Genomic DNA, 56346 nt, shown 5'->3' with positions numbered 1-56346 from the left:
CCGCCTCCAGCTGCGGCCCGCAGTCGCAGCGCAGCGAGCCGAAGACGTCGCCGGTGAGGCACTCGGAGTGGACGCGGACCAGGATGTCCTGGCCGTCGCCGATCTCGCCGTAGACGAACGCGACGTGCTCGATGCCGTCGAGCAGCGAGTCGTAGCCGACCGCGCGGAACGTGCCCGCGGCCAGCGGGATGCGGGCCTCGGCGACTCGCTCGACCTGCTTCTCGGTGCGGCGGCGGTAGGCGATCAGGTCGGCGATGGTGATGATCGCCAGGTCGTGGTCGGCGGCGAACACCTCGAGCTCGTCGCGGCGGGCCATGTCGCCTTCGTCCTTCTGCGACACGATTTCGCAGAGCACGCCGGCCGGGGCGAGGCCGGCCATCCGGGCCAGGTCGACCGACGCCTCGGTGTGCCCGGGCCGGCGCAGCACGCCGCCTTCCTTGGCGCGCAGCGGCACGACGTGCCCGGGGCGGCGGAAGTCCTTCGCCGTGGACGCCGGGTCGGCCAGCAGCCGGATCGTGTGGGCGCGGTCGGCGGCGGAGATGCCGGTGGTGATGCCCTCGGCGGCGTCGACCGTGACGCTGTAGGCGGTGCCGCGCGCGTCCTGGTTCGTGTGGTACATCGGCGGCAGGTCCAGCCGGTCCGCTTCGGACTCGGTCAGTGCCACGCAGACGTACCCCGAGGTGTAGCGGACCATGAAGGCCAGCAGTTCCGGCGTCGCCTTCTCGGCGGCGAAGATGAGGTCACCCTCGTTCTCGCGGTCCTCGTCGTCGACCACGACGACCGGCCGGCCGGCCGCGATGTCCGCGATCGCGCGCTCGATGGCGTCGGCGTCGAACACCGCTCCGGTGCCGCACGGGGTCCAGCCCGCTTCCGGCTCTGCCGTCTCACTCATGACGCTCCTCCGTGCTGATTCTGCACCTGGTCGCGGATGTGCGCCTCGGCCAGCTTTTCCACGTACTTCGCGACCACGTCGACCTCGAGGTTGACCAGGTCGCCGGCCTCCCGGCCGCCGAGCGTGGTCACCTCCAGGGTGGTCGGGATCAGCGCCACCTTGAACTGGTCGGCGGTCACCGCGGCCACGGTCAGGGAGATCCCGTCGACCGCGATCGAGCCCTTCTCGACCACGTACCGGGCCAGGTGCGCCGGCAGCGCGAACGTCGTGACGCCGTTCTCGTCGCGGCCGAGGAACACGCCGGTCCCGTCGACGTGGCCCTGCATGATGTGGCCGCCGAGCCGGCCGCCGGCCGGGGTGGCGCGTTCGAGGTTGACGCGGTCGCCGACCGCGACCTTGGCCAGGCTCGACCGCTCCAGCGTCTCGTTGACGACGTCGACGGTGAACTCGCCGCCCGCCACCTCGACGACGGTCAGGCAGACGCCGCTGACCGCGATCGAGTCGCCGTGCCCGGCGTCGCTGGTGACCAGCGGGCCGCGGACCCGCAGCCGGGCGGCGTTCGTCAGCTGCTCGACCGCGGTGACTTCGCCGATCTCCTCGACTATGCCGGTGAACACGTGCGCTGCCTCCTCGTGAGCCGGTCTCCTGCGCCGGTCCTTCCATCCAACACCCGCCGCGGTCCGGTGACTTCTCCGGTGCCGCTGCGGGGTCAGCCGGCCCGGCCGCGGGCCGCCTGTTCGCGCAGCGCGGCGACCGCCTTGCCGGGGTCACCGGCGCCGTAGACGGCGGATCCGGCGACGAAGCAGTCGACCCCGGCCTCGGCGGCCTGCTCGATGGTGTCGGCGTTGATGCCGCCGTCGATCTCGACGATCAGCTTCAGGTGCCCGGTGTCGACCAGCCGCCGCGCGGTGCGGACCTTCTCCAGGACGTCGGCGATGAACGACTGCCCGCCGAAGCCCGGCTCGACGGACATGACCAGCAGCGTGTCGTAGTGCTTGAGCGCGTCGAGCCACGGCTCGAGCGCGGTGCCGGGCTTGAGCGACAGGCCCGCCTTCGCGCCCGCGGCCCGCAGGTTCTTCGCCAGCGCGACCGGGTCCTTGGCGGCCTCGGCGTGCACGGTGACGTTGTAGGCGCCGGCCTCGGCGTAGCCGACCGCCCAGCGGTCCGGGTCGTCGATCATCAGGTGGCAGTCGATCGGCAGGTCGGTGCTGTCGATCAGGGCCTTCGCCACGGGCAGGCCGAGGGTCAGGTTGGGCACGAAGTGCGCGTCCATGACGTCGACGTGGACCCAGTCGGCGCGCGTCTCCCCGCCGGCCGCGACGGCGGCGATCTCCTCGCCGAGCCGGGCGAAGTCCGCCGCGAGGATGCTGGGTGCGATCAAAGGTCGGTCTGCCACGTCCCGAGTGTAGGAGGACCGCGCTAACGCCCGCTAACCGGTTGTGACCAGGATCTGGCTCCCGAGAGGGAGGTCACGGGCCCCCAGGGCGTCCTAACCTCGACCGCATGTCCGGATTCCTGGCGTCCCTGGTGCGGATCGGCAGCTACCGCAGCCTGCCGTACGCCGTCGCGTGTGCCGTCCTCACCCTGCCGATTTCCCCGTTCGCCTTCGCCGCGGCGGTGTCCGTCGAGGCCGATTCCCGCGTGCGGGCCCTGCTCGCCTTGCTCGCCCTGGCGGTGCTGATGGGGCTGCTGGGCCTGCTGGGGCCCGTCCGGCGGCTCGGCATCGGCCTGGCGAACACCCTGCTCGGCACGGCCGTTCCGGCCCCGGACGGGCGACCCGACGCCGGTTCGCGGCTGCGTTCGGGACTGTGGCTCGCCCTGCACACGGCGTTGAGCGGCATCCTGCTCACCGTGCTCGCCTTCCTCGGCCTGGGCCTGCTGGTGCCCGCGGTCTGGCTGGCCGGCGGCCAGGACACCATCAGCCTGTTCTGGGACGACGTCCCGCTCGGCGGGTGGACGGTTCCCTTCGGCGTCGTGCTGCTCTTCGCGGCGCTGGTGCTCACCGCGGGCGCCACCCGCGGGTTCCGGACCGGCGCGGAGGCGCTGCTCGGCCCGTCGGACACCGAACGCGCGGCGCAGGCCGAACGCCGCTCGGCCGTGCTCGCCCAGCGCAACCGGCTGGCGCGCGAGCTGCACGACTCGATCGGGCACACGCTGACGACGTCGACGATCCAGGCGGCCGCCGCGGCCGACCTGGTCGAAGCGGACCCGGCCCAGGTCCGGCGCGCACTCGGCACGATCGAAGAAGCGTCCCGGAGCGCTCTCGAGGACCTCGACCACGTCCTGGGCCTGCTGCGCGAGGAGCCGGCCGCGAAAGCGCCGACGCGCACGCTCACCGAAGTCGACGTCCTCGCCGTGCGCGCCCGCGAAGCCGGGCTCGACGTCCGGCTGGCCGTCTCCGGGCCGGTCGCCGCGCTGCCCGCCACGGTGTCGCGCGAAGGCTACCGGATCGTCCAGGAGGGCCTGACCAACGCGCTGCGCCACGCCGGTCCCGGCGCGGTCGACGTGCGCGTCGAGGCCGGGCCGGACCGCCTCGGCATCGCGGTCGTCAACGCGCTGCCCGGCGACGGGCCGCGGACCGGGCGGCGCGGGCTGGCCGGGCTCGCCGAGCGCGTCGAAGCCCTGCGCGGCGAGCTCGACGCCGGTCCGGACGGGCAGCAGTGGCGGCTGCGCGCGTCCATTCCGCTGCGGGCGGGCGCGTGACGCCCACGGTGCTGCTCGCCGACGACGAGCCGCTGGTCCGGACCGGGCTGCGGGCGCTGCTGGAGCAGCAGGGCCTGCCGGTGGTCGGCGAGGCGGCCGACGGCGGCGAGGTCCTGGCCGCGGTGCGGCGGACCGGGCCGGACGTCGTCCTGATGGACGTCCGGATGCCCGGCACGGACGGCATCGAGGCCACCCGGCAGGTGCTGGCGGCGCTCGCGGAACCCCCGAAGATCCTGGTCGTCACGACGTTCGACAACGACGACTACGTGCACGAGGCGCTGCTGGCCGGCGCGAGCGGGTTCTTGTTGAAGCGGGCGCGCAAGGAGGAGATCGCGCACGCCGTCCGGACGGTCGCCGCCGGTGAGTCCCTGCTGTTCCCGGAGGCGATCCGGCGGCTGGTGAGCGGACGGCGGCCGGGCGGCGTCCACGCGCGGGCGGCGAAGACGCTCACCCGCCGCGAGGCCGAGGTGCTGCGGCTGATCGCCACCGGACTGTCCAATCAGGACATCGCGGCGGCGCTGGTGATCAGCCTCGAGACGGTGAAGACCCACGTGGGCAACATCTTCGCCAAGCTCGGCGCCGGGAACCGCAGCCAGGCGGTGGTCATAGCGTACGAATCGGGCGTCGTCCGGCCGGGGCACCTCGGCGGTCATTAACCGACGTGCTCCCGGTCACCCGCGGGAAGTCATGAGTTCGGCCAGCGGCCACCCTCCGGTCACCTTCAGTCCCTCCGCGGCACACATGCGGGAGGACTAATGACCCGTGTCCGAAATCCGGGCGCTCACCTCCCGAAGTTCCCCAACGAGGAGAAACATGGCTTCGCTGTTCGCCGGCCGCCGCCGGTGGCTGGTCGCGGGCGCGCTCGGCGCCGCGCTGGTCGCCGCCGCTCCGGTCGCCCTCGCCACCAACGGCTCCGGCAACGCCGACGCGCGCTCGTCGGCCGGCACCGGTGACCGCACCGCCGACGTCCGCGCCGCGGTCCAGGGCGGCCACGCCCGCAACGTCATCCTGTTCATCGGCGACGGCATGGGCCAGTCGGAGATCACCGCCGCCCGCAACTACGAGCGCGGCGCCGCGGGCCGGCTCGCCATGGACGAGCTGCCGCTGACCGGTGACTACACGACCTACGCGGTCGAGCAGAACAACCCGGCCAAGCCGAACTACGTGACCGACTCGGCCGCGTCCGGCACCGGCTGGGCCACCGGCACCAAGACCTACAACGGCGCCATCTCCGTCGACGCCTACGGCAACGACGTCCCGACGATCCTGGAGCTGGCCAAGCGCAACGGCCTGCGCACCGGCGACGTCACCACCGCCGAGGTCCAGGACGCGACCCCGGCCGTGCTCGGCGCGCACGTCGTCAACCGCGACTGCAAGGGCCCGGTCGAGACGACCGCCAAGTGCGCGAAGAACGCCAAGGAGAACGGCGGCAACGGCTCGATCGCCGAGCAGCTGGTGCAGACCCGCCCCGACGTCCTGCTGGGCGGCGGCGCGAAGTACTTCAACCAGCCGGTGACGGCGGGCAAGTTCAAGGGCAAGACCGTCCTGGACCAGGCCAAGGCGGCCGGCTACACCGTGGTGAACACCGCGGCGGACCTGGCGGCGGCCAAGAAGGGCAAGCCGGTGCTCGGCCTGTTCGCCGACGGCAACATGCCGGTCAACTGGACCGGCCCGGCGGCCGTGCACGGCGGCACCGCGCCGGCCCGCTGCACCCCGAACCCGAAGCTGCCGGCCAGCCAGCCGAAGCTGGCCGACCAGACCCGCAAGGCCCTCGAGCTGCTCGACGACCGCCGCAGCGACAAGGGCTTCTTCCTGCAGGTCGAGGGCGCGAGCATCGACAAGCAGGACCACGCGGCCGACCCGTGCGGCCAGATCGGCGAGACGGTCGACTTCGACGCGGCGATCGCGGCGGGCACGGCGTTCGCCCGCAGCCACCCGGACACCCTGGTGCTGGTGACCGCCGACCACGGCCACAGCAGCCAGATCGTCGAGCCCACCGCCACCCCCGGCCTGACCGCGACCCTGGTCACCAACGAGGGCGCGAACATGACCCTGGCCTACGGCACGGCGGAAACCGGCGGCTCGCAGTCGCACACGGGCACCCAGGTGCGCATCGCGGGCCTCGGCCCGCAGGCGGCCAACATCGTCGGCCTGACCAACCAGACCGACCTGTTCGGCACCCTGAAGCGCGCCCTGAAGCTGCGCTGAGTGGTGGGGCAGACCCCCGGGTTGCCCGGGTGGTCTGCCCCATGCCCCCTGGTGCCGGCGTTCCCTAGCGTGGGGACTCCGAGACACCAGGGGGTTCTCTCATGCGGAAGTCATTGCGGGTCGTCACCGCCGGCACGCTCGCCGCGCTGCTGGCCGCCACCACGGCGGCCCCGGCACTCGCCGCCACGGCGCCCGCCGCCACGGCGGATCCGGTCCAGGCGGGCCTGGACCGGCTCACCACGCAGGTGCCGGGGGCCGAGGCCGTCGTCCAGGACGGTCACCGGACCCGGGTCGTGCGCAGCGGCACCGGCGACCTCGCGACCGGAAAGCCGTTCCCGCGCAACGGTTCCATCCGGGCCGGGAGCGTCACGAAGACGTTCGTCGCCACGGTCGTGCTGCAGTTGGCCGCCGAAGGCCGGGTGCGGCTGGACGCGCCGGTTTCCCGTTACCTGCCGGGGCTCCTGCCCGACGGGCGGATCACCGTCAGGCAGCTGCTCCAGCACACGAGCGGGCTCTACAACTACACGGACGACCTGGACCGCAGCGACCCGGAAACGTTGCGGCACCGCGGGGCCGAGCCGGCCGAGCTGGTGGCGATCGCGCTGGCGCACCCGGCGCTGTTCCCGCCGGGGACGAGCTGGTCGTACTCGAACACGAACTACATCGTGGCCGGGATGATCGTGGAACGCGTGACCGGGCGCGACCTGAGCGGCGAGATCACCCGCCGGATCACGCGGCCGCTGGGGCTGCGCGACACGTACCTGCCGCGCCGGGGCGACGAGAAGCTGCCGGAGCCGCACGCGGTGGGCTATCTGCCGGCGGGCGGGAAACTGGTGGACTTCAGCGACTTCGACGCCACGATCGCGGGAGCGGCGGGCGGGCTGGTCAGCACCCCGGCGGACCTGGACCGGTTCTACGGCGCCCTGCTGGGCGGCCGGCTGCTGCGCCCGGCCGAGCTGGCGGAGATGCAGCGGACGGTCCCGGCCGACCTGGGCGTGCCGAACGCCCGCTACGGCTTGGGTCTGGGCAGCGTCCCGTTGTCGTGCGGGCTGTTCTGGGGGCACGAAGGCGGGATACCGGGCTTCACCAACCTGGCCGGTGTGGGCCCGCACGGCCGCCGGAGCACGGTGGTGGTGAACCAGAACCCGGCACCGGGCGCCTCGGCGCAGCTGTTCACGGTCACCGAAGCGGCGCTGTGCTCGTAGGCCGGCGGTGCGGTGCCGCCTCCTCGGCAAGCACCCGCTCAGGACGCACACGACTCGTCCAGGTGAATGCTTCGGACGGCGGAGGAGCCGGCTCAGGTGCCTCGCCGACGACCACGCCGTCCGACGCCCCGGAAGGGTGAGAATTCGCGCCGTTGTCGCAGGTTGGCGACACCTGCGACAACGGCAGGCGGTCTTGACCAGCACAGATCGCTTCACTATTGGGTGAAAACCGTCCACAAGAGCTAACGAATCACGTAGTGGCCTTCGTCGCGGTGGCGGGACCGCTCAGCGCTTCGGGCGCCGCGGCGATGGACCAGGAGGAGCGGAAGGACCACGGTCGAGGCGGCAGGGGTGGGTACCGGTCGGGATCCCGCCCTTGCTCGAGCCGTTCGACACGAAGGAACCGTGAACCCGCACGTGAACGCCCGTCCACCCGCTGCGACACGCCATGCAGTCTATGACGCCACCGTCAGCCGGCTGGCCGTCCCACTGCCCGGTTGCGCTCCCAAGCAGCTCGAGATCGCGTCGTTGCGGAGCGAGGCTGGTGACGCCGCCTTGCCCGTCTTGACCCCCTACGTCGTCAGGGAGCACGACAAGGCGCTCGTCGACCTGGTCGAGCGCGCGGCGGCCGGAGAAAGTGGCATCGTCTCACTGATCGGGGAACCCGCGACGGGACGGAAACGGGCCGCTTGGGAAGCGCTGCACCACCGGGTGAGCGGTGCGTGCGGACCATCGCTGAACTCCTGGTATGTCTGGCCCGGAACGAGCCCCAGCGATCCCGTCACCTTGCTCGCGGAACTCGCGAAGATGCCCTCCCAAACCGTGTACTGGCTGGTCGGCGCCCACCGCTACTTCATCAACGCAGGAACGGAAACGGGCAACGAGGTGGCGCTCGCCCTCAGGAAGCTCCTCGCGGATCCGACGCGCGGACCGAACCTGGTCATCTGCACGTTCACACCGCAGGCCTGGCACTCGCTCATGGTCGTGCCGCCGGCGCAGGGCACCGACGAATACCAGCAGGTCCGGCTGTTGCTGGAGGACAACCGGATCGTGGTGCCCGACAGCTTCACGGAAGCGGAGGCCAGGAAGGCGGCCGAGTCGGGGGACCCACGCTTGGCCGAAGCCGGCGCCAGGGCGGCAGGTCGCAGGGTCATCCAGTACCTCGCGGCCGCACCTTGGCTGGATGGTGCCTTCGAGACGGCGACCCCGGCAGCGCGGGCGATCTTGCGTTGCGGCTTTGCGGTCCGGCGGCTCGGTCATGGCCGCTGGATCGCGCGGAGCCTGCTGGAGCGCGGTTCGCTGGGCTTCTTCACCGAACCGGAGCTAGAGGAACTCGACGAAAACTGGTTCTCCGTGGCGCTGGAGGAACTGACCCGCCGTGGCACCGGAGGTGCCAGCCTGCTGACCGGCAGGGCAGCGCCGGTGACGAACGCCGGTGGCGCACGCGGGCAATGGTTCCGACTGGACGAGCACATCGATCGCCGCTTCGTCAAGGACAGTAAGGGGCCGCAGGCCGCCGATGCGGGACTTTGGGCCGTACTGGTGGAATCGGCAGCAACCGACAGCCTCATGGCGCTGGCGGCCGAGTGCCGCCGCCGCGGTCTTCTGCTCCAGTGCAACCAGTTCTATCGCCGGGCCGCCGACGAGAAGGTTCCGGGCGCCGCTGAAGCCTTGATCGACCTGTTTCGCGAGGCGAAACGGGTCGAAGACATGGTCGAGGTCTATGCCGAACTGGCTTCGGCCGGCAACGACGAAGCGCGGCTCGACGCGGCGGAAGCCCTGATCGCCGCCCAGCGCAGGGTCGAGGCCATGAGGTGGCTGGAGCCGGTGGCCGGCTCGAGCGATCGTGCCCGGGTCTTGATGGCAATGGCGCTGGCGGAAGCGAACAAGCCGGCCTCGGCCGTCAATGGCTATCAGGCGCTGGCGAAGGAAGGTGTAGCGAGCGCGGCAGGGGCCGCCGCAGACCTGATGACCGACAAGAAGTCCGACGGCGGTTTGTGGGACGGCTATTCGGAAAACCGGTACGAAACCGCGATCGAGTGGTTGTCCGAACTGCTGGAGCAGCCCGGGATCGACACCCGCGGCAAGATCATCGAGCTGATGATCGCACGGGATGAGGGCAAGATAGAAAACGTGACCCGCTGGCTCCACGATCGCGGGCAGGACGGGGACCACCTGGCCTACCTGTACGGTGCGCGCCTGCTCGCCGAGCACGATCGAGCCGAAGACGCGCTTTCGTGGTGTGACACCGCTGTCGAATACGGCGTCGACGGAGCACGCGCCGCGATGGCGATGGTCTACGCGGAGGCCGGATTCCTCGACGCCGCGTTCCAGCACGCGAGGGCAGCCGCGGTGGAGGACCCCACCGTGCTGACGGCGATCTCGGAGATGTTCGCGCGCAAAGGTCTGCTGCAACGGGCGCTGGAGGGCTTCCGGCGAGCTGCCGACCTGGGTGACGTGGCGGCTTGGGCCCGTGCTGCCGAAGCAGCCGCCGAGGTCGGCTGGGGCGACGTCGCGGACGGCTTCGTGAAGCGCGCCGAGCAGCTGGGAATGGCCTCCGCGGCCCTTCGCCGGCGGGTCGCCGTCGCGATGTGCCGCTCGGGGAAGGCCCGGGAGGCGATCGAGTGGTACCTCGGCGGCGTCGACCTGGCCGATCCCGACGTGCTGGAGCCGATCAGTGACTTCCTGCTCGTGGACGAGACCTTCCACGCCGCCGCGGAGAAATACGCCCGGCTGGTCCACGTCAGCCGTGGGGAAGCGTTGAACTGGGTTGCCGAAAGCCTGCTCAAGATCGGGTATCGGGAACTGGACGCGCAGCGGCGCCACGTCGCCAACACCGGCGCGAACCTCTGGCCCAAGTTCAACAAGAAGATCGTGATTGCCGTCGAGTACTGGCTCCCCGCGGCCGCAACAGCGGGCTACGAACCGGCCTGGCTCCGTACCGTCGACGTGCTCCTCGATTTGGGGCGTTACGAGTCAGCTGCGCGCCGACTCCGGGACGCTCAGAAGGAGGCGGACATCCGCAGCGAGGTCCACGAGGTGATCATTCTCGCCTGGACGCACAAGGACAACGCCGACGAGGTGGTCGCGGTCGTCGAGGCCCAGATCGAACGTGGGATCACGACGGCGGTGGCGCGAACCGCGGTCGCCCTCCTGGTGCACGAGAAGACCGAGCACGCCGAGGGACTGCTCATCCGGGGGCGGGATGCCGGTGACCTGCCGTCACGGGTGGCGCTGGCCGATTTCTGGTGCCGGCACGAGAAACCGACGAAAGCGCTTGACGAGTACTTCGTCGCCCTGGCATCCGGTTGCGACGTTCAGCAGAAGATCGAGCAAGCCGTGCACGTGGCGCGCAACAAGGAGCTGCTCGACGATCTTCGCCGGTACGGAGTGACCCCGGCGGGGGAACCGGCGAAGCCTTGGGCCGCGGCCACCTCCAAGCTTCCCAGCCGATGCGGGTCTCACTGAGCTGGTGGCAGCAGGTCGAGGGCCTCGGTCCACGGCCGCCGGATGTCCAAGCGGTGCAGCGTCACCCCGGCGCCCTTCAGGGTGTCGAGGTGGCGCTGCCACGCCGGGTGGTGCACCCGGGTGTCCTGGATCTGGTACGCCACCACCACCGTGATCCCCGGCGCGCCCAGCACGTCACCCAGCACCGTCAACGCCTGGTTGTCCGCGATGCCGAGCGCGAGCTTGGCGACCGAGTTCGCCGACGCCGGCGCGAACAGGAACACCGCCGGGTCCGGGTGCGGCCGCGGCTCGCCGGGCAACCGGGAGACGCTGCGGACCGGCAGGTCCGTGCAGGCGGCGACGTCGGCGAGCGCGCCGGTCGCCTCGAGCCAGCGGTGCGCGGTCGGCGTCAGCGTGATCGCCGGCCGCCAGCCGCGGTCGGCGGCGGGGCGGGCCAGCTCGGCGGCGAACCGGGTGTCCAGCCCGCCGCACGAGCCGGCGACCAGCCCGAGGTCCCTCACGGTTTGCGCAGCACGGCGCAGAACATCGCGTCCGTGCCGTGGCGGTGCGGCCACAGCTGGACGTACGGCCCGTCGCCGAGCTCCGGGACACCCGGGAAGAACTCGCGCGCGTCCTGCACCTCGGCCTTCAGCCGCCGCGCCGTCTCCGCGAAGACGCCTTCGGTCTCCGCCAGGTGCGGCGAGCAGACGACGTACGTCAGCACGCCGCCCGGCCGCAGCAGCTCGTAAGCCGCGGTGATCAGCTCACCTTGCAGCTTCGTCAGGTCCGCGACGTCGGACGGCTGACGGCGCCAGCGCGCCTCCGGCCGCCTCCGCAGCGCGCCGAGGCCGCTGCACGGCGCGTCGACGAGGATCCGGTCGTACCCCGGCTCCAGTCCGCTCTCGCGTCCGTCGGCGACGTGCACCTTCACCGGCAACCCGCTCGTGGCCTTCTCGACGAGCTTCGCGCGGTGCGGCGCCTTCTCGACGGCGTCGACGGTCGCGCCGCTCAACGCGGCCAGCGCGCCGAGCAGCGCCGCCTTGCCGCCGGGGCCCGCGCACAGGTCGAGCCAGCGTTCGTCGGTGCCTTCGAGCGGCACCTTCGTCGCGGCGATCGCGCAGAGCTGGCTGCCCTCGTCCTGGACCGCGGCCAGCCGCTCGCGGACCGGCTCGGCGTCGGCCGGGTCGCCGGCGCCGGACGGCAGGCGGACGCCGTACGGCGAGTACGGCGCGGGGTCGCCGCCGGTGATCGCGGCGAGCTCGTCCGCGCTGATCTCGCCGGGGCGGGCGACGAGGTGGACCTCGGGGCGCGCGTCGTCGGCTTCCAGCGCGGCCTTGAGACCGGCGCCCTTGTCACCCAGCGCTTCGGCGAACGAGCGGGCGATCCAGCGCGGGTGCGCGGTGCGCAGCGCGTAGGCCCCGATCGGGTCGGCGGCCTCGTCCGGCGCCAGCTCGTCGAGCCACGCCGCTTCGTCCTTTTCGGACACCTTGCGCATGATCGCGTTGGCGAAACCCGTGGCCCACGAACCGGCTTCCGCGCGCACGAGGTCCACAGTGGACGTCACGGCGGCGTGCTCGGGGATGCGGGTGCGCAGCAGCTGGTAGACGCCGAGGCGCAGCGCGTCGAGCACCGCCGGGTCGGTCTGCTTAAGCGGGCGCTCGGCGCAGGCCTCGATGACGGCGTCGAGCAGGCCCTGGGCGCGCGACGCGCCGTAGGCGAGTTCGGTGGCCAGCGCGGCGTCCCGGCCGGTGATCCGGCGCTCGCGCAGCAGGTCCGGCAGGACCAGGTTGGCGTAGGCGTCCTTCGTCCGGACGGCCGCGAGGACGTCGAACGCGGCCTGCCGGGCGGCGTCCACCTCCGGCGGGCGGCGCGGCCCTTCCTTGCGCGGGGCCGGCCGGCCCCGCTGCGGCCGTGACGGGCGTCGTTCCCTGTGGTCGTTCACCGGAGGCGCTCTCCCTGGTCGATCCGTGTTCCGCGCGCCCAGTCGGTGGCCGCCATCCGTTTCTTGCCGGGTGCCTGGACTTCGCCGAGCCGCAACGGCTTCGTCGCCGTCCCGACCAGCACCCGTTTGCGCTCGACCACGATCTCGCCCGGCGGCGGGCCGGGCTCGTCGAGCACCGTGACCGGGCCGAGCTTGAAGCGTTCCCCGCGGAACTCGGCCCACGCGCCCGGGTCCGGGGTGACCGACCGGATCTGCCGGTCGACGGCCGACGCGGGATCGGCGAAGGACACGCGCGCGTCCTCGACGGTCACCTTCGGCGCGTAGCTGACCCCCTCGGCGGGCTGCTCGCGCGCGACGAGGCTGCCGTCGGCGAGACCGTCCATGGTGGACAGCAGCAGCTTGGCCCCGGACTCGGCGAGCCGCCCGAGCAGCGCGCCGGCGGTGTCGGTGGCACCGATCGTCTCGGTGACGACGCCGTAGACGGGGCCGGCGTCGAGTTCCTTGACGATCCGGAAGGTCGAGGCCCCGGTGATCTCGTCGCCGGCCCGGATCGCGGCCTGCACGGGCGCGGCCCCCCGCCACGCGGGCAGCAGCGAGAAGTGCAGGTTCACCCAGCCCAGCCGCGGAATGTCGAGGGCGGCCTGCGGCAGCAGCGCCCCGTAGGCGACGACGGGGCAGGCATCGGGCGCGAGCTCGGCCAGCCGCGCGAGGAAGGCGGGATCACCGGCGCGCGCGGGCGTGAGGACCTCGATGCCGTGTTCATCGGCAAGGGCGCCGACGGGCGACCGCACGACGCGGCGGCCGCGCCCGGCCTGCGCATCGGGCCGCGTGACGACGGCAACGACCTCGTGCCGCCCGGAATCGAGCAGGGCACGCAGGGCGGGGACCGCCGGATCGGGAGTGCCGGCGAAGACGAGCTTCATCGGCCCACCCCCGGCGGAAGCAGGGTTTCAGGTGGCTGGAACATCGAGGCCGAGTCTAGAAGGCGCCTCGCGGCCGGGCGCGCCAGTGCCCCGATGTGCCGAGTTGCAGCTCAGGCGCGGTTGTCCACATCGGGGTGGTGCTGTGGACAGCCGGGCCTCTTGCCGCCCTGCTGCCGCGAATGACTCATTCGGGACCTCCGAGGTCTCGAATGAGTCATTCGCGACGTTCCGGCCAGGGGATACGAGCGACCTCAGCCCCTACCAGCGCGCCGGCCACACCACCTGCGCCGCGCCCTGGCCGCGCCGTACCGGCTCGGCCGCCGCCAGCCAGCGGCCGTCGCGCAACCTCTCCACGCCCGTGGCCGCTCCGATCTCCGCCGGGGCCGTCGAGAAGCCCTGGCCCCTCGCCTTCAGCTCCGCCGTCTCCGGCTGGTCCAGGAAGGCCTGCTCCACCTGGGCCGCCGCCGCGTTGCGCTGGGAGGCTCGCGGGGCCGCGATCGCCTGCTCCAGCGACAGCCCGCGGTCCAGGCGGCCGAGGATCACCTGGAGGACCGTCGTGATGATCGATGCTCCGCCCGGCGAGCCCGTCGCGAAGAACGGGCGGCCGTGGTCGAGCACGATCGTCGGGGCCATCGAGGACCGCGGGCGCTTGCCCGGGCCCGGGAGGTTCGGGTCCGGGACGCCCGGGGTCACCGGCGTGAACGAGAAGTCCGTCAGCTCGTTGTTCAGCAGGAACCCGCGGCCCGGCACCACGATGCCGCTGCCACCCTCCTGCTCGATCGTCAGCGTGTAGGCGACGACGTTGCCCCACTTGTCCGCCACCGTCAGGTGCGTCGTGTTCTCACCTTCGTACGGCGTCGGCGCCGCCGCGGAGCCGGCCGCGCACGGTGCCGGGTGCCGCGGGTCCGCCGGGGCGACCGGGCTGGTCGCCGCCTTGTCCTTCGAGATCAGACAGGCCCGGCTGTCGGCGAAGCGCTGGCTCAGCAGCTCGCGCGCCGGGACGTCGATGAACGCCGGGTCGCCGATCCAGCGGTTGCGGTCGGCGAAGGCGAAGCGGGTCGACTCCAGGAAGTACTGCAGGTAGTCGGCCTTGCTCGCGTGCTTGAGGTCGAAGTTCTCGAGGATGTTGAGCGCCTCGCCGACCGTCAGGCCGCCCGAGGACGGCGCCGGCATGCCGTAGACGTCGAGACCCTCGTAACGCGCGTGCGTCGGGTCGCGCTCGATCACGTCGTACGCGGCCAGGTCGCCGGTGGTCAGCTTCCCGGGCCGGACGTTCAACGTCGACGCCGGGTCGACCGGCGGCTTCTGCACCGTCTTGGCGATGTCGGCGCCGATCGGGCCGCGGTACAGCGCGGCGACGCCGGACCGCTCCAGCTGGGCGTACGTCGCGGCCAGGTCGGGGTTCCGGAAGACCGTCCCCGGCGCCGGGGGCGCGCCGCCCGGCAGGTACAGCGAACGCGTCGACGGGAACGCCGAGAAGCGCGCCGCGTTGTTCGCGATCTGCGTCTGGAACGTCTGGTCGACGACGAAGCCGTCGCGGGCGAGCTTCTCCGCGGGCTTCAGCGACTTCGCCAGCGAGCGCGTCCCCCACTTGCGCAGCGCCTCGGCCCAGGTCGCGGGCGTGCCGGGGACGCCGACGCTCAGGCCGCTGGTGACGGCGTCGGCGAACGGGAGCGGCTGGCCGTTCTCGACGAACAGGTTCTGGTCGGCGGTCTTCGGGGCGGTTTCGCGGCCGTCCAGGGTGTGCACGCGGCGGGTCTTGGCGTCGTAGTAGACGAAGAACCCGCCGCCGCCGACCCCGGCGGAGAACGGGTCGGTGACCCCGAGCGCGGCGGCGACCGCGACGGCCGCGTCGACGGCGTTCCCACCGTCGCGCAGGACCTGCGTGCCGATCGCGGTGGCGTCGGCGTCGATGCTGGCCACGGCACCCCCGAAGCCGACGGCGACCGGCGACTTCGGCGTGGGTGTGGCGGCGGTGGCGGGTGCGGCGACGCCGGCGGTGAGCACGGCGGCGACGGCCAGGACGAGCGTGGTGCGGCTCCAGTGCGCGGGCATGCGGGCGAGTCTGCCCCTTGGTCAAGGCAGCTTCAAGCCGTCATCCGACTTATGCACGGTTCTCGGAATCCCTCCCGGCCGCAAGACTGGACCGAGGAGATCGCTCAGCGAACGTGGAGGGAAACCCGTGCGCCTGTCCGCCCTGCTCCCCTTGCTCTCCGCCCTGCCGATGTTCGTGCTCCCCGGCGTCGCCGCGGCCGCACCGGCGCCGAACTGCTTCGACGCGACCGCCCCGCTGACCGTCGAGGAGCAGCGGCTGACCGCGACGATGCCGGCCGGCGGCCCCGCCGTCGGCCCCGAGCTGGTCCGGCTGGCCGGGCTCGACCCCTTCGTCGCCGCGGTCGAGCACGACCTCTGTGCCGCGCGCACCCCGCGCCGGGCCGAACGGGTCGTCACGCAGGCCGGGGCCCGGCTGTGGCGGACGGCGGTCGACCGCGCCCAGGGCCGCACCTCCGGCCTCGGCACGCTCGACCGCTTCGACGACCGGCCGCTGTACTGGGCGCGGCTGCAGCTCAGCAGCGCGATCCGGCAGTGGCGGCCGCCCTTCGCGCTGCCGGCCTCGCAGCGGACGTCGCTGCTGGCGGCGTTCGACCACGGATCGCGCGGCCTCGACGACGTCCGGTTCCCGCTCGGGAAGACGCGGCGGGTCATGGTGAGCGGCTTCGACCCGTTCCAGCTCGACGGCGCCGGTGTCCGGATCTCGAACCCGGCCGGGGCCTCGGCGCTGCAGCTGGACGGGCGGATCCTCAGCACGCCGTCGGGGCCGGCCGTGGTGCAGGCGGTGAACTTCCCGGTCGTGTGGGGCTACTTCGACGCGGGCATCGTCGAAGCGGCCTACGGCACGGCGTTGCGCGACCGCGCGCGACGGCCGGACGTGATCATGACGATCAGCCAGGGGCGTCCGGGCCGGTTCGACATCGAACGCTGGGCCGGCGCCTGGCGCGGTGGCTTCCCGGACAACAACAACGTGCCGGTCACCGGAGGTGTGCCGCCGGCCGCGGGCTGGCCGCAGCCGGACGTCCAGTTCATCGAGACGACCCTGCCGTATGAGCAAATGCTGGCCGCCCCGGCCGGCGCCTACCCGGTGAACTTCAACCCGGCGTTCTGCGTCTGGCCCGACGCGGCCCACCCGGGCGCCGGAACCCCGGTGTGCCGCGCGGACGCCCCGGCCGCGGGCGAGATCGCCGCCTCCGGCGGGGGCGGGAACTACCTGTCGAACGAATCCATGTTCCGCAGCAACCGCGTCCGCCTCGGCCTGGGGCTCACGTCGGTGGCGGGCGGCCACCTGCACACGCCGGTGCTGGGCCAGCCGACGGCCCCGGACGCTCTGACCGACGCCGATTTCGAGGCCCACCGCCAGGCGATCACGGCCCAGGTGCGCACCTTGGCGACGGCCGCCGCGGGCGGTCCCGGCAGCGCTGCGCCGCCGGTGGTGACGGAATCGCCGCGGGCGGCGGTGGATTCGCTGCCCGGAACGGTGCTGCCGGGCTGAGCGCACTCCACGACTGACGGTTGTGCTCTACCTAGCCCCCATAGTAGAACTAGACCATGGCTCCGCGGATGACCCTGACCACCCAGCTCGTGCTGCGCGCGCTGCTCGCCGACCCGGCGCGGGAGATGTACGGGCTGGAGATCTGCGCCGCCGCCGAGCTGCCGAGCGGCACCATCCACCCCATCCTCGCCCGGCTCGAGCGCCTCGGCTGGCTGGAGAGCCGCTGGGAGGACGTCGATCCCCGCGAAGCCGGCCGGCCGCGCCGGCGCTTCTACCGCCTGAGCGGCGACGGCGTGACGTCCGCGCAGATCGCCCTCGCCCGTGCCGAAGCCTCGGCGGCCAAGCTCGCGCGGCTGCGCCCGGGGCTGGCCGGCGGTGCGCGATGAGACGCCGCCACCGGACCGCCCGGGACGCCGAAGACCTGGCCCTGGCGCGGCGCCTCGCGGACGCGCTCGAACAGGTGCAGCGCCAGGCCGGCAACGCCGCCGAGCTGGCCGTGGCGTGCCGGCTGGCCCGCACCCTGTCGAACAACCGGGCGCTGGCGTTCGCCCCGCAGCGCGAACTCACCCGCCGGCTGGCCGCCCAGCTCGACCTGGCCCACGACCTGGCCGTGTCCGAGGACTTCGACACCGCGGTGCACCTGGCCTGGGCCGCGGACGCCCAGGCCGTGGCCGCCCTGCTCGCGGACCGGACCCGGGAACGCGAAGAGTCCGTCATCGCGGCGCGGGAAGCGGTCGTGGCGACCCGGCGCGCCCGGGCGGAACTGCACAACCGGGTCGACGCCGCCCGCAAGTACGTCTCGCCGCTGGGGAGCGATCCGGTCGGGGAAGCCCGGGTCGCGGTCGCCAAGGTCATCCGGCGGCTGGCGCGCGGCACCGCGACGGCCGGGCGGCCGGGCCTGGTCTGCCGGAACCTGCTGGGCCTGGCGCTGCAGGTGCTGCCGCTCGCCGAGCGGCCCCGGTTCGCGGAGGAGTTCCGCGGTGAAGCGGCCGCCCTCCCCCGCGGCCAAGCCCGTTACGCGGCCCGGCAGCTGCTGCACGCGTGGTCGTTGCGCCGGGCCCTGCTCCGCGCCCGGCCGGACCGGAGCCGATCGTGACGAGCCGGCCGGACAACGCCTACACCGCGCTCGTCCGCCACGTCATCGACGACGGCGCCCGCACGTTCCGGACCGCCCTGCTCGTCCTCGTGCTGGCGCTGGCCGTGGTCGGCATCGTCGTCAGCGTGGCGCTGACCGCGGGCGGCCTGGGAACCGCAGCGGTGGCGGCGACCGCGCTCATCGGCGGCGCAACCCGCGCGCTCCGGCGGCGATGACGGGTCACCCGCCGCGCAAGCCACATCGCAACCGCCAAGCCACACCCAGCAGCCGCAGTGCGTACGCCGTGCGCTGGCAACCGGTCAGTTCGGCCAGCTCGGCGCGGAATTCCTCGGCGTAGCGACGCGGTGCGCCGCCGGGACCAGGGCCACGGCCAGTGCCCGAACTCGCTCACCGGTCCGGCTTGCAGTGAGGACGACGTCGAGCGCGTCGTCGCGGAACCGGGGCACGTCGAGGGCGCAGGCGAGGTCGCGCGCCCGGCGGAGGTCGGCGACCGCGCTCATCCGCGATGCTCCACAGTGGACTCCTAGCTGATGTGCTCGATGGCGATGCGCTGTCCCGGCTTGCCTTCGGTGTAGCGGATGATCCCGACCGTCTGCCGGTCCGGGGTGCCGCGCTCGGTGAAGCGGAGGTCCTCCTCGGCGCCCGGCACCGACAGCGGACCGTGGAGGTTGCCCAGCTGGGTGCGGGCGGCCGTCGCGCCGGAGTACCGGCCCTTCGGCGCGGTCCGGTACGCCGTCACCATCGTGACCAGGGCGTCGTGCAGGGAGATCGCGTCCGCGGCGGCGGCGCCGGCCGGGTCCGCGCCGGTGCCGGCGAACGCTTGCCGGTACCGCTGGTACCGCGGTGACGTCTCGCCGTCCGGGCCGGGCAGCGCCGACCAGCCGGCCGGGACGAACGCGGTGACCGACACCTTCCCGGCCGCGAGCTCGGCCCGCAGCTCGGTCCCGAGGTGCTCTTCGACGGATTCCGGGACGTACACCTCGACCGGGTCGGTGCACGACCGGGCGGCGACCGACGCCAGGAAGGCCGGGAGGTCGGCCGCGCGCCCGGCGAAGAACACGGATTCGGCGCGGGTGGCGCAAATCCCCTGGGTGACGACCGCGAACCCGGCCGGCGACGCGTTCCCAGAGAGGTAGCTGAACGTTTCCAGCGGGCCCGACCGGCGGCCGAGCTCTTCGGCGATGTCCGCCCGGAGCGACCGCGCGTAGAGGTTGCCGGCGTCCCCGTCGGCGACCAGCACCCGCGGCCGCCACTGCGCCTGGGTGGCGACGTAGCGGCTCATCACGGCCACGAGCTGCCGGTTGGCGGGCCGCACCCGGACCACGCCCGGCAAGGTGGTGGCGTCGAAGTCGTCCGCGGTGGCGATCCCGGCGACCACGGGCAGGCCGCGCTCGCTCAGCGCGCGGACCGCCTCGAGCGTCGACGCCGAGCTGGCCCCCAGCCCGATCACGCCCACCGGGTCGCTCGAAACCAGCTGCCCGACCACCGGCTCCCACGCAGCCCCCGACGCGCCGGTGTTGGCCAGCAGCAGCTTGACCCGCGGCTCGGACCGGTTGGCCTCGACCTGGGCCGTGTACGCGCCTTCGAGCTGGTGCCGCATCGAGTCGACGGTGAGCGCGCCGGTGCCGGCCACCGGGAACGGGGCGAGGAACGCCACGGTGACCGCGGACCCGCCCACGCGCTGGTTTTCCTCGGCGATCCGGCGTTCGACCGCGACCAGCTCCGGCCGGAACACGTAGCTGCCGTCGGTGACGCCGACGCACTCGTCGCCGAACGACACGCTGTTCGACGGTTGCAGGCCACGGGGACACGGCCCGGACCACAGATCCCGGGTGAGGATCGCCACCGAAGTGCCGGCGACGAGGACGGCCGCGGTCGCGACGGCCACCAGCCGGCGGCGTGTCCGGCGGCGGCGGGCCGTGCTCGCGTCGAGGAACTCCCGCGACAGCGCCGGCAGCGGCGGCTCGTCCGGCCCGGCCAGCTCGCCGGCGAGCGCCAGCCGGGTGCCCCGGTACAGCAGGTTCGGCCGCCGGTCCGCCTGCTGCCACCGCTCCGCCGCGGCCGCCAGGCTCCGCCGGACCAGCAGCGACTGGCGGCCCTCCTCCAGCCACGCCCGCAGCCGCGGCCACGCCTGGAGGACGGCGCTGTGCGCGAGCCCGAGCGCGTCGCCGTCCACGACGACCAGCCCGGCCGCGACCAGGGCGTCCAACACCGGTTCGGCACCCGGTCCGAGGTCGTCGAGCAGGGTCTCCCGCGGGACCAGCCGGCGGGTGATGGCCGTTCCCTCGCCGACCGCCGCCATCCGCAGCACCAGCGTGCGCAGCACCGCGCGTCCCGGCTCGTCGAGCCCGGCGTGCACCTGCTCGGCCGAGGTCTCCACGGCCCGGGCCACCCGGCCGGACCGGGCGTACCCGGTGACCGTCAGCAGCCGCCCCCGGCGGTGCGCCCACGTCTCGCGCAGGGCGTGCGCCAGCAGCGGCAGCACTTCGCCCTGCTGCAGGTCGAGCCCGTCGCCGCGGTCCGCCGCGAGGGCTTCGGCCTGGGCTTGGACGTCCTGGAGGACGATCGGCACCAGCCCGGCCTGCAAGGTCAGTCCCGCGGCCGCGGCCGGTGCCTGGACGGCCGTGCCGAGCTCGTCGCCCGAAAGCGGGCCGAGGAGGACCTGGTTGCGCTCCAGCGCTTCCCGCAGGGCCGGGAACGCCAGGCAGTGCCGGTAGAAATCGGCCCGGAGCCCGAGCAGCACGACGGCGTCGCCCAGCCCGCCGGTGAGGGCCGCGACGAAGCTCTCCCGGTCCTCCGGGTCGGCGCACTCGGTGAAGATCTCCTCGAACTGGTCGACGACCAGCAGCACCGGCGCCGTCCCGCGGTCGCCCAGCGCCGTGTACAGCGCGGACAGCGGGCGCGGGCCCGGCGTCATCAGCACCGGAGTGCGCTCCACGCCACCGAAGTCGCCGCGCGCGAGCCCGGCCGCGACGCCGGCGCGGATCAGCGACGACTTGCCCACGCCCGACGGCCCGACCAGGACCAGCGGCGGATCGCCCGGCTGCGCCTTGCCGATCCGGTCGAGCACTTCGCGCGTCTCGCGGGTGCGGCCGAAGAACCAGGCCGTGTCGCCGACGTCGAACGCGGCCAGCCCGCGGTAGGGGCAGACGTCCGCGGCACCGGTCGCGGCGGCGGAGTCCTCGCGGCCGTCCTGGTCACCACCGAGCCGGTACGCCGGGTTGGGTGCGAGCACGAACCCGTCGGCGACCTCGGTGGCGAGCCGGCGGGGCCGTGGAAAGCCCCGCGCGAGCAGCATTTCGCGGAGGTAGGCGTGCACGTGCTGCAGCGTCAGGTCGCGGGGACCGTCCGGATCGCCCTCGGTGAGCAGGCGGATCAGTTCCCCGCCGAACGCGGTGTGCCGCTCCCCGATCGGCGCCAGCGCGGCTTCGTTCGCCCCGGCCGCCGTCAGGACGTAACCGCCGTGGATCCGCGACAACCCGGTCGCCTCGGTGCCCGCCGTGTTCCCCAGCGTCGTGAACGCGCGCCCGGAGTAGCAGCAGTCCAGGACGACGATCTTCACGCGCGCCGGGCTTTCCAGCACCGCGTTGCGCACCTGGGCGTAGGGCGCCGCGGTGTGCGCCAGGTACCCGGCGCGTCGGTCGGTCGCGGCCGTGGCCAGGTAGAGGTCGCCGTCGAGCGAAACCAGCCCGTGGCCGCAGAAGTAGATCAGCAGCGCGTCTTCCGCGGCCGCGGTCTCTTCCGCGAGCGCCTCCCCGAACGCGAACGGCTGCGCCGGGTCGAGCAGGACCCGGACGTTGCCCGCCGCCATCCCGCACCGCTCGACCAGCACCGCGGCGAGGTCGGCGAGCGTCGTGCGCACGGCCGGGATCGCGTCCAGCCCGTCGGCGCCGGGGCTCCCGGTCGCGCACCCGGTCCCGATCAGGACCGCCCGGGCGCGGGCACCACGCAGGTCAGCCACGCCGCCTCGCCGTGGCCCGCCGGCCATTCCCGCTGTCACCCACGCAGAGCAGTATCTCTCCGCGGCCACCCCGCGTTACAGCATTCCGGCGCTCTCCCACCGGCTGCGTCCACAATGGGTGATACACCCACCCGAAATCGGATCCATCACGGAATTCCGTTCGCATTTCTGCCGCGTGAACCCGGTCGTACACTGGCCGGATGGGCGAGCAGGAGCAGCGGGCACTCGATTCCCTCTACGCGATCGACAATGTGGTGTCGATCGATATCACGATGCCGCCGGGCGACTGGGACGCCGTGCGCACCGAGCAGCCCGCCGGCGGTGTGTGCAACTTCGACTGGACCGGCGGGAGCCGTTACACCTGGCGGAAGGCGACCTCGGTCGAGGTGTCCGGGACGAAGTTCCCCGCGCGCACGTCGTTCGCCGACGTCGGGATCAAGAAGAAGTCCTTCTGCGGCTCGCTCAGCAGCGGCAAACCCTGCCTGCACGTCGACTTCGGGAAGTTCTCCGACGCGAACAAGGATCCGGTCCGGAAGCTGATCGGGTCGCGGTACCTGACGCTCAACAACTCCGTCCAGGACCTGTCCTACCTCCGGCAGCTGCTCGGCTACAAACTGTTCGAGCTCGCCGGTCTCCCCCATTCGCGCGGCAATTACGCCCAGGTCCGCGTGAACGGCGTGCCGATCGGGCAGGGCATCGCCGGGGTGAACGGTCCCGGTGTCTTCGTGAACGTCGAGCCGATCATGCCGCGGTACATCGAGCGCAACTTCGGCAACCTGAACGGCAACCTCTACGAGCTGGAGCACAAGGACGACTTCGTCGCCGAGCGGCTGCCGTTCATCGGCGTGGAATCGCTGTCGAAGTTCGACGACAAGGCCGACCTGCGGTTCGCCATCGACCACCTGGCCGCGCACGGGGTGGCCGGGGCCGCCGAGGTCTTCGACCTCGACCAGTTCGTCAAGATCTACGCGATGGAATTCTTCCTCAAGCACTGGGACGGCTATTCCCGCAACACCAACAACACCTACGTGTACAACGACGTGGACGCGGTCGCCCGGCCGGGTGTGGCCGACATCGACTTCAAGCTGATCCCGTGGGGCCTCGACCAGACCCTCCAGCCCGCCCGGCACTTCCGGCTCGACACCGCCGGGCTGCTCGCCAAGCTCGTGCGCGAAGACGCCGGACGGCGGGCGCAGGTGCTCGCCCGGATCCGCGAGTACCGCGACACCGTCTTCGGCTTCCGGACCCACCGGGAGGTGCTGCAGCCGCTGCTCGACGGGATGGCGACCCTGCTGACCGGCCTCGGCGTGCCGGACGTGCCCGCGCAGCTCACCGCCGTGCGCAAGCAGCTGCGGCTGGCCACCTCGGCCGGCTACCTCTGCGGCGGCCTGCCCGGCGCCGACGGCGCGTACGTCCGCGAGGACGTCACCAACGAGTGCCTGCACGCCAGTGGCAGCGAGACCGTCCCGGCCACGGCGGCGGAACCGGGCGGCGGCGAGGTCGTCCACCGGTGGCGGCCGGCGAACGTCGACGACACGGACCTGTGGTGCTTCGCCCCGCTCGGCGGCGGGCAGTCGATCGCGAACAAGGCGACCGGCCGGTTCCTCCACGCGACCACCACGACGTCGAGCCAGGGCCACCAGTTGCTCTGCACGCGCGCGGCGGACAACGCCGCCCACGCCGAGGAGTTCTCGGTGACGCCGGTCGACCCGGTCGGTGATCCGTTCACGTCCAGCGGCTATTTCACGGTGACGAGCGTCCGGACCGGGCTGGGCGCGGCGTTCGGCACGGATCCCACGGCGGCCGGGAAACCGCGGGTCCACCAGGACCCCGGCCCGTCGAAACTGTACTTTTCCTGACTCAGAGAACCGCGTAGCCGCCGGCGTCGTCGACGATCAGGATCCGGCGGCGGCCGTCGATCGTGAACGGCGTGACGCCTTCGGGCTTCGCGCTGCGGTGAAAGGTGATCCCGAGCAGCGCGGCGTGCTCGTCGGCCCGGTTCCAGGTGGCGAGCCGGAACGGCGTGTCGCCGTGGCTGGTCGAACGGCCGAGCAGGAGCAGGAAATCGCCGGCCCCGGAAATGTCGCGGATCCCGCACCGCACGGCCGGCTCGGGCAGCCGCACGGGGATCAGCTCCGGCGGCCCCAGCGACGCGGTCGTCCACCCGGCCCCGCCGACGTCGGCGGGCACCCGGACCAGCGTGACCCGGCCCGGGTGCGCCGGGCCCCGCAGGCCGAACAGCAGCGCGGTTCCGTCCCAGGCCAGGCCTTCCACGTTGAGCCCGCCCTCGTCCGGTGCCCGCCGCCCGGCCTCGGCCAGCGCGGGAACCCGGTCGAGCAGCCAGTCCCGGAAGCCGGCCATCGGCTCGGCGGGCAGGTCGCCGTGGGGGACGTACCGGACGCGCACCAGGCCGTCGCAGATCCGGTTCCCGTCCGCGGCGCACAGCGAAGAAGCGACGACGAGCACGATTTCCCCGTGCACGTCGACCCTGGTGAGGCCTTCGGGATCACGCAGCATTCCCTTGCCCACCCCGGCCAGGGGCCGCCGGTGAATCCGTTCGACCGTGCCGACGGCGGAATCGAACGTCATTTCGAACAATGCGGTGGGATCTTTGTTGTCGACGAAGACGAACCGGCGGGAACCCACCCGCACCACCCCGGAAGCGTTGTACGGCACGTCGCCGTTGCGCTCCGGGAAAGGGGTCGGCCGGACTTTCGCCATCCACCCAAAATACCGCCGATCAGCCTGATCCTTGCCCGATCAGCTGCGACGGATTCCGGGCCGGACGGCGCAGGTAGGCTCGGATCTTCGCGATGTCGGCGAGGTCCTTGGGGCGCAGCAGCTCCAATTTGTAGCGGAGCACGTCACCCGGGCGCGCCCAGCGAAGTCCCCCGATGACCTCCGCACCGTCCATCAGCTCGCCGACGTCCCACTGGGTCGTGATCCACCCGGCGGAGAACTGGATCCGACCGCCGCAGAACTGCCAGACGGGGTCCCCGCTGTAGGCGCCCACCCCCGGCGTGCCGGTGCGCTTCGCCCAGGTCAAGACGTCGCCCCGGGCCACCACGTCCAGGTCGTGGATGGTCGTCCGCAACCCGTGCGCCAGCAGCGGCGCGCTGCCGAAGACGACGAACTGATCGGGATCGAGGTCCAGCGCCACGAGTTCGCGGACCAGCCGGTTCCGGAAGAGCCGGTCCGCCTCAGGAGTGGTCGGCACGGCTGTTCCTTTGCGTCGGTTTGCGGAAGGGGCCACGCCCGAGCAGGCCGGCCAATGCGGTGATGATCGCAGGCCGCTCCGCCGGTTTGCTGTTCCTCAGCGCGGCTTTGAACATCAGGAGCCGGACGACCTGGTGCACGATGGTCCCGAGCACCACCACGGCGAGCGCCCAGACGCTCGAAGTGTGTTCCAGCATGGTGAGCACAGCCGGTCACCACGACGAGGTGGGGTGGCCGCCGGCGATCCGGCGCAGGGCGTCGGCATCGGTGACGCGAAGCAGGAGCCGTCCGGTATCGACCAGGCCGCTTTCCTTGAAGACGCGAACGATCTTCTTCGTCGCTTCCAGGGAGGAGCCGCTGAGCGAGGCCAGGTCCTTCTGGCTCAACCGGACGGTGGGAACGCCATCGACGATTTCGCAGATGTCGTTGCGGATCAGCTCGGTCAGGGCCTTGGCGATCCGCCGTTCCATCGCGAGGTCGGAATCCGAGATTTTCCGCGTCGCCTGCGCGAGCCGCTTGCGCACCGCCGCGTGCAGGGCTCGCTCGGCCCGGCGGTGCTGGTCGAGGAACTTCAGCAATTCGGCCGCGGGCACATGGAGCACCTCGACGTCACCCCAGGCGATCACGGTGGCCGAGCGCGGCTCGTCGTCGATGACGCCGAGTTCCCCGACTGTTTCCCCCGGTCCGCGGAACGCGATGATGCGAGCCGGCTGGCCGGACGTGACTTTCACGTGCCCCTTCCGGATCAGCAGCAGGAAGTCGCTGGCCTCGCCTTCCCGCATGAAGACGTGGCCGTCGCCGCGCCGGAGGACGCTGCCCACCCCTTCGAGGGTGTGGATCTCCTCCTCGTCCAGGAGCCATCTACTCTCGTCAACGGGTACTCCTGCCATGGGTTGAGTGTACGAATACACCTTGATCGAGGCAAGAGGACCTAGATCAGGTCCAGCGGATCCAGCTGGATGCGGATCGGTTCGGTGGCCTTCTTGGCGTCGCGGCGGGCCGCGGCCGCGTGGATCGACGCCGCCAGGGCCTTGCCCTCCGCGCGGGACACGCGCACCAGCGCCCTCTCGCGCTCGGCGTTGCCCTCCTCGTCCGGTTCGCCGATCGGGACCGGGCCCAGGACCTCGCCGGACGGCGGCAGCGGCAGATCCGCCAGGAGCGCCGCCACCGCGTCCGGGCCGCCCTCCACGCTCGCCATCCGCATCGCCGGGGGGAAGCCCAGTTCGCGGCGCTCCGCCAGCTCCTGGGCCGCGTGCCAGGCCGGGTCCCAGCGGACCAGGGCCTGGACCACCGGCAGACCCGCCTCGGCCCCGACGATCACCCGGCCGCCCGAGGCCGCCGGACGGACCAGCGCCGCCGCCGCCATCCAGCGGCGCAAGGTCTCTTCACCCGCGCGGAGGTCCTGACGGCCCAGCAGCGCCCAGCCGTCCAGCAGCAGGGCCGCGCCGTACCCGCCTTCCGCCACCGGCTCCGCTCCCGGCGTGCACACCACCAGGGCCGGTTTGCCCGGCACCGACTCCAGGACCTCCGCCGCCCCCGACGTCCGGACCGGGACGCCCGGGAACGCGCGGCCGAGCTCCTCCGCCGTCCGCTTCGCGCCGACGATCACCGCGCGCAGCCGGACCGAGCCGCACGCCGTGCAGCGGAACGCCGTTTCGGGGACGCCGCACCAGCGGCACGCCAGGGGTTTCGGCTGCCCGTCGAGCGAGCCGCCGGGCAGGGCCAGCGGGCCCGCGCAGCGGCGGCAGTGCGCGGGCGTCCGGCAGTTTCCGCAGGCCAGGCCGGGGACGTACCCGCGCCGCGGCACCTGGACCAGCGCCGGGAGGTCCGCCGCGAACGCCTGGCGGGCGGCCTCGAACGCCACCGCCGGCAGGCGGGCGACCCGGGCGGCTTCGTCGCGGGCGACGTCGAAGTCCTCGCCGACCGGCGTGACGCGCGGGGCCGCGGACCGCAGCGTCGTGCGGTCCGCCAGCACCGGGGCGGCCCAGCCGGACTCGACGAGCAGCTGGGCTTCCGCCGTCCGGGCGAACCCGCCGACCAGCAGGGACGCCTTCACCGCGTGCGCGCGGTCCATCAGGACGTCGCGGACGTGCGGGTACGGGGCGTGCTGGTCGAGGTGCAGGTCGTCGCCGTCGTCCCAGACCACGAACAGCCCGGGGTCGTGGACCGGCGCGAACATCGCCGCCCGCGTGCCGACGACCACCCGCACCGCGCCGCGCAGCACGGCCAGCCAGCGCCGGTACCGCTCGGCGGGCCCGAGCCCGGCGATCAGCGCGACCACGGCGTCCTCGCCCACGACGGCCGCGCAGGCCGCGTGCACCCGGGTCAGGTCGCGGTGGTCCGGCACCACCAGGACCGCGCCGCGCCCTTGAGCGGCGACCGTGCCGGCGGCCTCGGCGAGCCGGCGTGGCCAGTCTTCGCCCGGCAGGGCCTGCCAGACGGCGTTCGCGGGCTTCCCCTCCCCCAGGGCCTCCAGGAAGGCCGGGCCGCGCTGGTAGCGCGCCCAGGCCGCGGTGTCCGGCGGCTCGGGCGCGGCCGCGGGCGGCAGCGGCGGCTCGCCCTCGGCCTTGGCGTGCCGCGGCGGGAGCGCGAGCCGCAGGACGTCGGAGAGCGTGCCGCCGTAGCGGTCGGCGACCGCCCGGCAGACCGCGTGCAGCGACGGCGGCAGCACCGGCTCGGCCGACGTCACGCGGTCGAGGAAAGCCAGCTTGCTGCCGTAGTCGCTGGTCTCGCCGCGTTCGATCAGGTAGCCGTCGACCAGCTGCCCGGCGAACCGGACGCGGACGCGGCAGCCCGGCACGGCGGTCTCGTGCAGCTTCTCCGGCACCAGGTAGTCGAAGGTGCGGTCCAGGTGGGCCAGCGGGATGTCGACGACGACCCGCGCGACCGGCCGCTCGGGCGCGGGCGACTGGGCCCCCTTCGCCTTCTCCCCCGGCTTCGGCTTCTTCCGGGCACGCGAGGGTGCCGCCCGGGGTGCGGACGGCTGCTCCGGGAGGTCCCAGAGGGCTGCGGGCTCGGAACTGCTCACGCCCTGATCTCTACCAGACCCCACCGACACCCCTGCCGCCGCCGGTCGTGAGTGGTAACGCGGGTTAGAACCCGCGTTACCACTCACGACCGAGCCGGGGACGGGAAATGCCGGAAGGCCGTGCCCCGGTCGGGAACGGCCTTCCGGTGAGCGTGCGTCAGGCGCCGGCCGCGGCCTTCAGGGCCTCGGCGCGGGCCGTGCTCTCCCACGGCAGGCCCAGCTCGGGCCGGCCGAAGTGGCCGTACGCCGCCGTCGGGGCGTAGATCGGGCGGAGCAGGTCGAGGTCGCGGATGATCGCGGCCGGCCGGAGGTCGAAGACCTCGCTGATGGCCTGCTGGATCTTCGACGGGTCGACCGTCTCGGTGCCGAACGTCTCGACGAACAGGCCCACCGGGGCCGCCTTGCCGATCGCGTACGCCACCTGGACCTCGGTCCGCTGGGCCAGGCCCGCGGCGACGACGTTCTTGGCCACCCAGCGCATCGCGTACGCGGCGGAGCGGTCGACCTTGGACGGGTCCTTGCCGGAGAACGCGCCACCGCCGTGGCGGGCCATGCCGCCGTAGGTGTCGACGATGATCTTGCGGCCGGTCAGGCCGGCGTCGCCCATCGGGCCGCCGATGACGAACCGGCCGGTCGGGTTGACCAGCAGGCGCGCGTTCGAGGTGTCGATGCCCAGGCCCTCGAGCTCGGGGCCGACGACGTGCTCCTTGACGTCGACGCTGAGCATCCGGTCCAGGTCGATGCCGTCGGCGTGCTGCGAGGACACGACGACCGTGTCGAGGCGGACCGGCTGGTCGCCGGCGTACTCGATGGTGACCTGGGTCTTGCCGTCCGGGCGCAGGTACGGCAGCACGCCGTCCTTGCGGACCGCGGTCAGGCGCTTGGACAGCCGGTGGGCCAGCGCGATCGGCAGCGGCATCAGCTCGGGGGTGTCCGAGCAGGCGTAGCCGAACATCAGGCCCTGGTCGCCGGCGCCCTGGCGGTTGATCTCGTCCTCGTCCGACTCGACGCGCGACTCGTAGGCGGTGTCGACGCCCTGGGCGATGTCGGGCGACTGCGAACCGATCGCGACGTTGACGCCGCATGAGTTGCCGTCGAAGCCCTTGGCGGAGGAGTCGTAGCCGATCTTGAGGATGACGTCGCGGACGATCGTCGGGATGTCGGCGTACGCCTCGGTGGTCACCTCGCCGGCCACGTGCACCTGGCCGGTCGTGATCAGGGTCTCGACCGCGACGCGGCTGCGGGGGTCCTTCGACAGGAGGCCGTCGAGGATCGAGTCGCTGATGGCGTCGCAAATCTTGTCGGGGTGCCCTTCGGTCACCGACTCCGAGGTGAACAATCTGCTGCTAGACGCGGTCACGGTGGCCGTCACTTCCTCACCTTGTCGTCGGATGCCCCGAAAGTTAGGCACCCCTTACCTTGCAAGCGTACTGACTATCGCTCGCGGGACGGTCAACGCTTCATGAAGTTCACAACAGCGTCCCACAGAGTGGACGCCAGTTCAGCCTTCTGCGCGAGAGGTAGGGGTTTTTCCGTGGCATCGGCCCCTAGGAGCCAGCCGGAATTGTCCTCGGTGCCGAACGCCTTGCCGTCCCCGACGGCGTTGACGACCAGCAGGTCCGCGCCCTTGCGCTTCAGTTTCGCGCGGGCGTGGTCCAGAACGCTGCCGTGTTCGTCGCCGGTTTCCGCGGCAAATCCCACGACGACCTGTCCGGGACGCCGGTTTTGCACCAATTCGGCGAGAATGTCGGCATTGCGGTCGAGCGTGATCACCGGGTCCGGCTGGTCGTCGGACTTCTTGATCTTGTGCTCGGCCCGGTTCGCCGGCCGGAAGTCGGCGACGGCCGCGGCCATCACGACGACGTCCGCGGACTCGGCGGCGGCGTGCACCGCCCGCCGCAGCTCCTCCGCCGTCGAGACGTGCTCGACGACCGCGCCCGCCGGGTCGGGCAGGGCGACGGTGTGCGCGGCGACCAGCGTGACGTCGGCGCCGCGCTGGGCGGCGACGCGGGCCAGCGCGTAGCCCTGCTTGCCGGACGAGCGGTTGCCCAGGTAGCGCACCGGGTCGAGGGGCTCGCGGGTGCCGCCCGCCGAGATGACCACGCGGACGCCTTCGAGGTCGCGCGGGAGGGCGTCGGGGCGGGCCAGCAGCAGCCGGGCGAGGTCGACGATCTCGGCCGGGTTCGCCAGGCGGCCCTTCCCGGTGTCGACGCCGGTCAGCCGGCCGGAATCGGGCTCGGTGACGACCATGCCGCGCGAGCGCAGCAGGGCGACGTTGTCGCGGGTGGCCGGGTGCTCCCACATCTCCGTGTGCATCGCCGGGAAGAAGGCGACCGGGCACCGGGCGGTGAGCAGGGTGTTGGTCAGCAGGTCGTCGGCGAGGCCGTGGGCGGCCTTGGCGAGCAGGTTCGCCGTGGCCGGGACGACCAGGACGAGGTCGGCTTCCTTGCCGACGCGGACGTGCTGGACCTCGGGCACCTCGGTGAACACGCCCGTGTGCACCGGGTGCCCGGAGAGGGCTTCGAAGGTCGCCGCGCCGACGAAGTTCAGCGCGGCTTCGGTGGGGACCACGCGGACGTCGTGACCGGATTCGGTCAGCCCGCGCAGCACCTCACAGGCCTTGTAGGCGGCGATCCCGCCGCCCACGCCCAGGACGACGCGGGGTTTACTCACCCTCGGTGTGCTCGAGCAGGCCGCCGTGGATCTCGCGCAGCGCGATCGAGAGCGGCTTCTCGCGCGGGCCCGGCTCGACGAGGGGGCCGACGTACTCGAGCAGGCCCTCGCCCAGCTGGGCGTAGTAGTCGTTGATCTGGCGGGCACGCTTGGCCGAGTAGATCACCAGCGCGTACTTCGAGCTGACCTTTTCGAGCAGGTCGTCGATCGGCGGGTTGGTGATGCCCTCGAGCTCTTCGTGCAGGGTGGCCTGGGTGGTCACGCGGGAGGCTCCGAATCTTCGGCAGACTGATCAGTAATCAAGTTTAGCAAGTGCTCGGCGGCCTCTCGCACGTCGGCGTTGACGACGCGGTGGTCGAACTCCCCCGCCGCCGCCAGCTCGCGCTCCGCTTCGGCCAGCCGGGCCTGGACCGCGGCCTCGTTTTCGGTGCCGCGCCCGGTGAGCCGGCCGACCAGTTCCTCCCACGACGGCGGCATCAGCATCACCAGCCGGGCCTCCGGCATGGCCGCGCGGACCTGGCGGGCGCCCTGCAGTTCGATCTCCAGGACGGCCGGGCGGCCCTCGGCGAGGGCCTTCTCGACCGGCTCGCGGGGGGTGCCGTAGCAGTTGCCGGCGAACTCGGCCCACTCCAGGAGCCTGCCGTCGGCGACCATCGCGTCGAACTCCACGCGGTCGACGAAGTGGTAGTGCGCCCCGTCGACTTCGCCGGGACGCGGTTTGCGGGTGGTGACCGAGACGCTGAACCAGACGTCGGGCTCCAGCTTCCGCAGCTCGCCCACCACGCTCGACTTCCCGACCCCCGAAGGCCCCGATACGACGGTGAGCCGGTGCCGGGGGAAGTCCCCCGTCACCGGCTCACTGCCGCGGTCGGCGCCCCGGTTCACCGGGTAGTCACGACCGGCGCCGTTCACTCGCCGCTGAACTCGGCCAGCAGCGCCTTGCGCTGCCGGTCGCCGAGGCCGCGAAGGCGACGGCTGGGGGCGATCTCCAGTCGTTCCATGGTCTGCTGCGCGCGGACCTTGCCGACGCCCGGGAGGGCCTCGAGCAGAGCCGAAACCTTCATCTTGCCGAGGACTTCGTTCTCCTCGGCCTGCTTCAGCACGTCGACCAGAGTGGTACCGCCCCGCTTCAGCCGCTCCTTCAGCTCAGCACGGATGCGGCGGGCGGCGGCGGCCTTCTCCAGCGCCGCAGCGCGCTGTTCCTCTGTCAGCTGGGGAAGTGCCACGTTTTCCTCCGGTAGTTCTCAAAACTGGGTGGGTGACGCGACGGTACCCACCCGTGAGCACCGGCCACAATGCGGGGGTGCCTGGTGGGGGCCGGTTCCGGGCCCTGCTATTGGTCGTTTTCCTGCGGGTCGGCCAGCACTTCGGCGACCCGTTCGACCGCTCGGCGCAAAGCCGCTTGCTCCGGACCGTGCTTCAGGATGTCCCGGGACGACGCGGGCAGCACGCCCGGCAGGGACGCACCGAACAGGGCCCGCAAATCGGCCACAGTGGCTCCCTGGGCCCCGAAACCGGGGGCCAGCACCGGGCCGTTCAGCCGCGAAAGATCCAGCTCTCCCGGCGGAACGGTGGCTCCGACGACGACACCCACATCGCCGAGCGGTTCCGCGCCTGCGTTGAGCGCCATCGCCGCGTCGACGATCGCCTGCGCGACCGTGCGGCCGTCGGGCAGCTTCGCGTTCTGCACTTCGCCCGCTTCCGGGTTCGAAGTCCGAGCAAGCACGAAGATGCCGCGCCCCGCGGCGACGGCCGTTTCGGCGCATTGGGCCAAAGAGCCGAAGCCGAGATACGGCGAAACGGTGATCGCGTCGGCGGCGATCGCCGCACCCTCGGCGACGTACGCGGCGGTGTAGGCGCCCATCGTGGACCCGATGTCGCCGCGCTTGACGTCCAGGAGCACCAGCGCGCCGGCGTCCCGGGCGGCGGAAACCACCCGTTCCAGGACGCGGACACCGCCCGGTCCGAAACTTTCGAAGAACGCCGACTGCGGCTTCACGATCGCCGCGCGCGCCGCCAGGACCTCCGTGGCGGACAGCGCGAACCGTTCCAGGCCCGAGACGTCCACCGGGAGCCCCCAGGCCTCGATGAGGCCCGGGTGGGGGTCGATCCCGGCGCACAGCGGGCCGCGGGCCGCGACGGCCTTGGCCAGCCGCGCCCCGAACCGCTCCCGCCCGCTCACGACTTCGCCTTCAGCGCCGCCTGGAGCTCCTGCAGCGACCGGACGCCGATGTCGCCCCGGATCAGCGCTTCGATGCCGTGCACGGCCGCCGCGGCGCCCTGCACGGTGGTCACGCACGGGATGTCGCGCGACACCGCGGCGGTGCGGATTTCGTAGCCGTCGACGCGTGGACCACTGTTCCCGTAGGGAGTGTTGATCACCATGTCGACATCGCCGTTCAGGATGACGTCCACGATGTTCGGCTCGGCTTCGGTGGAGCCCTCGTAGTGCTTGCGCACCACGGTGCACGGGATTCCGTTGCGCCGCAGCACTTCCGCGGTGCCGGAGGTGGCGAGGATCTCGAAGCCGAGGTCCGCCAGCCGCTTCACCGGGAACACCAGCGAGCGCTTGTCGCGGTTGGCCACCGAGACGAACACCCGGCCGGACGTCGGCAGCGAGCCGTACGCGCCGCTCTGGGACTTCGCGAACGCCTTGCCGAAGTCGACGTCGACGCCCATCACCTCGCCGGTGGACTTCATCTCCGGGCCGAGCAGCGAGTCGACGCCGTGGCCTTCGGGGGTGCGGAAGCGGTGGAAGGGCAGCACGGCTTCCTTCACCGCCACCGGCGAGTCGGCCGGCAGGTGCCCGCCGTCGCCTTCGGCCGGCAGGACACCGCTCTCGCGCAGGTCCTTGATCGTCGAGCCGGTCATGATCAGCGCGGCGGCCTTGGCCAGCGGCACGGCCGTCGCCTTGGACACGAACGGCACCGTCCGCGACGCGCGCGGGTTGGCCTCCAGGACGTACAGGACGTCGTCCTTGAGCGCGTACTGGACGTTCAGGAGCCCGCGCACGCCCACCCCGCGGGCGATCGCCTCGGTGGAGCGCCGGACGGCCTCCAGGTCGGTGTGGCCGAGGGTGATCGGCGGCAGCGCGCACGAGGAGTCACCGGAGTGGATCCCGGCTTCCTCGATGTGTTCCATGACGCCGCCGAGGTAGAGCTCCTCGCCGTCGAACAGCGCGTCGACGTCGATTTCGATGGCGTCGTCGAGGAAGCGGTCCACGAGCACCGGGTGCTCGGGCGTGACCTCGGTGGCGCGGCGGATGTAGCCGGCCAGGGTCTCCTCGTCGTAGACGATCTCCATGCCGCGGCCCCCGAGCACGTAGGACGGCCGGACGAGCACCGGGTAGCCGATCTCGTCGGCGATCCGCTTGGCGCCCTCGAAGGACGTCGCCGTGCCGTAGCGCGGCGCGGGCAGCCCGGCGTCGGTGAGGACCTCGCCGAACGCGCCGCGGTCCTCGGCCAGGTGGATGGCCTCCGGCGGCGTGCCGACCACCGGGACCCCGGCGTCGGCGAGCTTCTTGGCCAGGCCCAGCGGAGTCTGGCCGCCGAGCTGGACGATGACCCCGGCGACCGTGCCGGACGCCTGCTCGGCGTGCACGACCTCGAGGACGTCCTCGAAGGACAGCGGCTCGAAGTACAGCCGGTCGGAGGTGTCGTAGTCGGTGGACACGGTTTCCGGGTTGCAGTTGACCATGACGGCCTCGAAACCCGCCTCCCGCAACGCGATCGCCGCGTGCACGCAGGAGTAGTCGAACTCGATGCCCTGCCCGATCCGGTTCGGGCCGGAGCCGAGGATGAGCACCTTCGGCTTGTCGCTCTGGGCGACCACTTCGGACTGCGCGTCGGGATCGGACTCGTAGGCCGAGTAGTGGTAAGGGGTCTTGGCCGCGAACTCGGCCGCGCAGGTGTCGACGGTCTTGAACACCGGCCGCACGCCGAGGCGGTGGCGCAGGGCGCGGACGCCGTCCTCGCCGGCCAGTTCCGGCCGCAGGGCGGCGATCTGGCGGTCGGACAGGCCGGTGCGCTTGGCGCGCCGGAGGAGGTCGCCGTCCAGGACCGGCGCGTCGCGGACCTCGGCGCCGACCTCGCCGATGAGGGCGATCTGGTCGATGAACCACGGGTCGATGCCCGACGCTTCGTGCACCTGCTCGACGGTGGCGCCGAGCCGCAGGGCACGCTCCACTTCGTACAGCCGGCCTTCGTGCGCGGTGCGCAGCGAGTCCAAAGTGGATTCGACGGTCGCGCCTTCGGGGTCGGGCAGCGTCCAGAACCCGGTCGCCTTGGTCTCGATCGACCGCATCACCTTGCCGAGCGCCTCGGGGAAGCTGCGGCCGAACGACATCGCCTCGCCGACGCTCTTCATGGTCGTGGTCAGCGTCGGGTCCGCGCCCGGGAACTTCTCGAAGGCGAACCGCGGCATCTTGACGACGACGTAGTCCAAAGTGGGCTCGAACGCGGCCGGTGTCTCGCCGGTGATGTCGTTCTGGATCTCGTCGAGCGTGTAGCCGATGGCGAGCTTCGCGGCGATCTTGGCGATCGGGAAGCCGGTCGCCTTGGACGCCAGCGCGGAACTCCGCGACACGCGCGGGTTCATCTCGATGACGACCATCCGGCCGTCGCGCGGGTTGATCGCGAACTGGATGTTGCAGCCACCGGTGTCGACGCCGACCTCGCGCAGCACGGCGATGCCGACGTCCCGCATCACCTGGTACTCGCGGTCGGTGAGGGTCATGGTCGGGGCGACGGTGACCGAGTCGCCGGTGTGCACACCCATCGCGTCGATGTTCTCGATCGAGCAGACGACCACGACGTTGTCGTGCTTGTCGCGCATCAGCTCGAGCTCGTACTCCTTCCAGCCGAGCACGCTCTCCTCGATGAGCACCTCGGTGACCGGGGATTCGGCGAGGCCGGTGGAGGCGAGCCGCTCGAGGTCCTCGGGCGTGTGCGCCATGCCGGACCCGAGCCCGCCCATGGTGAAGGACGGCCGGATGACGACCGGGAGGCCGAGTTCCTTGACGGTGTCGCGGACTTCGTCCATGTCGTGGCAGACGCGGCTGCGTGGGACGTCGGCACCGACGGTCCGGACGATGTCCTTGAACTTCTGCCGGTCCTCACCGCGCTGGATGGCGTCGATGTCGGCGCCGATCAGCTCGACACCGTACTTGTCCAGTACCCCGCGTTCGTGCAGGGCGACGGCGCAATTGAGCGCGGTCTGCCCGCCGAGGGTCGCCAGGAGGGCGTCCGGACGCTCCTCGGCGATGACCTTCTCGACGAAGTCGGGGGTGACCGGCTCGATGTAGGTGGCGTCGGCGAACTCGGGGTCGGTCATGATGGTGGCCGGGTTCGAGTTCACCAGGGAGACGCGCAGGCCTTCGCTGCGCAGCACCCGGCAGGCCTGGGTACCGGAGTAGTCGAACTCCGCGGCCTGCCCGATCACGATCGGCCCGGAGCCGATCACCAGCACGTGCTGGATGTCCGTCCTCTTCGGCATCAGTTTCCTTCTTTCACCAGGCGCCGCAAGCCGTCGCGGAAGACCTGAAAGCTTTTGGAGCGGTTGTTCTCGATGTCCATGTGGGGCGCGATGTCGCGGGCTGCGCGGACCTTCTCGAGGCCCTTCTTGTGGTAGTCGCGCAGCACGTACCCCAAGCCCTTCGACGCTCGGCCGGGAACGTTCTCCGGGTCCCGGAACTTGGTCTGGCTTGCCAGGCTCGGAGGCACTTTGGGGTAGGCCGCGTGCAGCGCGGGCACGTCACCGAGGAACCAGGCTTCGAGCTCTTCGATCACGATGCGGAACAACGTCGCGTCAGCGGGCAGCCCTGCTTCGCGCGCGATCTCGGCCAGACGGTTCTTGAGCTCGACGCAGTCGTCGTTGTCCCGGTCGAGCAGAACCACAATCCGCAGGCCGGTCTCGGCCCAATGGTGTGTGTAGCCCCGTAGTCGGTCGGGCAGTTTGCGCAGCAAGTCGGTCTTGCCGTTGAAGGGAACGATCCGGAAGTCGACGCCGGGGACGATCTTCGGGAGAAGCGTCTTCAGCGCCTCTTCCGCAGACTGTTCCTCGACGAACACTTCAAGACAGCAGGGAGCCAACACGGTCATGGGCGCTCCCCGAGCGGGTCACCGAACCGGAAGTACCCCTCGGTCCACAGGTCACCGAGCGCTCCACCGGACTCGACCATGCGGACAACGGCCTCTTCGTCGGAAGCACGTTGAGCCTCAGCGTAACCATCGTTTCCTCGCGCGAACGTCCAGACCTCGTCCGGTTGCAGGGCGTCGACGAAGCGAGGGGCGTGGGTAGCGATGACGACCTGGTCGGCCCGTGCGCCGCGCGCCTCTTCGGCGAGCGAGTAGTGCAGCCGCGGGTGGACCTGGTTCTCCGGCTCCTCGATCAGGAGAACCGACGGGACCGCGCGCAACGCCACGAGATACCCGAGCAGCAACAGTGTGCCGTCGGAGATGTTCTCAGGAGCAACGAGGTCTTCCTTGCCCTGCTCGCGCAGGCGGACGATCCAGGCGCCGTTGCCCTGTTCCAGAGGCTCGATGTCATCGAACCCTGGAACGTACCTCCGCATTGAAGCCCGGATGTCCTCCCACTCGCGGGGGAACTCGTCGCGGAGACGCCGGACGATGGCCCCTAGGTTCCGGCCGTCCGGCTTGAGCTGAGAGGACTCGTCTTTCACGCCTTTGCGCATTGCGTCGAGATCCAGGTCCGAGAGAGCGATCTCCCCGATAAACCGGCGGAACCTGCTGACTTCGGCCTTGCCTGCGAGCTGACTCACCAGACCCAGCCCGAGGAGGTCAGGGCCTGACAACTCGATGAGTTCCCATGCACCGGCATTGGCAAATCCGCCGTCGCCGCGCCGGAAGTGCAAGGCGTCGAAGGCGACCTCAGCCCCTTCCGGCTGCCAAGTCAGCTTCTCCTCGGCCACCACCGGCTCGTCATCGTCATGCTCGATGACCACTCGGTACGCGCCCACCGCGCCTTCGATGCGGCAGGTGAGCTCGATCTCGACCGGTCCGGCCTCGCCGTGTGTGACGATGGCAGCGGCGCCCCCGCGCTCGTCCCAAGCCGAGCGAAGCCCGACCCGAAGCGACTCGGAGAGGAAGTCCAGGGCGTCGAACACCGTGGACTTCCCGCTCCCGTTCGGCCCCAGCAGCGCCATCACCGGCGTCAGGCCGTCCAGCTCGAGGTCCCGGAGCACCCGGTAGTTCCGGATCCGGAGCCGTTCGATGCCGGTCGTGAGGGTCACGACCGCTTCTCCATGAGCGAAACGAATTCGTCGAACAGGGGTGCCGCGTCGTGGGGGCCGGCCGCGGCTTCGGGGTGGTACTGGACCGAGAACGCCGGGACCTCCAGGGCCCGGACGCCCTCCACCGTGTCGTCGTTGGGGCAGTAGTGGCTGATCTGCGCCGACCCGAACGGGGACTCGAAGCGCTGGCCCGGCTCGCCTTCCAGCGCGAACCCGTGGTTCTGGGCCGTGATGGCCACCTGCCGGGTGGCCACGTCGATCACCGGGATGTTGATGCCTCGGTGGCCGTAACGCATCTTGTACGTTCCCAGCCCCAGCGCGCGGCCGAGGACCTGGTTGCCGAAGCAGATGCCGAACAGCGGGATCTCGCGTTCCAGCACCTGCTTGGTCAGCTCGGTCGCGTGCGTCGTCGTGGCCGGGTCGCCCGGGCCGTTCGACAGGAACACCCCGTCCGGCTCGATCGCCAGCAGCTCGTCCAGCGTCGACGTCGAGGGCAGCACGTGGACCTCGATGCCGCGCTTGATCATCTGGCGCGGGGTGTTGGACTTGATGCCCAGGTCCAGCGCCGCCACCCGGAAGCGCACCTCACCGGACGGCGAGACCACGTACGGCTTCGGCGTGGTCACCTGGCCGGCCAGGTCGGCACCCTCCATCTTCGGGCTCGCCAGCACCTCGGAGACCATCTCGTCGACGCTGCCGAGCGCGTCACCGGAGAAGACCCCGGCGCGCATCGCGCCGACCTCGCGCAGGTGCCGCGTCAGCGAGCGGGTGTCGACCTCGGCGATGCCGACGATCCCCTGGCGCACCAGCTCTTCGTCCAGGGTCCGACGGGAACGCCAGTTGGACGGCGTGCGGGCGGGGTCGCGCACCACGTAGCCGTTGACCCAGATCTTCGAGGACTCGTCGTCCTCGTCGTTCCAGCCGGTGTTGCCGATCTGCGGCGCCGTCTGGACCACGATCTGCCCGTGGTACGACGGGTCGGTCAGCGTCTCCTGGTAACCGGTCATGCCGGTGCAGAACACCGCCTCGCCGAGGGTTCGCCCCTGCGCGCCGTAGGCAGCGCCGCGGAACACCCGGCCGTCTTCGAGTACCAGTGCGGCCTGAGCGCGCGCGTTCACTGGGCACCTCCCTTGATCTTGAGCTGTTCGATCCACTGTGGATAGTCGTCGAGGTCGTCGCCGCGGAAGCCGGTGTCGAGCTCGACGTCGCCGAGGCGCCAGGTGATGACGAGCAGGGCGTCCGTGCCCATCACCTTCCCGGCGATCTTCGTGTCGCGCCGGACGCCGGTGACGGCGTCGCGCGGGATCCAGAAGTCCGGGGCCCCGCCGCGTTCGACGGCAATCCCCGCGGAGTGCAACCGCCAGACCGCCCCGGTGCGCAGCCCCGCGCCGCGGGTGACGATCCGGTTCTGCCACTCCCCCGCGATCGTCGTCGACAGGTAGACGCCGGTGGACTCCAGCAGGACGTCCCCCGCCTCGCCGGGGATGGCGGGGAACGGCGGCACCTGGGCGCTCTGCGAGCGCGACTTGCGCCGCCAGCCCACGTACATGCCCCAGAGGCAGAGCAGGAAGAAGGCGACGATCGCCAGCACCAGCCAGAGGCGTTCCATCAGCAGATCTTCCCGTCCCGCGCGGTGATCCGCCCGCGCAGCAGCGTCGCGGTCACCACGCCGGGCAGCCGCATTCCCTCGTACGGGGTGTTGGCCGCGATGCTGGCCAGCTCCGCGCCGCGGACCGTCCACTCGGCGTCCGGGTCCACCAGGGCCAGGTTCGCCGGCTCGCCCACCGCGATCGGACGGCCCTGGTCGGCCAGGTTGCCGATCTCGGCGGGCCGCTCGCTCATGACGCGGGCGACGCCACGCCAGTCGAGCAGGCCGGTGCGGACCATGGTTTCGGCCACGATGGACAGTGCCGTCTGCAGCCCGAGCATGCCCGGCCGGGCCGCGCTCCACTCGGTGTCCTTGTCCTGCACCGCGTGCGGCGCGTGGTCGGTGGCGACGCAGTCGATCACGCCCTCGGCCAGCGCGGCCCGCAGCTTCTCGGCGTCGGACTCGGTGCGCAGCGGCGGGTTCACCTTGTTCACCGGGTCGTAGGTGGCCAGCCGCTCGTCGGTGAGCAGCAGGTGGTGCGGCGTGACCTCGGCCGACACCTTCGTGCCGCGGTCCTTGGCCCAGCGCAGCACGTCCGCCGTGCCCGAGGTCGAGACGTGGCAGACGTGCAGCCGCGCGTTCGCGTGCAGTGCCAGGAGGCAGTCGCGGGCCACGATGGACTCTTCCGCCGCGGCCGGCCAGCCGGTGTAGCCGAGCCGGGCCGCGCGCTCGCCCTCGTGGGCCTGGGCGCCGACGGTGAGCCGCGGCTCCTCCGCGTGCTGCGCGATGACGACGTCGAGCGCGGTCGAGTACTCCAGCGCCCGGCGCATGAGCAGCGGGTCGGCGACGCAGAGGCCGTCGTCGGAGAACACCTTCACCCGGGCCTGCGAGTTGGCCATCGTGCCCAGCTCGGCGAGCTTCTCGCCCTTGAGCCCGACGGTGACCGCGCCGACCGGGTGGACGTCGACCAGGCCGACCTCCTGGCCGCGCCGCCACACGTGGTCGACGATCACGGCGTTGTCGGCGACCGGGTCGGTGTTGGCCATGGCGAACACCGCGGTGTAGCCACCGAGCGCCGCCGCGGCCGAGCCGGTGTCGATGGTCTCGGTGTCCTCGCGGCCGGGTTCGCGCAGGTGGGTGTGCAGGTCGACGAAGCCGGGCAGCAGGACCTGCCCCGCGGCCTCGATGACCGAAGCGTCTGCAGGGACGTCGACGGCGCCGATCGCGGTGATCACGCCGTCCTCGACCAGGACGTCGACCGGGTCGCCTTCGCCGTAGGGGCGGGCGCCCTTGATCACGGTGGTCACGCGGCGGCTCCTTCGCTGGCCAGGAGGTGGTAGAGGACCGCCATGCGCACGTGGACGCCGTTGCGGACCTGTTCGGTGATGGCCGAGGCCGGGGAGTCGGCGACCGCCGAAGCGATCTCCATCCCGCGCAGCATCGGGCCGGGGTGCAGCACGACCGCGTGGTCCGGCAGCAGCTTCTGCCGCCGTTCCGAGAGGCCGTACGCGATGGAGTACTCCCGCGCACTCGGAAAGAAACCTCCGTGCATGCGTTCCGCCTGGACCCGCAGCATCATGACGGCGTCGACCGCGGGCAGCTCGGCGTCCAGGTCGTGCGAGACGGTGACCGGCAGGCTCTCGACGCCGTAGGGCAGCAGCGTCGGCGGCGCGACCAGCACCACCTCCGCGCCGAGGGCCGACAGCAGGTGGATGTTCGAGCGGGCCACGCGGCTGTGCAGGACGTCCCCGACGATCGCGATCCGGCGGTCCTTCAGCGACCCGAGGCGCTCCCGCAGCGTGGCCGCGTCGAGCAGGGCCTGCGTCGGGTGCTCGTGCGTGCCGTCGCCGGCGTTGACCACCGACGTACCGGGCTCGGCGAGCCAGCCGGCCAGGCGCTGCGCGGCGCCGCTGGCCGGGTGCCGGACGATCACGCAGTCGGCGCCCGCGGCGGCCAGCGTGAGGGCGGTGTCCCGGAGGGACTCCCCCTTGTTCACCGAGGAGCTGGACGCGGAGACGTTGATCACGTCCGCGCTCATCCACTTGCCGGCGATCTCGAACGACACCCGGGTGCGCGTCGAGTTCTCGTAGAACAGGGTGATCACCGTGCGGCCGCGCAGCGTCGGCAGCTTCTTGACCTCGCGGCCGAGCAGCGTGTGCTTCAGCTCGTCGGCGGTGTCGAGCACGGCCGTGGCGAGCGCCGGGTCCAGGCCGTCGGTGGCGAGCAGGTGCTTCACGAGTCCTCTCCAGCAGCATCGGAAGGGCGCAGCAGGACGGCGTCCCGGCCGTCGATCTCGGCCAGCAGCACCGAGACGCCCTCGGTGCGGGCGGTCGGGACGTTCTTGCCCACGTAGTCGGCCCGGATCGGCAGCTCCCGGTGACCGCGGTCGACCAGGACGGCCAGCTGCACCGCGCGCGGGCGGCCGTGATCACGCAGGGCATCGAGCGCGGCCCGGATGGTCCGGCCGGAGAAGAGGACGTCGTCGACCAGGATCACGACGCGGTCGTCGATGCCGTCCGGCGGCAGCTGCGTCTGCTCGAGGGCGCGCGGCGGGCGGCGGCGGAGGTCGTCCCGGTAGAGGGTGACGTCGAGGGCGCCGGTGGGCGGGCGGACCCCGGAGAACTCGCCGATCTTGTCGGCGAGGCGGACGGCGAGCGGCGTGCCCCGGGACGGGATGCCGAGCAACACGGGCGGGGTAGTGCTCTCCGCACCGTTCGCGGTCTTTTCGATGACCTGATGGGCCATTCGGGCGATCGTGCGCGCGACATCGCCGGCCGTCAGGAGCTCGCGCTCCCCGGCCGAACCAGCCGCGTCACGCGGGCGTGACGACAAACCGGACTCCTTCCCCGCCTCACCGGACGGGTCCTTAAAGGACGTCTGTTCCCCTGCTGGTCGGGGCTTTCCCACCGACAGTAGCAGGCACTTTGCTCAGTCTTCCGGGTGGTGTGAGGTGATTCGCGACAAGCTCGCGCTTGACCTGGTGACAACAATGCGTAACCATTACTCTGAGTATTCGACTCAGCGAGTCCCCCGGCCCGGTCACCCCGACCGGGAGGGGGTGAAGAACGGAGAACGACCAGATGGGCGATTACGCCAAGGCGCTCGGGGCCAAGCTCCGCGGGATCCGCCAGCAGCAGGGCCTGTCCCTGCACGGGGTCGAGCAGAAGTCCGGTGGGCGCTGGAAGGCCGTCGTCGTCGGCTCGTACGAGCGTGGCGACCGCGCCGTCACCGTGCAGAAGCTGGCCGAGCTGGCCGACTTCTACGGTGTGCCGGTGGTCGAGCTGCTGCCCGAGGGCCGGGTCCCCTCCGGCGCGGAGCCCGCCACCAAGATCGTCATCAACCTGGAGCGCCTGCAGCAGCTGCCGGCCGAAAAGGTGGGCCCGCTGGCCCGCTACGCGGCGACGATCCAGAGCCAGCGCGGCGACTACAACGGCAAGGTGCTCTCGATCCGCACCGAGGACCTGCGGTCCCTGGCGATCATCTACGACATGACCCCGGGCGAGCTGACCGAGCAGCTCATCGACTGGGGCGTCCTGCCGCCGGAGGCACGTCCTTCCAAGGAGGACTGATCGCCGGATGTGCTGCACCGACGCAGTGAGCGTTTCCAGCGGGGCACCTGGAGACGCTCACTGGTTCGTCGGGGGGCCCGCAGCACCGGGCGTGTTCTTCTTCCGTCAGAGCACGGCGCGCAGGCGGTCGGCGATCGTGCCGATCCGGCCCAGGACGCCGTTGACGAACCGCGGCGAGTCGTCCGTGGACAGTTCCTTCGCCAGGCCGACGGCCTCGTCGATCGCGACCGGGTCCGGCACGTCCTCGGCCCAGAGCAGCTCGTAGACCCCGACCCGCAGCACCGCGAGGTCGACCTTCGGCATCCGCTCCAGGGTCCAGCCCTGCGCGTGCTCGGCCAGCAGCTCGTCGATCCGGGTCTTCCGCCCGGTGACGCCCTCGACCAGGCTGATCGTGTAGTCCGCGATCGGGTCGACGTCCGTCGCGCCGACCCGGTCGGCCAGCAGCGTCACCGCGTCGGTGTCGCGCTGCGCGGCCTCGTACAGCATTTCCACCGCGCGGCGGCGCGCTTGCCGGCGGCTGATCGCGCCGCCGCGGTTCGGGTGGGGTTTCGACGTCGGCATCAGCTGGAGACGCGGCCCAGGTAACGGCCGTCGCGGGTGTCGACCTTGATCTTCTCGCCGGTGGAGAGGAACAGCGGGACCTGGATCTCCGCGCCGGTCTCCAGCGTGGCCGGCTTGGTGCCGCCGGTGGAGCGGTCGCCCTGCAGGCCCGGGTCGGTGTGCTGGACGACCAGCTCGACCGACGTCGGCAGCTCGACGTACAGCGGCTCGTTCTCGTGCACCGCGACCTGGACCTCGGTGTTCTCGAGCATGTAGTTGGCGTTGTCGCCGACGACCTCGGCCGGGACGGTGATCTGGTCGTAGGTGTCGCCGTCCATGAACACGAAGTCCTGCCCCTCCTTGTAGAGGTAGGTCATGTTCCGGCGGTCCACCGTGGCCGTCTCGACCTTCGTGCCCGCGTTGAACGTCTTGTCGACCACCTTGCCGGTGAGCACGTGCTTGAGCGTCGTGCGCACGAAGGCGCCGCCCTTGCCCGGCTTGACGTGCTGGAACGCGGTGACGGTCCACAGCTGGCCCTCGAGGTTGAGGACGAGCCCGTTCTTCAGGTCGTTGGTCGTGGCCACGAGCTTGCAGTCTCCTGTGTCGAATCTTCGGGTTCGGGGCCGCTGTCAGACGACCACGAGGTTCTTGGTGCTCAGGGTGAGGAGTTCGGGCTCCCCAGCCCGCACGACGAGCGTGTCCTCGATGCGCACGCCACCGCGCCCCGCGAGGTACACGCCGGGCTCGACGGTGACCGCCATACCGGCGGCCAGTGTACCGACGCCCGTCGCGGCGAAGCTGGGCGCCTCGTGGATCTGCAGGCCGACGCCGTGGCCGAGGCCGTGCGCGAAGTGCTCGCCGTGGCCCGCGTCCGCGATCACCGTCCGCGCCGCGGCGTCCACATCGGACACCTCGGCGCCCGGCACGACGGCGGCGACCCCGGCCGCCTGGGCGGCGTGCACGAGCTCGTAGACCTCCCGCTGCCAGTCCGCGGGTTCGCCGAGGACGAAGGTGCGGGTCATGTCGGAGTGGTAGCCGTCGACGGTGGCGCCGAAGTCCAGCTTGACGAAGTCGCCGCGCTCGAGCTCGGCGTGCGTGGGCTGGTGGTGGGGGATGGCCGAGTGCGCGCCGGCCGCGACGATGGAGGCGAAGCTGGTTGCTTGGGAGCCGTGCTCCAGCATCCGGTTCTCCAGGTCACGGGCGATTTCCAGCTCGGTCCGCCCCGGCCGTAGCCCGCCGGCCGCGACGAGGTCGTCCAGCGCCCGGTCGGCGGCCGCGCACGCCTGGCGCAGGGCCTCGATCTCGGTTTCGTCCTTGACCTCGCGCAGCCGCTCGACGAGGCCGGGGGTCCGTTCCAGGGGCACCTGCTGCTTGAGGGCCTCGTAGGTCTCGACGCTGACGTGCTGGCTCTCGAACCCGAGCCGTCCGTAGGTCTTGGTGTCCTTCGCGGCGCGGGCGACGAGGGCGGCGGCACTGGCCCGGTCGACGACGGTTTCGAGGTCGGGCACCTCGGCGGCGGATTGGGTGGTGTACCGGCCGTCGGTGCAGAAGAGCGTCCGGTCGTCCCCGCCCGCGTGGAGGAGGAGGGCGGCGTTGGAGCCGGTGAACCCGGTGAGGTAGCGGATGTTCAGCAGATCGGTGACCAGCAGCGCCTCGACACCGGCCCCGGTCAGGAGCCCGCGCAGCGCGGCACGACGTCGTCCATGGGTTTCAGGCACGGGTCCACCCTAGTGGGCGGGTTTGCCGGGGGAAGCGACTCGCCAGTAGGCCGCCTACACTCCGCAGGATGAGCGCCTGGGTGATTCGCGGACTGGTGATGGCGGTGCTGCACGGCACGGCGTTGACGCTGCTGGCCAAGTACGCCGTGTACCACCCGACGGACCAGACGCTCGCGGTCTCGCTGACGTTGGCGGTCCTGGTCGGCGCGGCGGCCCTGTGGGCGGCACTGGACGCGTGGCGGGGTGTTTCCGACCGCGGCCGCGCGTGGTTCATCGCGGCGCTGGTCGCGGGCGTGGTCTCGGGCATCCTGTACGTGATCGGGCGAGCGGTGTTCGTCGACCAGACGGGGGTGTCGGAGCTGGGCGGAGCGCTGACGGGCGGAGCGGCGTTCTCGGCACTGCTGGTCCTGGTCCCGGCGGGGCTGGGGCTGTTCGTCGGCGGGCGCATCGGCCGCTCCCCGAGCGCCGACGGCGAGCGCTGAGGGGACTTCGACCGTCGCCGGCCGCACCTGCGGAGCCGGCACCACGGCGAGTAGCGCCGGGCGACGTTCCCCCGCCAGATCACCCACTTGGCGGTCGCCCACCAACCCGGCAGCCCAGCCGCAACCGCGGCGATCCCACGCACCTGCTCCCCCGCTCGCGACCGCCCGCCCCGGCCGCGATGGCCCTCGCGCGGCGAGCCTCCGGCGGCGCCTCGCGGCCGCAGCCGGCATCCCGGTGGGACCCGCGTTGTTCGCCGGCGGACGAATCGGCCGGTCCTCGAGCGCAGACCCGACCTCAGCCCACCAAGGAAGCGCCCGGCGGGTAGCCGTCCCACTGGGCCCGGGTCACCGGGCGGGCCGTCGAGCCGTTGCCGGCCACCACGCCGGGGTCGGGGGCCTCCCAGCGGCGGCCGTCCAGGATGAACGCGTAGCCGTGGCCCGAGGCCTGCACCGCCTCCGCTCCCGAACGCAGCCGCGTCGCCTGCGGGAGCGCCGCCAGTGCCTGCGGGGCCCGGTCGAGGACCTCGCCCGCCAGCGCCACCGCCACCGCGCGGCGGTCCACCCGGACCCGCGCGCCCGCCCGGACCAGGTCCATCGTGCGCTCCGGGGACGGCGCCGTCACGCCGTCGAACGTCGACGCCGCCCGGGCCGGGTTCGCGCAGGCCTGGCTGCCGAGCAGGTCCAGCCCGAAATGCCGCAGGTCGGTCGGGGCGCGGGCGCCGCCGATCGCCGTCGCGCGCACGAGGTCGAACGGCACCCGGTCGCACGGGTCGGCCGGCGACAGCGGCGCGTGCCCGTCCGCGCGGCGCACCAGTCCCGGCCCTTCCTGCCACGGCCCGGGCACGACCACGGGCTGGTACGGGTGCTCGGTGAAGTCCGCGGTCCAGAACGTCAGCGTCGTCCCGCCGTCGGTCTCGTGCGCGACGACGAACGCGGCGAGCGCGCCCACCCACATCAGGTCCGCGCTGAACCCGTCGACGACCGACCGCGCGCGCGGCGCCGACGTCGACGCGACCGGCACGAACCCGCCGACGTCCAACGCCTGCACCCCGGACCCGAACGCCGGGTCGCGCGAGCGGAGCAGGAACTGCCCCGCGCCGTTCGGGCCCGCGGCGCGGCCGGTGGTGTCGGTGAACATCAGGTAGAACCAGCCGTCGAGGTAGACGGCCGACGGCTGGCCGGCGCCGTAGACGTTTTCGCGGTGCACGTCGTGCGACGGCCCGAGGATCGGTCCCCCGCCCGCAGCGCGGGTCCAGTGGATGCCGTCGGCGCTGGTGGCGAGCCCGATGGAGTTGCCGAGCGCGTGGTCCCCGGCGGCGCCGGTGTAGTACAGGTAGTACGTCGAGCCGACGCGCAGCACCGACGGGTCGCAGGTGTGCATGCCGTCGAACTGCCCGGGCGCCCCGGAGAACACGGCGGCCGGGACCCCGCCACCCGGTCCGGTGAACGGCCCGTCGAACGACCGGGCCTGCGCGTAGAGGATGTCGTCCCCGGCCGGGCCGGCGCCGCCGTACTGGCTGCACCACCACATCCGGGTCTGCCCCCGGTCGAGCATCACCGACGGCCCGTAGTTGTAGACGGCGTCGAGCCCCCCGGCGGCGATCACGCCACCACTCTGCCGAGGGTCACCCGAAGGAAGTTTGACGTCGGTGGGCCGCGGCGGCCCGGCGGTCTTCCCGCCCGCGATGGCGGGCTGCTCGCCCGCGGCCTGCGGCTGGGCGTAACCCTCGGTGCAACCCGCGAGCAGGAGCCCGGCCAGAACACTGGCGAGCAAGGCACGAGCGGGTCGCCGACCCCCACGACGAAACGGGTGCACGGCATCGGAGTGTAGCGAGCGCCTTCACCCGTCCGAGCGACCGCGCTCCGGTTCGGGATCCCCGCTTCCCAGGTCGCGAATGACTCATTCGGGACCTCCGACGTCCCGAATGAGTCATTCGCGACGTCCGGCCCTGGTCACGCGTTCGCGAGCGGACCCTCCGCGGCGACCAGCTCGACCTCGAACCCGGCCTCGTTCTCCAGGTACGCCGCGTAGTGGGCGGGCCCGCCCGCGTGCGGGTACCGGTCAGCGAACAGCGGCCGCCAGCCGTGGTCCGTCGCCCGGGCCGCCAGGTCGTCGACCTGCTCCCGCGTTCCCACCTGCAGCGCCAGGTGGTTCAGCCCCGGCCGCGTGCGCTCGTGCTCCGGCGCGCTCAGCGCCGGCGACGCCTCCACCACCAGGTACGTCCCGCCCAGCCGCCAGCTGACCCCGGCCGGCCAGCGCTGGAACTCGCGCCAGCCGAGCTCGCCCAGCAGCCAGCCCCAGCTGCGCTCGGCTTCGGCGAGGTCCGGCACCCACAGCTCGATGTGGTGCGGCCGCCCGTGCGACGTCGGCAGCGCCACCAGCACGCGGTGCAGGTCGCCGTAGTGGACGCCGCTGCCGACGTCGAGGAAACCCAGGCGCCCGGCCACCTTGCGGCTCGCCGCGTTCCGCTCGTGGACCAGCGCCCACACCGCCGGAAGCCCGAGCGTGCCGAGCCCGTGGTCGAGCAGCGCGCGGGCGGCCTCGGTGGCCAGGCCCTGCCCCGCGTGCGCGCTCGCGACGTAGTAGCCCAGCTCGGGCACCTCGCCCGGCAGCTCCCACGACGGCCGCAGGTGCGCGACGCCGATCACCTCGCCGTCACGTTCGATCACCCAGTGACCCTGACCCGCGGGGCCGCGGTAGGCCAGCCGGCGGTCCACCATCGCGCTCGCCGCGGCCGGGTCGGAGAAGTCCGCGGCGAAGTACCGGCTCATCTCCGGGTCGGCGAACACCTTCACCACGGCTTCGCGGTCCGCCTCGGTCAGCGGCCGCAGCGTCAGCCGCGGCGTCGCCAGCACCGTCATCCCGGGCGGGTGGCGAGCCAGCGCAGGGCGAGCGGGTAGCCGTCGACGCCGAGGCCGGCGATCACCGCCGTCGCGATGTCCGACAGGACGCTGTGGTGCCGGAACGCCTCGCGCCTGTGGACGTTCGAGATGTGCAGCTCGATCAGCGGGGCGGTCAGCTGCGCCGCGGCGTCGCGGACCGCGATCGAGTAGTGCGTCCACGCGCCGGCGTTGAGCACCACCGGGTGACCGCCGTCGGCCGCTTCGTGTAGCCAGCCGACCATTTCGCCTTCGTGGTCGGTCTGCCGGACCTCGACCTCGATCCCCAGCTCCTCGCCTGTTTCGACGCACAGCGCCGCGAGGTCGGCGTGCGTCGTCGAGCCGTAGACCGACGGCTCGCGCTTGCCGAGCCGGCCGAGGTTGGGGCCGTTGAGCACGAACGCCTTCACAGCAGCACGCTCCCGCCGCTGCGGGTCGGCTCCACCGCGATCGCCGAGTACGCGGCCGCGAGCAGCGACGGGTCCGGGCCCTCCAGGCGGCCGGGCTTGGCGAGCGCGTCGAGGACGACGAACCGCAGCGCGCCCGAGCGGGTCTTCTTGTCGCCCTTCATGGTTTCCAGCAGCTGCGGCAGCGCGTCGGCGTCGTACGTCGTCGGCAGGCCGAGCAGCTTCAGCACCGAGGCGTGGCGCTCGGCCGTGGCGTCGTCGAGGCGCCCGGCCAGCCGCGCCAGCTCGGCGGCGAACACCAGGCCCACGCTGACCGCGGCGCCGTGGCGCCACCGGTACCGCTCGCGGCGCTCGATGGCGTGGCCGAGGGTGTGGCCGTAGTTGAGGATCTCCCGCAGATCGGACTCGCGCAGGTCGGCGGCGACGACGTCGGCCTTGACCTGGATGGACCGCCGGACCAGCTCGGCCAGCACCTCGCCGGTCGCGTCGAGTGCCGCGGCCGGGCCGGCCTCGATCAGCTCGAGGATCCGCGGGTCGGCGATGAAGCCGGCCTTGACGACCTCGGCCATCCCGGCGACCAGCTCGTTCGGCGGCAGCGTCTCCAGCGTGGCGAGGTCGACGAACACCGCGCTCGGCTCGTGGAACACCCCGACGAGGTTCTTGCCGGCGTCGGTGTTGATGCCGGTCTTGCCGCCGACCGAGGCGTCGACCATGCCGAGCAGCGTGGTCGGCACGTTGACCAGCCGGACCCCGCGCATCCACGTGCCCGCGACGAACCCGGCGAGGTCGGTGACGGCGCCGCCGCCGAGGCCGACCACGGCGCCGCGCCGGTCCAGCCCGATCCGGCCGAGCACCTCCCAGCAGAAGCCCGCGACGGTCAGCGCCTTGCCGTCCTCGGCGTCCGGGATCTCGACGCGGTGGGCGTCGAGGCCCGCGGCGTTGAGCTCGTCGCGGATGGCTTCGGCGGTGGTGGTCAGCGTGGGCGGGTGGATCAGCGCGATCTTCGAGGCGTCGGCCAGGTGCTCGGTGAGGTCGCCGAGCAGGCCGCGCCCGATCACGACGTCGTAGGGCTGGGCGGTGGCGACGGTGATCCGCACCGGATCGGACACGGGGTGACTCACTCCTTGGCTTCGGCGGGAACGGCGAGCTCCGCCACGAGGTGCGCGACGATCTCGGGGGGCGTCCGGTCGTCGGTGACGATCTCGACGGTGGCGACCTCGCGGTAGACGGGCACCCGCTCGTCGAGCAGTTTCTTGAAGGTGGCGCGGGGGTTCACCCCGGCCAGCAGCGGCCGCGCGCTCGACAGGCCGGTGCGTTGCACACCCGCCGCGAGGCCGACGTTGAGGAACACGACGGTGTGCTCGGCCAGCCGGGCCCGGGTGCCCGGCGTCAGCGGCGCGCCGCCGCCGAGGGAGAGCACGCCGTCGTGCTCCGCGAGCGCCGTCGCGACCGCTTCTTCTTCCAGGGCGCGGAAAGCGGGTTCGCCGTCGTCCGCGAAAATGTCGGAGATGCTGCGCCCGGCGCGCGCGACGATGTCGTCGTCGCTGTCGCGGAACCCGACGCCGAGCGCGGCCGCCAGCAGCGGCCCGACCGTGCTCTTGCCCGAGCCGGGCGGGCCGACGACCACCGCGCGCGGACTCACCACCGCTCCTCGAGCGCCTTGAGGTAGGCCTCGGCGTTGCGCTTGCTCTCGGCGAGCGAGTCGCCGCCGAACTTCTCGAGCGCGGCGTCGGCGAGGATGAGCGCGACGACCGATTCCAGCACGACCCCGGCGCGCGGCACGGCGCAGACGTCCGACCGCTGGTGGATCGCGACCGCGGGCTCGCCGGTCTTGACGTCTACTGTGGACAGTGCTTTGGGGACGGTCGAGATCGGCTTCATGGCCACCCGGACCCGCAGCGGCTCGCCGTTGGTGATGCCGCCTTCGAGGCCGCCCGCGCGGTTGGACCGGCGGGTGACGCCGACCGGGCCGGTGCCGCGGTCGATCTCGTCGTGCGCCTGGCTGCCCCAGCGGCGTGCGGTGGTGAAGCCGTCGCCGACCTCGACGCCCTTCATCGCCTGGACGCCCATCAGCGCGCCCGCGAGGCGGGCGTCGAGCCGGCGGTCCCAGTGGACGTGCGAGCCGAGGCCCGGCGGGAGGCCGTAGGCGAGGACCTCGATCACGCCTCCGACGGTGTCGCCCGCCTTCCGCACGGCGTCGACCTCGGCGACCATGGCGTCGGTGCCTTCCTGGCTGAAGGAGCGCACCGGGCTCTCGTCGATGGCGGCCAGGTCGCCCGGCTGCGGGAGCGGGCCTTCGGGCGCGTCGGCCCCGCCGATCGAGACGACGTGGCTGAGGATTTCGACGTCGAGCAGCTGCTTGAGGAAGTTGCGGGCGACGGTGCCGAGCGCGGTCCGCGACGCGGTCTCGCGGGCGCTGGCGCGTTCCAGGACGGGACGGGCCTCGTCGAAGCCGTACTTCTGCATGCCGGGCAGGTCCGCGTGGCCGGGGCGGGGCCGGGTGAGCGGTTCGTTGCGCGCGAGGCCTTCGAGGATCTGGGGGTCCACCGGGTCGGCCGCCATGACCTGCTCCCACTTGGGCCACTCGGCGTTCTCGATGTGCACGGCGACCGGGCCGCCCTGGGTGAGACCGTGGCGGACGCCGCCGAGGAACTCGATGTGGTCGGTTTCGAACCCCATCCGCGGGCTGCGGCCGAACCCGAGGCGGCGGCGGGCCAGCTGCTCGGTGACGTCGGCGGTGGTGACGGCAACGCCCGCGGGCATCCCTTCGAGCACGGCGGCCAGCGCGGGTCCGTGCGATTCACCTGCGGTGATCCAGCGCAACATGGGCTCAATCCTGTCACGGCCGCGGCACGGGCCGGGACATGCCTCCGCTCACCCGGCACGGGAGGAGAGCCGGGCGGCCGGTTCGCCCACCCGGAGGGGGTCGGTCCGCGTACCCAGGCGGACGACACGCGTGCCTGGATGGACGACACGCGTGATCAGAGGGTCAACTCACGTGATTGGAGGGTCGACACGGCGGCTGTGCGCGTGTCGACCCTCCAATCACGCGTGTCGACCCTTCAATCACGGGTGTCGGCTGCTCGATCACGGGTGGGTGGCTCATCCGGGGCCCCCTGCGGCCCGGATGAGCCACCGGCTCAGAGCGTCAGCCGGAGGAGGGGGAGGCCGTCGGCCAGGCGGACTTCGAGGGCCGCCAGGTCCGCCTGGTGCACGGCCGTGCCGATCGACAGGCGGGCCGTGTTGTCCGGGAGGGCCTTCCAGGTCGCCAGCCGGGTCTCCACGCCCGAACGCGAGATCGCCACCAGGACGTACTCGCCGCCGCTGCGGCCGCCCGTGTAGCTGCACGACATGTCGACCTGGGTGCCCCAGTCGAACGCCGCCAGGCGGGCGTCCGCGCGGACCGGGAACTGCCCCAGCGCCGTCATCGCCACCGAAGGCGGCGGCGCGGGCGCGGGCAACGGAGAAGGAGCCGAGGCCACCACCGCCAGCGCCACGCAGGCCGACACCGCCAGCGCCGCCGACGCGGACGTCACGGCGAGCCGGATCCGGCGGCCGCGCCGCACCCGCCGCAGCACCACCGGGAGCAGGTCCGGCGGGGGCGGACCGGGGTCCGGCAGCGACGCCGGCGCGTCCACCCTGGCCAGCAGGCCGGGCAGCCCCGCCAGCTCGCGCACCGAAGCCGCGCACCGGTCGCACGTGCGAAGGTGCTCCTCGAAGCGCTGGCGGTCCTCGGGGGCGAGCGCCCCGAGCACGTACGCGGCGTCGAACGTCGCGAAAGGATCCTCGCTCACTGGGTCACTCCCCTCTCCTCCAGCACCAGGCGGAGCGCGCGCAACGCGTAGTGCGTACGCGACTTGACCGTCCCTTCGGCCACCCCCAGCTTCAGCGCCGCGTCGGCGACGGAATACCCCTGGAAGTAGCACAGCAGCAGCACCTCGCGGTGCCGTTCCGACAGCTCGGCCAGCGCCTCGGCGACCAGCCAGCCCTGCACCGCGCGGTCGGTGCCGTCGGCGACCACGCGGTCCGGCGGTCGGTCGGTCGGCACCTCCGACCGGGCCGACGCCGACCGCCAGCCGTCGATGGCGATCCGCCGGGCCACCGTGAACAGCCACGCCCGCGCCGAGCCCTGCGACTGGTCCAGCACCGCCGGCGAGCGCCAGGCCCGCAGCAGCGTCTCCTGGACGACGTCCTCGGCCCGGATCCGGTCGCCGGAGGTCAGGTGGAGGGCGTAGGACCACAGCGCCGCCGCGTGGTCCTCGTGCAGCGCGCGCATGAGCGCCTCTTCGGCGACTTCTCCCACGAACTCAGGCCGCGACCCGGCGCCGGTCCTTCACGAACAGCAGCGCCAGACCGCCCACGATGCAGACCGCCTCGGTGATGACGCCCCAGTACTCCGGCTGGCTGTTGAACTGGTCGTGGTTGCCCATGAACCCGACCGTCGCGGCCAGCACGTACGCGCCGAGCGTGAGCGCCCCGAAGCCGACCGCGCCCAGTGCCGGCAGCCAGTGCCGCCAGGCCAGGACCGCGATCGCCAGCACCAGCCCGGCGATCGCGTCGAGCAGGAACAGCGTGCCGGTCAGGCCGGGGTAGTCCTGCGTCCACAAGAAGTAGTGCACGCCCGCCGAGCCGAGCAGCGCGGCCGCCACGACGATGCGTAGAACCCAACTCACCATGATCGTTCCTCCACTCCACACCCACTCCGGTACATACACGGAGCAGGGGGCGATCCGGTTCACCGGAAATTGAACCGAACGGGTGGCGATCCCGTTGATAAGGGCATGACAGCCGAACTGCACTCCCGCCGCACCGTCCTGTCCACCGGTGCCGCCGTTGCCGGTGCCGCCGTCGGCGCCGTCGCCCTCACCGCCTGCTCGTCGGAACCGAACGGCAAGTCGGGCACCGCGCAGGCCCCGATCGCCGCCGGGACGCCGCTGGTCGCGCTGGCCGAGGTGCCGGTCGGGCAGGCGAAGGCGGCGAAGGCCCCGGACGGCTCCGACGTGATCGTGGCCCGGACGTCCGAGTCGGCCTGCGCCGCGTTCAGCGCGGTGTGCACGCACCAGGGCTGCACCGTGACGCCGAAGGGCGCCGACCTGGTCTGCCCGTGCCACGGTTCGGTGTTCAACGCGCTCACCGGCGAGGTCAAGCAGGGCCCGGCGAACAAGCCCCTGCCGAGCGTGCCGGTCAAGGTGGAGAACGGGAAGGTCGTCACCGGCTGACGAGCCGGGCGCGCGAACGGGCCCTTGTGGAGCGTCCACAAGGGCCCGTTCGCTCGCTTTTCGGGGGTCCGGGTGGCGAAGCCCCCGGCCCGGGGCGAAGCCCCGGTTGTCACCGTGTGACAGCTGAAGCTCAGGCGTCCCAGGCGAAGAGCCGGTCGCCGGCGGCGACCTCGCGCTCGGTGTCCAAACCGGACAAAACCTCCGCCGAGGCGTCCAGCGCGACGACCGGGACGATCGCCGAGTAGCCCGCCGCGGTCACCGCCTCCGGGTCCCAGCTGACGATCGGCTGCCCGGCCCGCACCTGCTCGCCCTTGACGACGTGCAGCGTGAAGCCCTCGCCCTTCTCCTTGACCGTGTCGATCCCGAGGTGGACCAGCACGGCCTTGCCGTCCTCGGTCGCGACGACGTAGGCGTGCGGGTGCAGCGTCGCCACCGTGCCGTCGACCGGCGCGACCGCGTCCGACCGGCCGCCCGTGGGCTGCACCGCGATGCCCGGGCCGACCATCGCCTGCGCGAAGACCGGGTCGGGGACCTCGGTGATCGGCACCACGCGCCCGGCGACCGGGCTGAGGATGTCGAAGCTCACAGCAGGTCCTCGATGTCGCTGGCGATGGTGTCCGCCTCCGGCCCGACGATCACCTGCAGCGCCGACGACCCCATCTTGACCACGCCCATCGCGCCGGCCTTCTTCAGCGCCGCCTCGTCGACGAGGCTCATGTCCTCGACCTCGCAGCGCAGCCGCGTGATGCAGCCCTCGATCTCGGTGAGGTTCTCCGTGCCGCCGAGTGCGGCGAGGATCTTCTCGGGCCTGTCATCCGCCATCGCGGTCTCCTTGATCACTGTTTGTTCCCAACCTGACGCGAACCGCGTGTCCACCTGTACTACGCCGATCGTCGGCATGCACCCCGCCGCGGGCCACGAACGGATAACGGTGGTTGACACCCGTCCGCACGGCGGAGCATCCTGCCCCATCAGATCATTGGTCTAGACCGGAACGTACCAATGTTCCGGGCCGGACGCGAGCACCGGTCCCCGGTGGCGCGAGAACGAGGAGGGTGACGCCGATGAGCGCGGCCGCGCACGTCCCGCCGCCCGACAAGGTTGTCAACGGGCCCACGCCCAAGCACGCCCAGCTGCGGGAAATCCTCCGCCGCACGGTGGAGCGCGAGCTCCCGCCGGGTGCGCCGATCCCGTCGGAACGCGAGCTGGCCCAGCGCTACGGCGTGTCGCGGCTCACGGTCCGGTCGGCGATCGGCAAGCTGGTCGAGGAGGGCCTGCTCGCCCGGGTCCGCGGCAAGGGCACGTTCACCGCGGCCCGGCGGATGGAGCTGCAGCTCTACCTGATGTCGTTCACCGACGACATGCGGAGGCGGGGGCTGACCCCGACGACCGAGGTGGTCTCCGCGGCCACCGAGGTGCCGCCCACCGCCTCGGCGCACGCCCTCGGCCTGGCCGAGGGCGCGTCCGCGCACCACCTGGTGCGCCTGCGCCACGCCGACGGCGTGCCCCTGGCCGTCGAGCGCGGCTGGTACCACGCGGGCCGGGCTCCCGGCCTGCTCGGGCTCGACCTGACCCAGTCCATTTACGCGCAGCTGGCCGAGACGTACGGTGTGCGTCCCGACCAGGCGTGGCAGACGGTCTGGGCCGAAGGCGCGGACCGCGAGACGGCCCGGCTGCTCGGCATGCGTGCCGGCAGCCCCCTGCTCGTGTTCCGGCGGGTCTCCAGCGCAGGCGGCGACCCGATCGAAGACATCACGTCCTGGTACCGGGGAGATCACTACCAGGTGACCATGCAGTTGGACCGGAACACCCCGGAGCCCGGTCAACCACCCCACTATGGAGGATCCAGATGA

Annotated in this window: 57 protein-coding genes (2 of these 57 cut by a window edge); 15 read left to right on the top strand and 42 right to left on the bottom strand. The window is 72.3% G+C overall.

Annotated elements, in window-relative coordinates:
* The 3 genes from H5965_RS34975 to rpe form a co-directional block, all read right to left on the bottom strand.
* Window positions 1-892, bottom strand: partial view of a bifunctional 3,4-dihydroxy-2-butanone-4-phosphate synthase/GTP cyclohydrolase II gene (locus H5965_RS34975; RefSeq protein ID WP_310975088.1) — the 5' portion only. 431 nt of this gene lie to the left of the window's left edge; 892 of the gene's 1323 nt are visible here — the first part of the coding sequence; the start codon lies at window positions 890-892; its stop codon lies off the left edge, out of view.
* Window positions 889-1509 (bottom strand): riboflavin synthase, encoded by a 621-nt coding sequence (locus H5965_RS34970; protein WP_310975087.1) that lies wholly within the window; start codon window positions 1507-1509, stop codon window positions 889-891. The genes H5965_RS34975 and H5965_RS34970 overlap by 4 nt, the downstream gene beginning before the upstream one ends.
* Window positions 1510-1601: 92 nt before the next feature.
* The gene (gene rpe, locus H5965_RS34965; protein ID WP_310975237.1) at window positions 1602-2273 is read right to left on the bottom strand and encodes a ribulose-phosphate 3-epimerase; all 672 of its coding nucleotides are present in this window, start codon (window positions 2271-2273) and stop codon (window positions 1602-1604) included.
* A gap of 122 nt (window positions 2274-2395) precedes the next feature.
* On the opposite strand from rpe, the gene H5965_RS34960 reads away from it, so the two are divergent.
* From H5965_RS34960 to H5965_RS34940, 5 genes are all read left to right on the top strand, one after another.
* Window positions 2396-3595 (top strand): histidine kinase, encoded by a 1200-nt coding sequence (locus H5965_RS34960; RefSeq protein ID WP_310975085.1) that lies wholly within the window; start codon window positions 2396-2398, stop codon window positions 3593-3595.
* Window positions 3592-4251, top strand: coding sequence for a response regulator transcription factor (locus H5965_RS34955; RefSeq protein ID WP_310975083.1), 660 nt, complete (start codon window positions 3592-3594; stop codon window positions 4249-4251). The genes H5965_RS34960 and H5965_RS34955 overlap by 4 nt, the downstream gene beginning before the upstream one ends.
* Window positions 4252-4408: 157 nt before the next feature.
* The gene (gene phoA / locus H5965_RS34950; protein ID WP_310975082.1) at window positions 4409-5803 is read left to right on the top strand and encodes an alkaline phosphatase; all 1395 of its coding nucleotides are present in this window, start codon (window positions 4409-4411) and stop codon (window positions 5801-5803) included.
* Window positions 5804-5904: 101 nt separating this feature from the next.
* Window positions 5905-7008: a serine hydrolase domain-containing protein gene (locus H5965_RS34945; RefSeq protein WP_310975081.1), complete on the top strand. Its 1104-nt coding sequence runs from the start codon at window positions 5905-5907 to the stop codon at window positions 7006-7008.
* A gap of 405 nt (window positions 7009-7413) precedes the next feature.
* Window positions 7414-10476 (top strand): hypothetical protein, encoded by a 3063-nt coding sequence (locus H5965_RS34940; RefSeq protein ID WP_310975079.1) that lies wholly within the window; start codon window positions 7414-7416, stop codon window positions 10474-10476.
* On the opposite strand, the gene H5965_RS34935 is transcribed toward H5965_RS34940, so the two are convergent.
* The 4 genes from H5965_RS34935 to ggt form a co-directional block, all read right to left on the bottom strand.
* Window positions 10470-10976 carry a flavoprotein gene (locus tag H5965_RS34935; protein ID WP_310975077.1) on the bottom strand — a complete coding sequence of 169 codons (507 nt, stop codon included), beginning with the start codon at window positions 10974-10976 and terminating at the stop codon, window positions 10470-10472. The genes H5965_RS34940 and H5965_RS34935 overlap by 7 nt on opposite strands.
* Complete coding sequence (locus H5965_RS34930) at window positions 10973-12397, bottom strand: transcription antitermination factor NusB (protein ID WP_310975076.1); 1425 nt, start codon at window positions 12395-12397, stop codon at window positions 10973-10975. Before H5965_RS34930 ends, H5965_RS34935 begins: the two co-directional genes overlap by 4 nt.
* Window positions 12394-13320, bottom strand: coding sequence for a methionyl-tRNA formyltransferase (gene fmt, locus H5965_RS34925; RefSeq protein ID WP_310975074.1), 927 nt, complete (start codon window positions 13318-13320; stop codon window positions 12394-12396). Before fmt ends, H5965_RS34930 begins: the two co-directional genes overlap by 4 nt.
* A 258-nt stretch (window positions 13321-13578) precedes the next feature.
* Window positions 13579-15375 (bottom strand): gamma-glutamyltransferase, encoded by a 1797-nt coding sequence (gene ggt, locus H5965_RS34920; protein ID WP_310975073.1) that lies wholly within the window; start codon window positions 15373-15375, stop codon window positions 13579-13581.
* Window positions 15376-15502: 127 nt separating this feature from the next.
* Between ggt and H5965_RS34915 the strand changes: the two genes are divergently transcribed.
* Genes H5965_RS34915 through H5965_RS34900 form a run of 4 tightly spaced genes read left to right on the top strand, consistent with a single transcriptional unit; the run spans window position 15503 to window position 18178 of the window.
* Entirely contained in the window at window positions 15503-16867 is a 1365-nt protein-coding gene (locus tag H5965_RS34915) for a hypothetical protein (protein ID WP_310975071.1), read from the top strand.
* A gap of 56 nt (window positions 16868-16923) precedes the next feature.
* Window positions 16924-17253 (top strand): helix-turn-helix transcriptional regulator, encoded by a 330-nt coding sequence (locus H5965_RS34910; RefSeq protein WP_310975069.1) that lies wholly within the window; start codon window positions 16924-16926, stop codon window positions 17251-17253.
* Window positions 17250-17963, top strand: a complete 714-nt coding sequence (locus tag H5965_RS34905) for a hypothetical protein (RefSeq protein WP_310975068.1) — start codon at window positions 17250-17252, stop codon at window positions 17961-17963. Before H5965_RS34910 ends, H5965_RS34905 begins: the two co-directional genes overlap by 4 nt.
* Window positions 17960-18178, top strand: a complete 219-nt coding sequence (locus H5965_RS34900) for a hypothetical protein (RefSeq protein ID WP_310975066.1) — start codon at window positions 17960-17962, stop codon at window positions 18176-18178. The genes H5965_RS34905 and H5965_RS34900 overlap by 4 nt, the downstream gene beginning before the upstream one ends.
* 84 nt (window positions 18179-18262) lie before the next feature.
* Here H5965_RS34900 and H5965_RS34895 read toward each other — a convergent pair whose 3' ends face one another.
* Window positions 18263-18463 carry a hypothetical protein gene (locus H5965_RS34895; RefSeq protein WP_310975064.1) on the bottom strand — a complete coding sequence of 67 codons (201 nt, stop codon included), beginning with the start codon at window positions 18461-18463 and terminating at the stop codon, window positions 18263-18265.
* A 23-nt stretch (window positions 18464-18486) separates the two neighbouring features.
* On the bottom strand, window positions 18487-21924 hold the full coding sequence (locus tag H5965_RS34890) for a caspase, EACC1-associated type (RefSeq protein WP_310975062.1): 3438 nt from the start codon (window positions 21922-21924) through the stop codon (window positions 18487-18489).
* 200 nt (window positions 21925-22124) lie between these two features.
* Between H5965_RS34890 and H5965_RS34885 the strand changes: the two genes are divergently transcribed.
* Entirely contained in the window at window positions 22125-23783 is a 1659-nt protein-coding gene (locus H5965_RS34885) for a CotH kinase family protein (RefSeq protein ID WP_310975060.1), read from the top strand.
* Between the two features lies 1 nt (window position 23784).
* On the opposite strand, the gene H5965_RS34880 is transcribed toward H5965_RS34885, so the two are convergent.
* The 19 genes from H5965_RS34880 to pyrR form a co-directional block, all read right to left on the bottom strand.
* The gene (locus H5965_RS34880; RefSeq protein ID WP_310975058.1) at window positions 23785-24645 is read right to left on the bottom strand and encodes a DUF3616 domain-containing protein; all 861 of its coding nucleotides are present in this window, start codon (window positions 24643-24645) and stop codon (window positions 23785-23787) included.
* Window positions 24646-24664: 19 nt separating this feature from the next.
* On the bottom strand, window positions 24665-25141 hold the full coding sequence (locus tag H5965_RS34875; RefSeq protein ID WP_310975057.1) for a hypothetical protein: 477 nt from the start codon (window positions 25139-25141) through the stop codon (window positions 24665-24667).
* Window positions 25125-25346 carry a hypothetical protein gene (locus H5965_RS34870; protein ID WP_310975055.1) on the bottom strand — a complete coding sequence of 74 codons (222 nt, stop codon included), beginning with the start codon at window positions 25344-25346 and terminating at the stop codon, window positions 25125-25127. Before H5965_RS34870 ends, H5965_RS34875 begins: the two co-directional genes overlap by 17 nt.
* Window positions 25347-25352: 6 nt before the next feature.
* Window positions 25353-26030 (bottom strand): Crp/Fnr family transcriptional regulator, encoded by a 678-nt coding sequence (locus H5965_RS34865; protein WP_310975054.1) that lies wholly within the window; start codon window positions 26028-26030, stop codon window positions 25353-25355.
* A gap of 41 nt (window positions 26031-26071) precedes the next feature.
* Complete coding sequence (locus H5965_RS34860) at window positions 26072-28168, bottom strand: primosomal protein N' (RefSeq protein WP_310975053.1); 2097 nt, start codon at window positions 28166-28168, stop codon at window positions 26072-26074.
* A gap of 157 nt (window positions 28169-28325) precedes the next feature.
* A complete protein-coding gene (gene metK, locus H5965_RS34855; RefSeq protein WP_310975235.1) occupies window positions 28326-29528 on the bottom strand; it encodes a methionine adenosyltransferase in 1203 nt (400 codons plus the stop codon).
* A gap of 92 nt (window positions 29529-29620) precedes the next feature.
* A complete protein-coding gene (gene coaBC / locus H5965_RS34850) occupies window positions 29621-30841 on the bottom strand; it encodes a bifunctional phosphopantothenoylcysteine decarboxylase/phosphopantothenate--cysteine ligase CoaBC (RefSeq protein WP_310975051.1) in 1221 nt (406 codons plus the stop codon).
* Window positions 30834-31103, bottom strand: coding sequence for a DNA-directed RNA polymerase subunit omega (gene rpoZ, locus H5965_RS34845; RefSeq protein ID WP_005152353.1), 270 nt, complete (start codon window positions 31101-31103; stop codon window positions 30834-30836). The genes coaBC and rpoZ overlap by 8 nt, the downstream gene beginning before the upstream one ends.
* The gene (gmk, locus tag H5965_RS34840) at window positions 31100-31753 is read right to left on the bottom strand and encodes a guanylate kinase (RefSeq protein WP_310975050.1); all 654 of its coding nucleotides are present in this window, start codon (window positions 31751-31753) and stop codon (window positions 31100-31102) included. The genes rpoZ and gmk overlap by 4 nt, the downstream gene beginning before the upstream one ends.
* Window positions 31750-32067, bottom strand: a complete 318-nt coding sequence (gene mihF, locus H5965_RS34835) for an integration host factor, actinobacterial type (RefSeq protein WP_003096398.1) — start codon at window positions 32065-32067, stop codon at window positions 31750-31752. Before mihF ends, gmk begins: the two co-directional genes overlap by 4 nt.
* A gap of 107 nt (window positions 32068-32174) precedes the next feature.
* Window positions 32175-33023, bottom strand: a complete 849-nt coding sequence (pyrF, locus tag H5965_RS34830; RefSeq protein ID WP_310975043.1) for an orotidine-5'-phosphate decarboxylase — start codon at window positions 33021-33023, stop codon at window positions 32175-32177.
* On the bottom strand, window positions 33020-36334 hold the full coding sequence (gene carB / locus H5965_RS34825) for a carbamoyl-phosphate synthase large subunit (protein ID WP_310975041.1): 3315 nt from the start codon (window positions 36332-36334) through the stop codon (window positions 33020-33022). Before carB ends, pyrF begins: the two co-directional genes overlap by 4 nt.
* Entirely contained in the window at window positions 36334-36939 is a 606-nt protein-coding gene (locus tag H5965_RS34820) for a DUF4276 family protein (RefSeq protein ID WP_310975039.1), read from the bottom strand. Before H5965_RS34820 ends, carB begins: the two co-directional genes overlap by 1 nt.
* Window positions 36936-38090 carry an AAA family ATPase gene (locus H5965_RS34815; RefSeq protein ID WP_310975038.1) on the bottom strand — a complete coding sequence of 385 codons (1155 nt, stop codon included), beginning with the start codon at window positions 38088-38090 and terminating at the stop codon, window positions 36936-36938. The genes H5965_RS34820 and H5965_RS34815 overlap by 4 nt, the downstream gene beginning before the upstream one ends.
* Entirely contained in the window at window positions 38087-39208 is a 1122-nt protein-coding gene (gene carA, locus H5965_RS34810; RefSeq protein ID WP_310975036.1) for a glutamine-hydrolyzing carbamoyl-phosphate synthase small subunit, read from the bottom strand. The genes H5965_RS34815 and carA overlap by 4 nt, the downstream gene beginning before the upstream one ends.
* On the bottom strand, window positions 39205-39699 hold the full coding sequence (locus H5965_RS34805) for a transporter (protein WP_310975034.1): 495 nt from the start codon (window positions 39697-39699) through the stop codon (window positions 39205-39207). The genes carA and H5965_RS34805 overlap by 4 nt, the downstream gene beginning before the upstream one ends.
* Window positions 39699-40985, bottom strand: a complete 1287-nt coding sequence (locus H5965_RS34800; protein WP_310975033.1) for a dihydroorotase — start codon at window positions 40983-40985, stop codon at window positions 39699-39701. The genes H5965_RS34805 and H5965_RS34800 overlap by 1 nt, the downstream gene beginning before the upstream one ends.
* Window positions 40982-41914, bottom strand: a complete 933-nt coding sequence (locus H5965_RS34795; RefSeq protein ID WP_176176229.1) for an aspartate carbamoyltransferase catalytic subunit — start codon at window positions 41912-41914, stop codon at window positions 40982-40984. The genes H5965_RS34800 and H5965_RS34795 overlap by 4 nt, the downstream gene beginning before the upstream one ends.
* A complete protein-coding gene (gene pyrR, locus H5965_RS34790; protein WP_310975031.1) occupies window positions 41911-42510 on the bottom strand; it encodes a bifunctional pyr operon transcriptional regulator/uracil phosphoribosyltransferase PyrR in 600 nt (199 codons plus the stop codon). The genes H5965_RS34795 and pyrR overlap by 4 nt, the downstream gene beginning before the upstream one ends.
* Before the next feature lie 248 nt (window positions 42511-42758).
* Between pyrR and H5965_RS34785 the strand changes: the two genes are divergently transcribed.
* Window positions 42759-43247: a transcriptional regulator gene (locus H5965_RS34785; RefSeq protein ID WP_003096372.1), complete on the top strand. Its 489-nt coding sequence runs from the start codon at window positions 42759-42761 to the stop codon at window positions 43245-43247.
* A 105-nt stretch (window positions 43248-43352) separates the two neighbouring features.
* Here the strand turns inward: H5965_RS34785 and nusB are convergent, their stop codons facing one another.
* Genes nusB through H5965_RS34770 form a run of 3 tightly spaced genes read right to left on the bottom strand, consistent with a single transcriptional unit; the run spans window position 43353 to window position 45505 of the window.
* Complete coding sequence (gene nusB, locus H5965_RS34780; RefSeq protein WP_310975013.1) at window positions 43353-43808, bottom strand: transcription antitermination factor NusB; 456 nt, start codon at window positions 43806-43808, stop codon at window positions 43353-43355.
* A complete protein-coding gene (efp, locus tag H5965_RS34775; protein WP_310975012.1) occupies window positions 43808-44371 on the bottom strand; it encodes an elongation factor P in 564 nt (187 codons plus the stop codon). Before efp ends, nusB begins: the two co-directional genes overlap by 1 nt.
* A 45-nt stretch (window positions 44372-44416) precedes the next feature.
* A complete protein-coding gene (locus H5965_RS34770) occupies window positions 44417-45505 on the bottom strand; it encodes a Xaa-Pro peptidase family protein (RefSeq protein ID WP_310975011.1) in 1089 nt (362 codons plus the stop codon).
* 68 nt (window positions 45506-45573) lie between these two features.
* Between H5965_RS34770 and H5965_RS34765 the strand changes: the two genes are divergently transcribed.
* Window positions 45574-45987: a B-4DMT family transporter gene (locus H5965_RS34765; RefSeq protein WP_310975010.1), complete on the top strand. Its 414-nt coding sequence runs from the start codon at window positions 45574-45576 to the stop codon at window positions 45985-45987.
* Window positions 45988-46282: 295 nt separating this feature from the next.
* Here the strand turns inward: H5965_RS34765 and H5965_RS34760 are convergent, their stop codons facing one another.
* From H5965_RS34760 to H5965_RS34720, 9 genes are all read right to left on the bottom strand, one after another.
* The gene (locus H5965_RS34760; RefSeq protein WP_310975009.1) at window positions 46283-47761 is read right to left on the bottom strand and encodes a beta-xylosidase; all 1479 of its coding nucleotides are present in this window, start codon (window positions 47759-47761) and stop codon (window positions 46283-46285) included.
* Window positions 47762-47940: 179 nt separating this feature from the next.
* On the bottom strand, window positions 47941-48849 hold the full coding sequence (locus H5965_RS34755; protein WP_310975008.1) for a GNAT family N-acetyltransferase: 909 nt from the start codon (window positions 48847-48849) through the stop codon (window positions 47941-47943).
* A complete protein-coding gene (gene aroQ / locus H5965_RS34750; protein ID WP_310975007.1) occupies window positions 48846-49277 on the bottom strand; it encodes a type II 3-dehydroquinate dehydratase in 432 nt (143 codons plus the stop codon). The genes H5965_RS34755 and aroQ overlap by 4 nt, the downstream gene beginning before the upstream one ends.
* Window positions 49274-50383: a 3-dehydroquinate synthase gene (gene aroB, locus H5965_RS34745; RefSeq protein WP_310975006.1), complete on the bottom strand. Its 1110-nt coding sequence runs from the start codon at window positions 50381-50383 to the stop codon at window positions 49274-49276. The genes aroQ and aroB overlap by 4 nt, the downstream gene beginning before the upstream one ends.
* A gap of 8 nt (window positions 50384-50391) precedes the next feature.
* Window positions 50392-50916, bottom strand: coding sequence for a shikimate kinase (locus H5965_RS34740; protein WP_310975005.1), 525 nt, complete (start codon window positions 50914-50916; stop codon window positions 50392-50394).
* Window positions 50913-52100, bottom strand: a complete 1188-nt coding sequence (gene aroC, locus H5965_RS34735) for a chorismate synthase (protein ID WP_310975004.1) — start codon at window positions 52098-52100, stop codon at window positions 50913-50915. Before aroC ends, H5965_RS34740 begins: the two co-directional genes overlap by 4 nt.
* Window positions 52101-52414: 314 nt before the next feature.
* A complete protein-coding gene (locus H5965_RS34730) occupies window positions 52415-53068 on the bottom strand; it encodes a zf-HC2 domain-containing protein (protein WP_310975003.1) in 654 nt (217 codons plus the stop codon).
* The gene (locus H5965_RS34725) at window positions 53065-53577 is read right to left on the bottom strand and encodes a sigma-70 family RNA polymerase sigma factor (protein ID WP_310975002.1); all 513 of its coding nucleotides are present in this window, start codon (window positions 53575-53577) and stop codon (window positions 53065-53067) included. Before H5965_RS34725 ends, H5965_RS34730 begins: the two co-directional genes overlap by 4 nt.
* A 4-nt stretch (window positions 53578-53581) precedes the next feature.
* Window positions 53582-53950, bottom strand: coding sequence for a hypothetical protein (locus H5965_RS34720; protein ID WP_310975001.1), 369 nt, complete (start codon window positions 53948-53950; stop codon window positions 53582-53584).
* A gap of 105 nt (window positions 53951-54055) precedes the next feature.
* On the opposite strand from H5965_RS34720, the gene H5965_RS34715 reads away from it, so the two are divergent.
* Window positions 54056-54493 (top strand): Rieske (2Fe-2S) protein, encoded by a 438-nt coding sequence (locus H5965_RS34715; protein WP_310975000.1) that lies wholly within the window; start codon window positions 54056-54058, stop codon window positions 54491-54493.
* A gap of 130 nt (window positions 54494-54623) precedes the next feature.
* Here H5965_RS34715 and H5965_RS34710 read toward each other — a convergent pair whose 3' ends face one another.
* A complete protein-coding gene (locus H5965_RS34710; RefSeq protein WP_310974999.1) occupies window positions 54624-55079 on the bottom strand; it encodes a PTS glucose transporter subunit IIA in 456 nt (151 codons plus the stop codon).
* A complete protein-coding gene (locus H5965_RS34705) occupies window positions 55076-55315 on the bottom strand; it encodes a glucose PTS transporter subunit EIIB (protein WP_167379806.1) in 240 nt (79 codons plus the stop codon). Before H5965_RS34705 ends, H5965_RS34710 begins: the two co-directional genes overlap by 4 nt.
* Before the next feature lie 242 nt (window positions 55316-55557).
* On the opposite strand from H5965_RS34705, the gene H5965_RS34700 reads away from it, so the two are divergent.
* The gene (locus tag H5965_RS34700; RefSeq protein WP_310974998.1) at window positions 55558-56346 is read left to right on the top strand and encodes a GntR family transcriptional regulator; all 789 of its coding nucleotides are present in this window, start codon (window positions 55558-55560) and stop codon (window positions 56344-56346) included.
* A protein-coding gene (locus tag H5965_RS34695; RefSeq protein WP_310974997.1) for a PTS transporter subunit EIIC crosses the window boundary here: on the top strand, window positions 56343-56346 show its 5' portion. Its footprint extends 1229 nt past the window's final position; 4 of the gene's 1233 nt are visible here — the first part of the coding sequence; its start codon is at window positions 56343-56345; its stop codon lies beyond the right edge, outside the window. Before H5965_RS34700 ends, H5965_RS34695 begins: the two co-directional genes overlap by 4 nt.

The organism is Amycolatopsis sp. 505, assembly GCF_031625235.1.
Classification (GTDB): domain Bacteria; phylum Actinomycetota; class Actinomycetes; order Mycobacteriales; family Pseudonocardiaceae; genus Amycolatopsis.
The sequence above is the reverse complement of the archived record's forward strand: the minus strand, read 5'-3'. Positions and strand labels throughout refer to the sequence as shown.

Excerpts from the sequence above, each read along its gene's own strand:
- H5965_RS34960 (WP_310975085.1), top strand. The coding sequence starts at position 2,396 with ATGTCCGGATTCCTGGCGTCCCTGGTGCGGATCGGCAGCTACCGCAGC.
- phoA (WP_310975082.1), top strand. The coding sequence starts at position 4,409 with ATGGCTTCGCTGTTCGCCGGCCGCCGCCGGTGGCTGGTCGCGGGCGCG.
- H5965_RS34945 (WP_310975081.1), top strand. The coding sequence starts at position 5,905 with ATGCGGAAGTCATTGCGGGTCGTCACCGCCGGCACGCTCGCCGCGCTG.
- fmt (WP_310975074.1), bottom strand. The coding sequence starts at position 13,320 with ATGAAGCTCGTCTTCGCCGGCACTCCCGATCCGGCGGTCCCCGCCCTG.
- ggt (WP_310975073.1), bottom strand. The coding sequence starts at position 15,375 with ATGCCCGCGCACTGGAGCCGCACCACGCTCGTCCTGGCCGTCGCCGCC.
- H5965_RS34910 (WP_310975069.1), top strand. The coding sequence starts at position 16,924 with ATGGCTCCGCGGATGACCCTGACCACCCAGCTCGTGCTGCGCGCGCTG.
- H5965_RS34905 (WP_310975068.1), top strand. The coding sequence starts at position 17,250 with ATGAGACGCCGCCACCGGACCGCCCGGGACGCCGAAGACCTGGCCCTG.
- H5965_RS34895 (WP_310975064.1), bottom strand. The coding sequence starts at position 18,463 with ATGAGCGCGGTCGCCGACCTCCGCCGGGCGCGCGACCTCGCCTGCGCC.
- H5965_RS34885 (WP_310975060.1), top strand. The coding sequence starts at position 22,125 with ATGGGCGAGCAGGAGCAGCGGGCACTCGATTCCCTCTACGCGATCGAC.
- H5965_RS34880 (WP_310975058.1), bottom strand. The coding sequence starts at position 24,645 with ATGGCGAAAGTCCGGCCGACCCCTTTCCCGGAGCGCAACGGCGACGTG.
- H5965_RS34865 (WP_310975054.1), bottom strand. The coding sequence starts at position 26,030 with ATGGCAGGAGTACCCGTTGACGAGAGTAGATGGCTCCTGGACGAGGAG.
- carB (WP_310975041.1), bottom strand. The coding sequence starts at position 36,334 with ATGCCGAAGAGGACGGACATCCAGCACGTGCTGGTGATCGGCTCCGGG.
- H5965_RS34820 (WP_310975039.1), bottom strand. The coding sequence starts at position 36,939 with ATGACCGTGTTGGCTCCCTGCTGTCTTGAAGTGTTCGTCGAGGAACAG.
- H5965_RS34805 (WP_310975034.1), bottom strand. The coding sequence starts at position 39,699 with ATGGAACGCCTCTGGCTGGTGCTGGCGATCGTCGCCTTCTTCCTGCTC.
- H5965_RS34785 (WP_003096372.1), top strand. The coding sequence starts at position 42,759 with ATGGGCGATTACGCCAAGGCGCTCGGGGCCAAGCTCCGCGGGATCCGC.
- nusB (WP_310975013.1), bottom strand. The coding sequence starts at position 43,808 with ATGCCGACGTCGAAACCCCACCCGAACCGCGGCGGCGCGATCAGCCGC.
- H5965_RS34765 (WP_310975010.1), top strand. The coding sequence starts at position 45,574 with ATGAGCGCCTGGGTGATTCGCGGACTGGTGATGGCGGTGCTGCACGGC.
- H5965_RS34755 (WP_310975008.1), bottom strand. The coding sequence starts at position 48,849 with ATGACGGTGCTGGCGACGCCGCGGCTGACGCTGCGGCCGCTGACCGAG.
- aroC (WP_310975004.1), bottom strand. The coding sequence starts at position 52,100 with ATGTTGCGCTGGATCACCGCAGGTGAATCGCACGGACCCGCGCTGGCC.
- H5965_RS34720 (WP_310975001.1), bottom strand. The coding sequence starts at position 53,950 with ATGGTGAGTTGGGTTCTACGCATCGTCGTGGCGGCCGCGCTGCTCGGC.
- H5965_RS34715 (WP_310975000.1), top strand. The coding sequence starts at position 54,056 with ATGACAGCCGAACTGCACTCCCGCCGCACCGTCCTGTCCACCGGTGCC.
- H5965_RS34705 (WP_167379806.1), bottom strand. The coding sequence starts at position 55,315 with ATGGCGGATGACAGGCCCGAGAAGATCCTCGCCGCACTCGGCGGCACG.
- H5965_RS34700 (WP_310974998.1), top strand. The coding sequence starts at position 55,558 with ATGAGCGCGGCCGCGCACGTCCCGCCGCCCGACAAGGTTGTCAACGGG.